The 57671-nt window shown below is 40.4% G+C and carries 48 protein-coding genes and 1 other RNA gene (1 of these 49 only partly in view); 35 read left to right on the top strand and 14 right to left on the bottom strand.

The window, feature by feature from the left end; all coding sequences use genetic code 11:
- A protein-coding gene (locus VPHSUH08_RS08190; protein WP_105087185.1) for an OPT family oligopeptide transporter crosses the window boundary here: on the top strand, nucleotides 1–957 show its 3' portion. It extends 1122 nt beyond the left edge of the window; the window shows 957 of its 2079 coding nt (coding positions 1123–2079); its start codon lies off the left edge, out of view; it ends in the stop codon at nucleotides 955–957.
- A gap of 11 nt (nucleotides 958–968) precedes the next feature.
- Nucleotides 969–1814, top strand: coding sequence for a hypothetical protein (locus VPHSUH08_RS08185; protein WP_004698216.1), 846 nt, complete (start codon nucleotides 969–971; stop codon nucleotides 1812–1814).
- A 93-nt stretch (nucleotides 1815–1907) separates the two neighbouring features.
- Here VPHSUH08_RS08185 and VPHSUH08_RS08180 read toward each other — a convergent pair whose 3' ends face one another.
- Both VPHSUH08_RS08180 and VPHSUH08_RS08175 read right to left on the bottom strand, forming a co-directional pair.
- Entirely contained in the window at nucleotides 1908–3278 is a 1371-nt protein-coding gene (locus VPHSUH08_RS08180; protein ID WP_105087184.1) for an S-layer homology domain-containing protein, read from the bottom strand.
- A gap of 183 nt (nucleotides 3279–3461) precedes the next feature.
- Nucleotides 3462–5177 (bottom strand): S-layer homology domain-containing protein, encoded by a 1716-nt coding sequence (locus tag VPHSUH08_RS08175; RefSeq protein ID WP_105087183.1) that lies wholly within the window; start codon nucleotides 5175–5177, stop codon nucleotides 3462–3464.
- Between the two features lie 523 nt (nucleotides 5178–5700).
- On the opposite strand from VPHSUH08_RS08175, the gene VPHSUH08_RS08170 reads away from it, so the two are divergent.
- From VPHSUH08_RS08170 to VPHSUH08_RS08145, 6 genes are all read left to right on the top strand, one after another.
- Nucleotides 5701–6438: a (Fe-S)-binding protein gene (locus tag VPHSUH08_RS08170; protein ID WP_004698263.1), complete on the top strand. Its 738-nt coding sequence runs from the start codon at nucleotides 5701–5703 to the stop codon at nucleotides 6436–6438.
- A gap of 12 nt (nucleotides 6439–6450) precedes the next feature.
- Nucleotides 6451–7896: a LutB/LldF family L-lactate oxidation iron-sulfur protein gene (locus VPHSUH08_RS08165; RefSeq protein ID WP_004694882.1), complete on the top strand. Its 1446-nt coding sequence runs from the start codon at nucleotides 6451–6453 to the stop codon at nucleotides 7894–7896.
- Complete coding sequence (locus VPHSUH08_RS08160; RefSeq protein ID WP_004698205.1) at nucleotides 7896–8624, top strand: lactate utilization protein C; 729 nt, start codon at nucleotides 7896–7898, stop codon at nucleotides 8622–8624. Before VPHSUH08_RS08165 ends, VPHSUH08_RS08160 begins: the two co-directional genes overlap by 1 nt.
- Before the next feature lie 176 nt (nucleotides 8625–8800).
- Nucleotides 8801–10192, top strand: coding sequence for a cation:dicarboxylate symporter family transporter (locus VPHSUH08_RS08155; protein WP_105087182.1), 1392 nt, complete (start codon nucleotides 8801–8803; stop codon nucleotides 10190–10192).
- 251 nt (nucleotides 10193–10443) lie between these two features.
- Complete coding sequence (locus VPHSUH08_RS08150; RefSeq protein WP_105087181.1) at nucleotides 10444–11997, top strand: nitrite/sulfite reductase; 1554 nt, start codon at nucleotides 10444–10446, stop codon at nucleotides 11995–11997.
- An 880-nt stretch (nucleotides 11998–12877) separates the two neighbouring features.
- Entirely contained in the window at nucleotides 12878–13693 is an 816-nt protein-coding gene (locus VPHSUH08_RS08145; protein WP_105087180.1) for a nitroreductase family protein, read from the top strand.
- Nucleotides 13694–13765: 72 nt separating this feature from the next.
- Here VPHSUH08_RS08145 and VPHSUH08_RS08140 read toward each other — a convergent pair whose 3' ends face one another.
- Nucleotides 13766–14584 (bottom strand): MetQ/NlpA family ABC transporter substrate-binding protein, encoded by an 819-nt coding sequence (locus VPHSUH08_RS08140; RefSeq protein ID WP_004694891.1) that lies wholly within the window; start codon nucleotides 14582–14584, stop codon nucleotides 13766–13768.
- Between the two features lie 261 nt (nucleotides 14585–14845).
- On the opposite strand from VPHSUH08_RS08140, the gene VPHSUH08_RS08135 reads away from it, so the two are divergent.
- The 3 genes from VPHSUH08_RS08135 (at nucleotide 14846) to VPHSUH08_RS08125 (ending at nucleotide 17109) form a co-directional block, all read left to right on the top strand.
- On the top strand, nucleotides 14846–16012 hold the full coding sequence (locus VPHSUH08_RS08135) for an iron-containing alcohol dehydrogenase (RefSeq protein ID WP_004694893.1): 1167 nt from the start codon (nucleotides 14846–14848) through the stop codon (nucleotides 16010–16012).
- A 100-nt stretch (nucleotides 16013–16112) separates the two neighbouring features.
- Nucleotides 16113–16778, top strand: coding sequence for an AzlC family ABC transporter permease (locus VPHSUH08_RS08130; protein WP_008714808.1), 666 nt, complete (start codon nucleotides 16113–16115; stop codon nucleotides 16776–16778).
- Entirely contained in the window at nucleotides 16771–17109 is a 339-nt protein-coding gene (locus VPHSUH08_RS08125; protein WP_038125671.1) for a branched-chain amino acid transporter permease, read from the top strand. Before VPHSUH08_RS08130 ends, VPHSUH08_RS08125 begins: the two co-directional genes overlap by 8 nt.
- Before the next feature lie 55 nt (nucleotides 17110–17164).
- Here the strand turns inward: VPHSUH08_RS08125 and VPHSUH08_RS08120 are convergent, their stop codons facing one another.
- Nucleotides 17165–18016: an aldo/keto reductase gene (locus tag VPHSUH08_RS08120; RefSeq protein ID WP_004694899.1), complete on the bottom strand. Its 852-nt coding sequence runs from the start codon at nucleotides 18014–18016 to the stop codon at nucleotides 17165–17167.
- A 111-nt stretch (nucleotides 18017–18127) separates the two neighbouring features.
- On the opposite strand from VPHSUH08_RS08120, the gene VPHSUH08_RS08115 reads away from it, so the two are divergent.
- The 14 genes from VPHSUH08_RS08115 (at nucleotide 18128) to VPHSUH08_RS08050 (ending at nucleotide 37476) form a co-directional block, all read left to right on the top strand.
- Nucleotides 18128–19243: an efflux RND transporter periplasmic adaptor subunit gene (locus VPHSUH08_RS08115; RefSeq protein ID WP_105087179.1), complete on the top strand. Its 1116-nt coding sequence runs from the start codon at nucleotides 18128–18130 to the stop codon at nucleotides 19241–19243.
- Nucleotides 19244–19344: 101 nt separating this feature from the next.
- Complete coding sequence (locus VPHSUH08_RS08110) at nucleotides 19345–20280, top strand: phosphatidylglycerol lysyltransferase domain-containing protein (RefSeq protein ID WP_316062400.1); 936 nt, start codon at nucleotides 19345–19347, stop codon at nucleotides 20278–20280.
- Between the two features lie 181 nt (nucleotides 20281–20461).
- Nucleotides 20462–21655: an enhanced intracellular survival protein Eis gene (eis, locus tag VPHSUH08_RS08105; RefSeq protein WP_105087178.1), complete on the top strand. Its 1194-nt coding sequence runs from the start codon at nucleotides 20462–20464 to the stop codon at nucleotides 21653–21655.
- A gap of 1 nt (nucleotide 21656) precedes the next feature.
- Entirely contained in the window at nucleotides 21657–22526 is an 870-nt protein-coding gene (locus VPHSUH08_RS08100) for an RluA family pseudouridine synthase (RefSeq protein ID WP_004694906.1), read from the top strand.
- Between the two features lie 315 nt (nucleotides 22527–22841).
- On the top strand, nucleotides 22842–27422 hold the full coding sequence (gene gltB, locus VPHSUH08_RS08095) for a glutamate synthase large subunit (protein ID WP_105087177.1): 4581 nt from the start codon (nucleotides 22842–22844) through the stop codon (nucleotides 27420–27422).
- Nucleotides 27423–27539: 117 nt separating this feature from the next.
- Nucleotides 27540–27638: signal recognition particle sRNA small type (ffs, locus tag VPHSUH08_RS08090), an RNA gene on the top strand.
- 110 nt (nucleotides 27639–27748) lie between these two features.
- A complete protein-coding gene (gene dnaX / locus VPHSUH08_RS08085; RefSeq protein ID WP_105087176.1) occupies nucleotides 27749–30427 on the top strand; it encodes a DNA polymerase III subunit gamma/tau in 2679 nt (892 codons plus the stop codon).
- 141 nt (nucleotides 30428–30568) lie between these two features.
- The gene (locus VPHSUH08_RS08080; protein ID WP_004694913.1) at nucleotides 30569–30898 is read left to right on the top strand and encodes a YbaB/EbfC family nucleoid-associated protein; all 330 of its coding nucleotides are present in this window, start codon (nucleotides 30569–30571) and stop codon (nucleotides 30896–30898) included.
- Nucleotides 30899–31495, top strand: coding sequence for a recombination mediator RecR (recR, locus tag VPHSUH08_RS08075; RefSeq protein ID WP_004694915.1), 597 nt, complete (start codon nucleotides 30899–30901; stop codon nucleotides 31493–31495).
- A 4-nt stretch (nucleotides 31496–31499) separates the two neighbouring features.
- The gene (locus tag VPHSUH08_RS08070; RefSeq protein WP_004694917.1) at nucleotides 31500–31751 is read left to right on the top strand and encodes a hypothetical protein; all 252 of its coding nucleotides are present in this window, start codon (nucleotides 31500–31502) and stop codon (nucleotides 31749–31751) included.
- Nucleotides 31752–31763: 12 nt separating this feature from the next.
- On the top strand, nucleotides 31764–34352 hold the full coding sequence (locus tag VPHSUH08_RS08065) for a 3'-5' exonuclease (protein WP_105087175.1): 2589 nt from the start codon (nucleotides 31764–31766) through the stop codon (nucleotides 34350–34352).
- Nucleotides 34352–35470, top strand: a complete 1119-nt coding sequence (locus tag VPHSUH08_RS08060) for an RluA family pseudouridine synthase (RefSeq protein WP_105087174.1) — start codon at nucleotides 34352–34354, stop codon at nucleotides 35468–35470. Before VPHSUH08_RS08065 ends, VPHSUH08_RS08060 begins: the two co-directional genes overlap by 1 nt.
- A gap of 260 nt (nucleotides 35471–35730) precedes the next feature.
- Nucleotides 35731–36855 (top strand): cation diffusion facilitator family transporter, encoded by a 1125-nt coding sequence (locus VPHSUH08_RS08055; protein ID WP_105087173.1) that lies wholly within the window; start codon nucleotides 35731–35733, stop codon nucleotides 36853–36855.
- Nucleotides 36856–36903: 48 nt separating this feature from the next.
- Nucleotides 36904–37476 (top strand): immunity protein YezG family protein, encoded by a 573-nt coding sequence (locus tag VPHSUH08_RS08050; protein WP_105087172.1) that lies wholly within the window; start codon nucleotides 36904–36906, stop codon nucleotides 37474–37476.
- 34 nt (nucleotides 37477–37510) lie between these two features.
- On the opposite strand, the gene VPHSUH08_RS08045 is transcribed toward VPHSUH08_RS08050, so the two are convergent.
- Nucleotides 37511–38953: an amino acid permease gene (locus VPHSUH08_RS08045; RefSeq protein ID WP_105087171.1), complete on the bottom strand. Its 1443-nt coding sequence runs from the start codon at nucleotides 38951–38953 to the stop codon at nucleotides 37511–37513.
- Nucleotides 38954–39246: 293 nt separating this feature from the next.
- Here VPHSUH08_RS08045 and VPHSUH08_RS08040 point away from each other — a divergent pair, with 293 nt between their 5' ends.
- The 5 genes from VPHSUH08_RS08040 (at nucleotide 39247) to VPHSUH08_RS08020 (ending at nucleotide 43105) form a co-directional block, all read left to right on the top strand.
- Nucleotides 39247–39654, top strand: coding sequence for a polyketide cyclase (locus VPHSUH08_RS08040; protein ID WP_105087170.1), 408 nt, complete (start codon nucleotides 39247–39249; stop codon nucleotides 39652–39654).
- Nucleotides 39655–39666: 12 nt separating this feature from the next.
- The gene (locus VPHSUH08_RS08035) at nucleotides 39667–40110 is read left to right on the top strand and encodes a MarR family winged helix-turn-helix transcriptional regulator (protein WP_105087169.1); all 444 of its coding nucleotides are present in this window, start codon (nucleotides 39667–39669) and stop codon (nucleotides 40108–40110) included.
- A 35-nt stretch (nucleotides 40111–40145) separates the two neighbouring features.
- Nucleotides 40146–40658 carry a pyridoxamine 5'-phosphate oxidase family protein gene (locus VPHSUH08_RS08030; protein WP_058948139.1) on the top strand — a complete coding sequence of 171 codons (513 nt, stop codon included), beginning with the start codon at nucleotides 40146–40148 and terminating at the stop codon, nucleotides 40656–40658.
- Nucleotides 40659–40896: 238 nt separating this feature from the next.
- A complete protein-coding gene (locus VPHSUH08_RS08025; RefSeq protein WP_105087168.1) occupies nucleotides 40897–41667 on the top strand; it encodes a hypothetical protein in 771 nt (256 codons plus the stop codon).
- Between the two features lie 130 nt (nucleotides 41668–41797).
- The gene (locus tag VPHSUH08_RS08020; RefSeq protein ID WP_105087167.1) at nucleotides 41798–43105 is read left to right on the top strand and encodes a hypothetical protein; all 1308 of its coding nucleotides are present in this window, start codon (nucleotides 41798–41800) and stop codon (nucleotides 43103–43105) included.
- 248 nt (nucleotides 43106–43353) lie between these two features.
- On the opposite strand, the gene VPHSUH08_RS08015 is transcribed toward VPHSUH08_RS08020, so the two are convergent.
- Entirely contained in the window at nucleotides 43354–44721 is a 1368-nt protein-coding gene (locus VPHSUH08_RS08015; RefSeq protein WP_101928511.1) for an NCS2 family permease, read from the bottom strand.
- Between the two features lie 146 nt (nucleotides 44722–44867).
- Between VPHSUH08_RS08015 and VPHSUH08_RS08010 the strand changes: the two genes are divergently transcribed.
- The 3 genes from VPHSUH08_RS08010 to aroD all read left to right on the top strand — a co-directional run bounded on the left by VPHSUH08_RS08010 (nucleotide 44868) and on the right by aroD (nucleotide 47897).
- Complete coding sequence (locus VPHSUH08_RS08010; protein ID WP_004694942.1) at nucleotides 44868–45287, top strand: Rrf2 family transcriptional regulator; 420 nt, start codon at nucleotides 44868–44870, stop codon at nucleotides 45285–45287.
- 261 nt (nucleotides 45288–45548) lie between these two features.
- Nucleotides 45549–46793 (top strand): MFS transporter, encoded by a 1245-nt coding sequence (locus VPHSUH08_RS08005; RefSeq protein WP_105087166.1) that lies wholly within the window; start codon nucleotides 45549–45551, stop codon nucleotides 46791–46793.
- 309 nt (nucleotides 46794–47102) lie between these two features.
- Complete coding sequence (gene aroD / locus VPHSUH08_RS08000) at nucleotides 47103–47897, top strand: type I 3-dehydroquinate dehydratase (RefSeq protein WP_101928509.1); 795 nt, start codon at nucleotides 47103–47105, stop codon at nucleotides 47895–47897.
- A 24-nt stretch (nucleotides 47898–47921) separates the two neighbouring features.
- Here aroD and VPHSUH08_RS07995 read toward each other — a convergent pair whose 3' ends face one another.
- The 8 genes from VPHSUH08_RS07995 to aroF form a co-directional block, all read right to left on the bottom strand.
- Entirely contained in the window at nucleotides 47922–48224 is a 303-nt protein-coding gene (locus VPHSUH08_RS07995) for a type II toxin-antitoxin system RelE/ParE family toxin (RefSeq protein WP_008602295.1), read from the bottom strand.
- Nucleotides 48225–48239: 15 nt separating this feature from the next.
- Entirely contained in the window at nucleotides 48240–48845 is a 606-nt protein-coding gene (locus VPHSUH08_RS07990) for a type II toxin-antitoxin system RelB/DinJ family antitoxin (protein WP_105087165.1), read from the bottom strand.
- 334 nt (nucleotides 48846–49179) lie between these two features.
- The gene (locus VPHSUH08_RS07985; RefSeq protein WP_105087164.1) at nucleotides 49180–50415 is read right to left on the bottom strand and encodes a shikimate kinase; all 1236 of its coding nucleotides are present in this window, start codon (nucleotides 50413–50415) and stop codon (nucleotides 49180–49182) included.
- 124 nt (nucleotides 50416–50539) lie between these two features.
- Nucleotides 50540–51679, bottom strand: a complete 1140-nt coding sequence (locus VPHSUH08_RS07980; protein ID WP_008602300.1) for a bifunctional chorismate mutase/prephenate dehydratase — start codon at nucleotides 51677–51679, stop codon at nucleotides 50540–50542.
- Nucleotides 51666–52760, bottom strand: coding sequence for a chorismate synthase (gene aroC, locus VPHSUH08_RS07975; RefSeq protein ID WP_105087163.1), 1095 nt, complete (start codon nucleotides 52758–52760; stop codon nucleotides 51666–51668). Before aroC ends, VPHSUH08_RS07980 begins: the two co-directional genes overlap by 14 nt.
- Nucleotides 52750–54018, bottom strand: a complete 1269-nt coding sequence (gene aroA / locus VPHSUH08_RS07970) for a 3-phosphoshikimate 1-carboxyvinyltransferase (protein WP_105087162.1) — start codon at nucleotides 54016–54018, stop codon at nucleotides 52750–52752. Before aroA ends, aroC begins: the two co-directional genes overlap by 11 nt.
- An 18-nt stretch (nucleotides 54019–54036) precedes the next feature.
- Nucleotides 54037–55089 carry a 3-dehydroquinate synthase gene (aroB, locus tag VPHSUH08_RS07965; protein WP_105087161.1) on the bottom strand — a complete coding sequence of 351 codons (1053 nt, stop codon included), beginning with the start codon at nucleotides 55087–55089 and terminating at the stop codon, nucleotides 54037–54039.
- 74 nt (nucleotides 55090–55163) lie between these two features.
- Nucleotides 55164–56177: a 3-deoxy-7-phosphoheptulonate synthase gene (aroF, locus tag VPHSUH08_RS07960; RefSeq protein WP_004694956.1), complete on the bottom strand. Its 1014-nt coding sequence runs from the start codon at nucleotides 56175–56177 to the stop codon at nucleotides 55164–55166.
- A gap of 473 nt (nucleotides 56178–56650) precedes the next feature.
- On the opposite strand from aroF, the gene VPHSUH08_RS07955 reads away from it, so the two are divergent.
- Together VPHSUH08_RS07955 and VPHSUH08_RS07950 are read left to right on the top strand one after the other, a co-directional pair.
- The gene (locus VPHSUH08_RS07955; protein ID WP_105087160.1) at nucleotides 56651–57067 is read left to right on the top strand and encodes a GNAT family N-acetyltransferase; all 417 of its coding nucleotides are present in this window, start codon (nucleotides 56651–56653) and stop codon (nucleotides 57065–57067) included.
- 101 nt (nucleotides 57068–57168) lie between these two features.
- Nucleotides 57169–57627 carry a DIP1984 family protein gene (locus VPHSUH08_RS07950; RefSeq protein WP_004694959.1) on the top strand — a complete coding sequence of 153 codons (459 nt, stop codon included), beginning with the start codon at nucleotides 57169–57171 and terminating at the stop codon, nucleotides 57625–57627.
- Nucleotides 57628–57671 lie beyond the last annotated feature (44 nt).

The following is a 57671-nucleotide window of genomic DNA, read 5'->3' as shown; positions in this document are numbered from 1 at the left end:
ATGGCAGGCCTTATCGGTACATCTGCTTCTCCAATTTCTGGTATCGGTATTTTAGCGACTATTATTTCTTCCTTAGTTGTATACTTTATCGCAGCGGAAAATAATTTATTTGCTACACAAGAAGGTGTTCAGTTCGCTACCGCTATGGCTATCTTTATGACATCCGTAGTTATTGCGATTGCATCTATTTCTAATGATAATTTACAAGATTTGAAAACTGGCCAACTCGTTGGTGCTACACCTTGGCGTCAACAAATTGCCTTGTTACTTGGTTCTGTAGCCGGTGCCATTGCAATTGCTCCAGTTCTTAACTTGCTTTACCAAGCATACGGTTTCACAGGTGCGTTACCACGTGCTGAAATGGATCCAAACGCTGCATTATCTGCTCCTCAAGCGACTTTGATGACTACCATTGCACAAGGTATCTTCAACTCTAGCATGGATTGGGACTATATCTTAATCGGTGTTGGCGTTGGTGTTGTGGCGATTATCGTCAACTTGATTCTCAAGAGCACAACTGCAACCTTAACATTGCCTCCGTTGGCTGTTGGTATGGGTATTTATTTACCACCTACTTTAGAAGTACCGCTTATTATTGGTTCTTTCATCAGCTACTTCGTAGGTCGTTATCTTGTAGCTCGTGCTAAAATGCGTGCCGGTGAGCTTGCTGACTACGATGTAGAGCAATCCAATCGCCGCGGTGTTCTCTTTGCTTCTGGTCTGATCGTTGGTGAAAGCTTGATTGGTGTAATCATAGCTGTTATTATTGTATTGTCTGTTACAACTGGTGGTGGGGAAGCTCCACTTGAATTAGTAGGTCCTGAATTTGAAAGCACAGCACAATGGTTAGGATTGCTTGCATTCATATTCGCTGGTCTCTATCTTGTTCGCCGTGTTGTTACACACAAGTTCAATAAAGAAGAAGCTCTTGCTATGAAAGCTGAGCAAGAACAATAAGAGGTTAAACAATGAAATTAAAACAGTCTGTACTCATCATTATGGCTGCTGCATTGCCAGTAGTCTCCTTCGCAGCAAGCGAAGTAATACCTGTAACGCAAGATACTGTAAATGTACAAGCAAATCAAACAAATGCGAAACGTGTAAATCGTAATGATTTAACATATCGTATTTCTAGTACTGCTACACCTGAGCAGAATCGTGCGTTGCGCTCTAAAGCGTCTAAAGTAGATCGTAATGCAGTTGAAGTGGTAGCTCCAAATGCGGACCGTTATATGGATCGCAAAGAGGTTGCTGTATCACCTGTGGAATCTACTACAGATCATTTGGATTTAGTATTCCCAGAGGTTAAATCTGTTAGCCCTGCGGTAGAAAAAGCAATCAATACGACCATCAAAAAGTATGTTTCTAAAATACAAAATGATGTAGAAAAGTTAAATGCTAAAGAATCTGATAAAACAAATGTAGTTATGTACTATGATGTTAAAACAGATAAAAACGGTATTTTCAGCGTATTGATTCACACATATACTATGCGTGATCATGATGCCAATGGTGTAAACTATGTAAAAGGTTTCACATTTAACACTACAACAGGTCGCCAATTATCCTTGTACGATCTTGGTGGTCTTAATAAAAAAGAGTTGGTAAATGCGATTAATAATAATCAAGATGTGAAAGATAAATTAGGTGGCGATGTAAATATCGATAAAATGCCTACTGAATTCTACACAACAGATGATTATTCCGTTGTAATGATTTTGCAACAAGATGTGGATTCAATCCATAGCGCAGGTACGGTATATGTACCAGTTGGTATCTTGCGTGACCGCGAAAATGATGTAACAAAAAAATAATCGAACTGTGTAAATTCGATTATGTGTGTATAGTAACAGCTGTTTAATTGTGAAAAGAACCGCTCCTAAGGGGGCGGTTCTTTTTTGTCTATGTTATTGTTTGTCGTTATAATAGTTTACGCGCGGTGGTAATGGGAATTGAATGTTTCCGTCTGACTTTGTAAGCGGTTCTGGTGGTAATTGTAAGAATACATTATCATGGAATTTCTTTTTAAATGCTTTCAACGTCGATTTTTGAATAGAATCAACGGTAATGAGAAGGGCACTAGTATCAGTATTTGGGGAAATGGAAAGAATCTTTCCTTGAGGTTCTTTTTGTTGGTAAAGGGCGATGGCATCGGATTGATACTCCTCTAGTTGGGCCTGATTTAATTTACCCTTTGATACGACTACAATCCTATCTAGCTGTGGATCATGAGCCTCTGTAATCGCTTTGGAAACAAGGTCAGTTTTCTTTTGATCCGTTAAAGATGCATGTAATTGGCCTGCCTCCCAGAATAGAGCTCCGTCTTGACGGAATTTGGTGAAATCATTGCCATAGCCTAATGCTTTGTCGATGATATTAGCTGTTTTGTTTTCTACTTGTTGCTTGAACAATGTATTGTGGAAGGCAAGTGCTTGTTCTGTTTGTGTCATGCGGTACGCAATTTCCGCTGCTTCTGCACGAGTTACATATTTTTCAGGGTTAAACAATGTACCTGGAGCGTAGTTTGTGAACCCAAGATAGGCAAGCTCGCGAACGGCATCTTGTGCCCAAGGAGCTACAAATTTTTGGTCCCCATAGGCTATATTATCAAGAACTGTTGGGTCTTCAGTGGTATATCCTAAGTAATGGATATAGTTATCTGCTACTACCGCAAACTCTTGACGGGACATATATTTCTCAGGTTTATAAGTGTCATCACCATAGCCGCTGATGATATTCTTGCGAGCTACAGATTCAATAGCAAGAGCAGACCAACGGTCAGATGTAATATCTTTAAATTTACTTGATAAAAAGGCGGCCGTACCATCATCCGTAATATTGTTGAAGAGCGCTGCTACTTCTTCACGTGTCATAGGTTGGTTAGGTCGGAATGTACCATCAGAATACCCTTTCATTAGGTTTGCTTTTGTTACAGTGCTAATCGAGTTAGCTGCCCAAAAATCACTAGGCACATCTGTAAAGATGTGGGCGCGGATTTTTTGAATATCTTGAGGTGTACCGATAGAGGTGTTTACAATTGCAGGTGATGCGGTATTAGTAGATTTAACGTTAGCCGCTTCTGTTTTAGTAGTCTCCATCTTCGTAGCATCTGTTTTAGCCATTGGTGCTTTAGTTGTTTCCATTTTAGTGGCTTCAACAGTAGTTGCAGGAGCATGAGTTGTAGTGGTTGTGTTTGCAGAAGCAAAACCAAGGCCTGTTGTAGTCAATAATGTGCCGAGTACGAGGGCACGTAATGCGTGAGGGGTATTCTTGTACATAAAAATCCTTCCTAATCATGGTAAAGGCTAGTGCTTGATAGCCGTAGAATATAAACTTTCACCAGCATAAAAAGTTATATCCGTCGCATCATAGTCAATTAGTTGGCATGCATAGTGATATACAACAAAGCAGCGTAGTACTGTCGAGTATACGCTGCCTTGGCTGGTTAAGTGTAACGCCGATTAGCGTTTTACTGTCATTTTTACTTTGGAACCGAATAATTTAGAGATTCCTTGTTGTGTTTCTTTAGATGCTGTAGATACAACTGCGTAAAGTTGGTTATTTTCTACATCAGGGAATGTAGCTAGAATTGTACCTGCTTTTTCATTTTTGTTGTAGTAGTTGCGGAAGTTTGTATCGATTGCATCGTATTCAGCTTGGCTGTATTGGGAGGATTCAACTACAACATAGTTATTTACAGTAGAATCACCACGGTTTGCAAGGTTAGCTTTTACTGTGGAAATATCGCTGTCTGTTTTCAAAGCTACGTGTAATTGATTGTCACGCCAGTACATTACGCCATAATTTTGGAATGCATCTTCTGTTTTATAAGTTTTATTTAATTCAGAAAATACTTTGTCTTCTAATGCAGCTTGTTGTTTTTGATCAAGTGCTTTTAGTGTGCTGCGACGAACAGGGCGAACGGCACGAGTCGGTTCAGCTTTTTCAACTACTGCAGCATCTTTATTGCCTTTTAGGTCTTTTTCAACTTTTTTTGCATCAGATTTTACAGCTTTATCAGCTTTAGCTACATCTTTTTTAGCGTCTTTACTTACTTTAGATGTATCTTTCTCTAATGCTGTATCAGCTTTTTTGGTATCTTCTTTTACAGCCATTTCTGCTTTAGCTTCTGTAGTAGTATGCTTTGGTGTAGCAAGGCCAGCACCATTAAGCATACGATTTAAGATTGTTGCCGCTTGTGCTCTTGTTACAGGTTGTTTAGGGTTAAAGTTTTCTGTTGCCCCAGATGCTACGATGCCTCGTTGTGCCATGTATTGGATATCTGCCAAGTAAGCAGAGGAGATACTAGCTTCGTCCTTGAATGTTACTTTTTCTGCTTTTACAGGTGTAGAAAGATTCAATTTTTTAGCTAGACTAGCAGCAGATGCAACGAATTGTTCGCGGTCCATAGTTTTGCTAGGTGTGAAAGCTGTTTTAGATGTGCCGTCCATTACGCCTGCAGCACTAACTAATTTGATAGCAGGGCTAGACCAACGATCTGCTTCCACGTCAGAGTAGGAGGTAGAGGATTCTTTTGTTGCAATCTCTGCTAATTCTTGTTCGTTTAAGTTGTGTTGTAGCACTTTGCCATAAATAGCAGCTGCTTGTTCACGAGTAATTTGTGCACTAGGTTTGAATGTATTATCAGCATAACCAGAAAGGTAACCAGCTTGTGTCATTGCTTGGATAGCATCGCGAGCCCAGTTATCTTTTGTGTCAGGGTATACACCAGTAGGTAAGTTTTCTTTAGTTTTTACAACTTTTTTACCTTCTACCTTTGCAGCATCTTCTTTTACATCATTTTTTACGGAAGTATCAATGCGTTTAACGTCATTTTTTACAGAAGTATCAACGCGTTTAGCATCGTTTTTTACGGATGTATCAGTGCGTTTAGCAGCGTTTTTAGCGGATGCATCAGCATGTTTTGCATCACGTTTTACAACTGTGCTACCATGTTTAGCATCATTTTTGACGGATGTATCAATACGTTTAGCATCGTTTTTAACAGATGTATCAACACGGTGTTCATCCGCTTTAGCAGATACCTCAGCTCTAGTAGCCACATTAGATACTTCAGATTTTATATGAGTCGCAGTTGTTTCAGCGTGAGCCATGCTGAATGTAGAACCAAGGGCCAATGTAATTGCTAAAGACAAAGATAATTTATTTAGTTTCATGAAAAGGGCTCCTTTCAAACTATACTTATATAAAATAAATTATAACACTTTTTAAATTTATACACTACTATAAGAAAATGTAATCTATAAGGATAAAACTTACATGAATTTGAAAATTTGAGTACCATTATATAAATATAGAATGAAATATAGATAAAAGTTGATTTTCTAGTAGTTAAAAATGCAAAATGATAAACATTCGCAAAATCTAGATTTTATGGGGCTTTTACAAGAAAAAATGATAAATGAAATAATAGATGTGATAAAATTCAATGTTTGTTATTACAAAAAGTCATAACGATATAAGAAATAAAAGGGTACATACGAATATAGCAATTCTTTGGACAATATCTACATGATTAATTTATAATTATAGCGATGAGCTTTTGAATATTTATTTGAAAGCATAAGTAATGTTCAGGGCAGAAATTTAGTCGAAAAATTCACTACTAAAAATTGCCATAACACATACATATCAAAATTTTTTATTAGGTTAAGTACTAGAAAAGACGAGGAAGATAATATGAAAATTCATCTTTTCCAACAGTGTTTGATTGACATGTTCTACCCTCATGTAGGTATGGCTGGTGTAGAAGTACTTGAAAGATTAGGTTGTGAGCTTGTAGTACCTAAGAAACAAGTATGCTGTGGACAAATGTTCACTAACTCCGGTTATAATGACGCGGCTATGGACGCAATTAAGAATACAATCGAATGCTTTGAGAACGCTGAATATGTAGTCAGCATGTCCGGTTCTTGCGCTTTTGCAATCCGCGATGAATATCATCATTTCTTAAAAGATCAACCAGAGTGGTTGGCGCGCGCAGAAAGATTGAGTGGTAAAATTTACGAATTCACTCAATTTATTACTGACGTATTAGGTGTTGAAGATGTAGGGGCTCGTTTTAACGAATCCGTTACATACCATACATCTTGCCACGTAACTCGTTTGATGGGCATTAAAGAGCCTCCTTTCAAACTCCTTAAAAACGTTAAAGATATCAACTTGATTGAATTACCACGTGCAGATCGTTGCTGTGGTTTCGGCGGTACTTTCTCAGTTAAAAACCCTGAAATCAGTGAAGTTATGACACGCGAAAAAGCATTGGAAATTGCTGGCACAGGTGCCAACGTTATCTCCGGTTCTGACCAAGCGTGCTTAATGAACATCGCTGGTATGCTTGATCGTCTTCATAAAGAAGGCGAAATTGATCGCCGTATCAAAGTTATGCATATTGCTGAAATCTTAAACTGCCGTTAAGGAGGAGACGACATGGCACTTATATATGACAATCGCCCCTATAAAACACGTATAAAAGAATGTTTGGCTGACGATTTCAAAGTTGCAGCTATTAAAAAAGCACAAGACGTGTTTTATGATAAACGTAATACAGTAGTTGCGGATGTTCCTGAATGGTTAGATTTCCGCGCTGAAGCGGCTAAAATTCGCGATCACGTACTTAACAACTTGGATTACTATGTAAGTCAATTTGCTGACAACGCTGAAAAAGCTGGTTCTAAAGTTCACTTTGCTTTCGATGACAAAGAAGCTACTCAAATTGCATTAGATATCCTTCGCCAACGCGAAGCAAAAATGATCGTTAAATCCAAAACTATCTTAACTGAAGAAATTGGTTTGAACGAAGTTTTGGAAGAGGCTGGTATTGAAGTTAACGAAACTGACTTGGCTGAATTTATTTTGCAAACTGCAGTAAGTCCTCCATCTCACATCGTAGTACCAGGTCTTCATTTTGAACGTAACAAAATCCGCGAAATTTTCGCTGAAAAATTAGGTTATACAGGAACTGAAAACCCTACGGAAATGACTCACTTTGTACGTGGTTATGTACGTGAGCGTTTCTTAAAAGCTGATGTAGGTGTTAATGGTTGTAACTTTGCAGTTGCTGAATCTGGTACATGTACAATCGTTTCCAACGAAGGTAACGGTCGTATGGCTAGTTCTATTCCTAAGACTCAATTAATTTTCTTAGGTACAGAACGTATTGTTCCTGATTTCAAAGCTCTTGATGTTATGATGGAAATGTTGAACCGTTCTGCAGTAGGTTCTAAGATTTCTAACTACTTCTCCATGATGACTGGTCCTGCGCGTCCTGGTGAAGCTGATGGTCCTGAAGAAACTCATATCATCATTATTGATAACGGTCGTTCTGGCATCTTGGGTGGTACATTCCAAGAAATGCTACGTTGTATCCGTTGTGGTGCATGTATGAATATCTGTCCTGTATACCGTCACGTTTCCGGTCATGGATATGGTTCTGTATATCCAGGTCCAATGGGTGCTGTATTGACTCCATTATTCAAAGGTTACGATGTAGCCGGCGATCTTCCATATGCTTCTACATTATGCGGTGCATGTACAGAAAACTGTCCAGTAGCTATTCCATTGCATGAATTGTTGATGGAGCACCGTCATATCATGGCTGATATTGAAAAGACTCGTCCAAAAGCAGAAGAAGCTATCTTCACAGCAGCTGCTAAGATGTTCGGTAATGCAACATTATTTGATCTTGGCACAAAAGCTGGTGCTATCGGTATGAACTTAATTAGTAATAAAGAAGGTAACATGCCTGAATGGACTCAAGCTATTCCAGTTATGAACGGTTGGACTAAGTCTAAAGAGTTGGGTTCCTTGAAATTCAAGAAATTCCGTGATTTATATGCTGAACATGAAAAGAACAAGAAGAAGGAGAAAAAATAATGGATGTAGCTAAACGTAATCAATTTATTGCACGTTTATCTCGTGCATTAGGCCGTGATCAAGAAATGTGCCCTGCTTTTGTAGAAGGCTTTGATTATAGCCATGGTCCTCAAGAAACTATGTTCCAAGATTTGAGTCGCGATCAAATTTTGACAATGTTTAAGGAACAATGTCAACGTGTTGGTACAAAATTTGTTGAAACTACACCTGACAAACTAGGTGAAACAATTTTTGCAGCTATCGAAGACTGGGGAAACGGTAAAATTGTATTCCCAAGCTCTCCTGAAGTAGAAGAATATAAATTAAAAGAATTGTTCGAACAAGATGCAGCTAATAATGGTGGCACTCGTACATACTTCCAATGGGATCCAGCTAAAGGTCGTGAAGAATGTATTTCTAATACTGCTAATGCTGATATTGGTATTACATTCCCATACTGCGGTATTGCGGAGACTGCTACTGTAGTACAAGCTTCTGGTGAGGACTCTGGCCGTGCGATTAGCTTGTTGCCTACAACACATATTGCTGTGTTGTATACTGATACAATCAACCCTCGTATGACACAAACAATGGAACATTTGGCTGAACGGTATCACAACGATCCAGCTAAGTTCCCTACAAATATCTGCTTGATTTCTGGTCCGTCCCGTACGGCGGATATCGAATTGGTAACTGTAGATGGTGCTCATGGTCCTATCCAAGTAACCTATATCTTAGTTAACAGATAATATAATAGCTAGATTTACTAAAGGCGATTTTCTTCTGGAAAATCGCCTTTTTGGTGTATATATTACAGAATACATTAAATGTTACCAAAAATTAAATATTATACTTGTATTTTTTTCGATATATGCTATACTAAGTTCATAACCTATTATTGTGATATGAATTAAAGAGGTGTATTATGAATATTCCATTCTTTACAGATTACCTCATGTTAAGCAATCCACTAAGTATTGGTATTATCGCGGTGTTCGTGCTCGTGTTAATTGGTATTTATGTATTGCAACGCAAGGGCACATCCTTCGGTAATCTTGTTATTATTGGTACTATTGCTGGTGCCGTACTTGGTATAGCGGTCCAAATTATTGCAGGCTTCCCTGATGATCCATCCAAAGTGGTTTACATCAAGGAAAGTACAAAGTGGTTCTCTCTCGTAGGGGGCGGTTTCATCGACTTAATCCGCATGCTTGTTATTCCTATCGTTTTTATCTCTATTGTTCACGTTATTTTGCACATGGAGGTAGGTGCTAACCTCAAAAAGTTAGTAGTTGCTATGATTTCTACAAATCTCGGCATGGTAGCTGTTGCTGCTATAGTCGGCCTAATTTTGGGGAATGCTTTCGGTTTAGGTCAAGGTTTTGATATTGTTGAATCTGGCAAGAAGATTCGTGAAATCAAACCTATGGTTGATACATTCCGAGCACTAATCCCTAGCAATCCAATTCAAGCGGCTGCTGAAACAAATGTTATCGGCATTGTCGTATTTGCAATTATCTTGGGTAGCGTAGCTCGTCTATTAAAACAAACAGGGACAAACTCTATGGAGGTATTCACAAAACTATTTGATGAACTTCACCAATTGATTTCCTGGGTAGCTGATTTCATCATTAGTCTTATGCCATATGGTGTAGTTGCTTTGTTAGCTTCTACATTGGCAACACGCGGTGTACAAGCTATTCTTGATATGGGCTTGTTCGTAGTATTGCTTTACGTTGGTCTTTTGATTATGTTTGTTGTACAAGCGATCTTGATTACTAGCTTTGGTTACAATCCGATTACATACTTCAAGAAAGCAAAAGCACCACTCTTATTGGCGTTTACTTCTCGTTCTTCGATGGGGGTATTGCCATTAACTGTAGAGACCTTGACAAAACGTCTTGGTGTAAATGCTACAACTGCTAATACAGTAGCTTCCTTCGGTACTACTGCGGGCATGCAAGGTTGTGCCGGCGTGTTCCCAGCACTTGTTGTGGTGTACATCTCTAATGTAGCCAATATTCCATTTGATATGACTATGTATATCATGAGTGTTATCGTTATTGCTATTGGTTCTGTTGGTATCGCAGGCGTGCCAGGTACGGCTACAATGGCGGCATCTGTATCCCTTAGTGGTACAGGCCTTGGAGCATACTTCACCTCCATTAGCCCAATTCTAGCTATCGATCCATTGATTGACATGGGACGTACATGTTTGAACGTATCTGGGTCCTTAACAAATGCTCTCGTAGTAGATAAAATTATGGGAACTATCGATAAAGACGCATACAATAATCCTAACGAAGGTCGAGTATAATAACTAGCAACACTTAATCATATAATTATTATAAAAAGGGGCTGTAGCTGAATGTGGTAAAACCACATTTGGTTACAGCCTCTTTTGCCTTTTTTTAAAAGTGATAATTATTACAGATTGTAAACTATATTATTAAGAATCGATATTGAAATTGTGAGCTTAGCTACTAACATACTTATGCATATATGGTATACTAAGCGTTATAAAGTTACGAATTATGCTTAATAAATATAAGCCAAGAGGGTAATAGTATGATTACACAAGAATTGAAAGATCGATTAATTGCAGATTATCCAAAGTTTGAGGATATGACACATAAGTTCTATAAGAAAGAACTATCTATTGCAGATTATAAAGGGCAGTCTGGTGCCTATGGTAGTTACGCTGAGCGCGGTGCAAATACTGGTATGAGCCGTTGGCGTTTCAATGGTGGCCACATGACGCGCGAGCACATGCAGTTTTTAGCGGACTCCATTCGTAAATATAACCTACAACATGTACATTTCACTACCGGTCAATGCTTACAAATGCACGGCCTCGATGGTGATACAATATTAAAGCTCTATAAGGAATGTTATGATCACGGTATTTACAACCGTGGTGCTGGTGGTGATAATCCCAATGTGGTGGCTAGTATTTTACGCGGCATTGATCCTCGTGAAACTCTAGATATTACGCCGTATGCAACAGCAATTAGCGAATTTCTTATGGAGCAAATGTTCTATATCAAGATTCCTCGTAAATTTAAAATGGGCATAGATAATGGTTTTGATAGTACCCCACATTCTACGTTCAAGGACCTAGGTTTTAACTTAACAAAACACAATACCTTTGATGTGTATGCTTGTGGCGGTATTGGTCCTAATCCTCGCATTGGTATTCCGGTGGCACATGATGTAGCGCCTGAGGATGTTTTGTACCATGTGAAAGCTATGCTTATGGTCTTTGCTAACCATGGTAACTTCAAAAACCGCGGTAAGGCTCGTACTCGTTACATGCCTGCTGAAATGGGTGGGGCGGAAGCTTTCATCAAAATCTATGAAGAAACCCTAGCTATGGTAAAAGAAGTAGAACACCTAACTATTAAGCCGGCTGATTATGCTTATGAAATTACAAAAACTGGTAAGCGTGATGATTCTGTGGAAAACTATCGTATTCATCGTCAAAAACAAGATGGTTTATACTATGTAGAATACCATCCGGCAGGTGGCGATGCGAACGTTGAACACTTGCTGGCGGCCCTTGACTATGCGGTGACACTTGATCAAGTTGAAGCACGTATTGCGCCAGACCAAGCATTGTTCTTCATCAATCTCACAGCTGATGAAGCACGCAAAATTGTGGAATTAACTGATGATAGCGCTAAAAATGATTTCCGCCGTTCCGTATCTTGTGTTGGTTCTACTATATGTCAGATTGGTATGCAAGACTCTAACGGTCTTTTGAAAGATATCTTCGCACACCTTGAAGAAAAGGGCATAGATACAAGAAAACTACCTCGTTTACATATATCTGGTTGCCCACACTCCTGTGGTACACACCAAATCGGCGAAATTGGTTTCCATGGTGCTGTAAAATTAGTAGATAAGAAACCTATGGTAGCATTTATCCTTGTAGACGGTGGCTCAGAACACATGGGCTCTGAAAACTTCGGTAAAATGGCCGGTAATATTGTAGCTACAAGAATTCCAGAATTTTTGGAATCTTTAGCAAATATTCTAAACGAATCCTCAGAACCAGACTTTGGGACCTGGAGACTTACGCATAAAGGGGACTACATGAATCTTATAAAAGCATTTGAGTAAATATGTAAAAGCATTTGCGTAAATATGTTTGGGTTGCTTGTGATGGGGCCCACTTAGATTGCGACAACTTAATAAATAATAAAAAGAGTTCCCTCTTTGCTCCGTTCTTCGCAAAGTCGCTGCATAGGGAACTCTTTTTATTATTTGAGCGTCTGCTATTAACCAGTCCCATCACAAGCTACATCTGATATTTACTCAATATGCTTTTATATGATGGGGGAAGCTTTTAGAAAACTAGGTATTTCTTTGCTCCGTCCTTCGTAAAGTCGCTGCAGAGGTACCCAGTTTCATTTTTATAACACCTGATGTAAATTAGTCCCATAGCAAAGCGACTTACCTTACTAATATACAGAGCGGCCCCATGACAAGCTACATTCGATATTTACTCAATATGCTTTTATAATTAGAGGAGCGGAGAGGCGAGAGCGGTTAAGTAGTTTTGACTGAATTTGCATCAAGACAAGCCAGTAGATTAGCCTCTGGCTAGTCCTTCCCATACGGTGGGCATGGCGCTACTACTATAAAGTTTATTATAATGTGTAAAATGATAGTGTTTTCTATGATTTATTTCAAGGTGTAATTGTAATGACTCTATATAAGTATTAGCTAGATTATTTACGCTTTTGGATGGGGCATCTTTATAAATACAGTGATAAAAAAGTAAGAATACGCTTGTGCAACGACTTTGCGAAGAACGGAGCAAGCAAGCGTATTCTTACTTTTTTTACCAAGTTGTATTAATGAAACGGGGCCCCATCCAAAAGGCAAATATAGGAACAGGGATTAGCTCCATTACAATTAGAATAATTGTTTAAAACTAGATATGACTTGATTTTGTATGTTATAATAGGCTTTATAGTAGTATTTGGAGGATATTCAGATGTTATTTACCGTCAATACAGAAGTCTGTACACGATGCGGCCTTTGCGTTGCTGACTGTCCGACCGGATTGCTGGTGATGTCCGATGCTGGACCTGTAACTGGCAGGGGAGGTTGTATCTCCTGTGGGCATTGTATTTCCATATGCCCAACGCTTGCTCTTGATAGCGATATGACACCGCGTAAGGAGCAAATCGATATTACAAAGGAACCTAAGTTAACGCCTGAGCAAGCTGAGCTATTCATGCGTAGTCGTCGCTCTATTCGTAACTATCAAAATAGACCAGTCCCTGTAGAGCTCATTCGCAAAGTGCTAAACGTTGCAAGAATGGCGCCAACAGCGACTAACACACAAGGTATTTCGTATATAGTAATCCGAGATAAACAAACGTTGCGCCGTATTGCTGATCTTGTTCTAGAGTGGATGCATCTGGCTGCAAAAACAGTACCGATTATGCGTCTCTATGCTCGTGCTGCTCAAGCAGAGGTAGATAAAGGCAAGGAGTATATCTTGCGCGATGCGCCGGCTCTCGTAGTGGCAATTGGCTCTAAAAAAGATATTCATCGTACCCATGATAGTGGTCACTCTTGCTTGTCTTATGCTGAGCTATATGCGCCGACTTTAGGCCTTGGTACTTGTTGGGCTGGTTTCTTTGAACATGCTGGAGAAGCTGAATACCAACCATTATTAGATGAATTAGGTGTACCTGATGATAAAATTGTAGCTGGTGGCATTCTTATGGGATATCCTAAAGTACGATATCGCAATATTGTAGAGCGTCAACCATTAGATGTTACATTTGATACAGAAGAGTAAAAAAGAGATGCCCCAATGATTGTAATCATTGGGGCATCTCTTTTTAGTTATATAGTGACGATATAAACTTTATTAGTTGGCAGTTGTAATAGTGCCTTTGAATGTTTCGTCGATGTATTGTTTAATAGCATCAGATTTGTAAATATCTGCAATTTTTTTGTATGTTTCGTTGTCTTTGTCTTCACTACGAACTGCAAGTACGATAACTGTTAGTGGTTCATCTTTAGATTCGAAGAAGAAACCTTGTTTTTCTACACTAAGACCAGCACTTTGCACATAGTTCATTGGAATAACTGCAATTGTTACATCATCTAGACTACGAGGTAATTGAGCTGCTTCTAGTTCTTGAATCTTTATATTCTTCGGGTTAGATGTGATATCTGCAACTGTTGCTTTGAAGCCGACACCATCTTTTAACGTAATTAATCCAGCTTTAGCTAATAATGCTAATGCACGACCACCATTAGTAGGGTCATTTGGGATAGAAACAGTAGCGCCTTCAGGTACATCTTGTACGCTGTGTACGCTATTACTATATAAGCCCATACGCACCAAAATTGTTTTACCGATTGCTACTAAGTTGGAACCATTTTGTTTGTTAAAGTTTTCCATAAATGGTACATGTTGATAAGCATTCAGTTGAATATCGCCATCTGCAAGGGCTTTATCAGGTGTTACATAGTCTGAGAATTCAACTACTTTAAGATCGATTCCTTGTTTTTTAGCTTCTTTTGCTACAGCTTCAGCTACTTGTGCATGAGGACCAGATGTAGCACCTATTTTGATTTCTTTTTGTGTTTGTGTTGATTGATTTGATGTACTACCACAACCAGCGATAGCAAATGCAAGAGCACCGATAAGTAATGGTGCTAACAATGTTTTTAATTTCATATAATCATCCCTTTCAAGTCTTATAATGGTTATATCCTATCATGGATGAAGGGGATTTGTATATGATAAAAGCATATCAGTTAGCTATAGATTAAAACTATGGTGAAATTCTAGCTCATTTATAATACAATTCAATATAATATATTGATTAATGTGTTATATTGAATGTGTGATCGCTAGGTAGTAAATTTATATTTTAAATATTTTTGTATAATTCTAATATGGATTCATATATCTATATGTCGGATTAATGGAGGATGTATGTATAATTTTGATTTTTATAACCCTACACATATCGTATTTGGTAAAGACCGTTTAGATGAATTAGATACATTGGTACCAAAGGATGCAAAGGTGCTCATTACTTATGGTGGTGGCTCCGCTGTGCACAGTGGTCTTATTGATCGCATTGTGAAAGCTCTTGGTAACCGCAAGGTTGAGCAGTTTGGTGGTATTGAGCCAAACCCATCTCTTGAAACTTGTGAACGTGCGGTAGCTTTCATTAAAGAACATGGCGTAGATTTCGTTCTCGCTGTAGGCGGCGGTTCTGTAGTAGATGCTACAAAACTTATCGTTATGGGTGCTACCTATGATGGTCCCGTTATTGAGGTAATGAAAGTTGGTGTGCCAGAGGTTCCGGTAGACATGGTACCAAATCCATTACCATTTGGCACAGTTATGACACTACCTGCAACTGGTTCCGAAATGAACAATGGTGCAGTTATTACTTATGGTGACGGTAAATACCCTGTATTCAGTAGCTTAGTATTCCCTAAGTTCTCCATGCTTGATCCAACATTGACTTTCACCTTGCCTGAAAGACAAGTTAAGAATGGCGTTATCGATACCTTTGTGCATACCACAGAGCAGTATTTAACATACCCTGTAGAAGGTCGTATTCAAGATCGTTTCAGCGAAGGTATTTTAAAAACTATGATTGAAATCGGCAAAGAAACAGTAGAAAATCCAGAAAACTACGATATTCGTGCTAACCACGTGTGGGCCTCTACATTGGCATTAAATGGTTTAATTGGTGCCGGCGTGCCACAAGACTGGGCAACTCATCTGATTGGCCATGAGTTAACTGCGGCGTACCATCTTGACCATGGTATTACATTGGCTATCGTATTACCTGCATTGTTAGAAGTGAAAAAAGCAGACAAACTTGAAAAATTGGCACAATATGCTACACGGGTATGGCATATTACAGAAGGTACAAACGAAGAAAAAGCGGACAAGGCCATCGCTAAAACTCGTGAATTCTTCGAGTCCCTTGGCGTATCTACGCATTTGAAAGACTATGGTCTTGGTGAAGAAGCAGTTGATAAAATTGTGAAACAATTAGAGGACCATGGCATGACACAACTTGGTGAAAATGGTGATGTAACACCAGAAGTAGCTCGCGAGATTTTAATGCGTGCCTTATAATTAAGGGGATTAACAGTGTAAACTTGTATGATATGGAAAGGAGGCGCTCCCTATAAATAAAATAAAAAATAGAAGTGCATTTTCTTTTGCACTTCCTATTATGATTCCCATGGGGCTTAGTTTCCTCTTTCTTGGAGTAGGCTTTGGTTTGTATGCTACCAGTCAAGGGTTTCCTTGGTGGACCGCTCCTGTTTTAGCTAGTACCATATTTGCAGGCTCCATGGAGTTCGTAACTATTGGGCTGTTAATGGCAGGCTTTGATCCAGTGAATACTTTTATGTTGACCTTGTTTGTCAATGGGCGTCATTTCTTCTATGGTCTATCTGCACTACAGCGATATGTGCATATGGGATGGAAGTGGTTTCCTACAGTTGCGTGGATGTGTGATGAAAGTTTTGCAATTAATGTATCTACGAAGTTACCCGATGATGTAGATGAAAAATGGTTCTACTTCCATGTATCGTGGCTTAATTATATCTTCTGGGTTGTGAGTACTCTTGTAGGGGGATTGTTCGGCGATTTATTAGCATCTGTAGATTTGCGAGGTATTGGTTTTGTATTACCTGGCTTATTTATTGTTATATTCCTTGAAATGTTATTTAATGCTAAAAGTAATAATATTCGAGGCTTAGGTGCTGTTGGAGCCGTTGTAGCCCTAGCAATGCTTCTATTAACGGGAAAATCCTTATTTATGCTTGCTTCTATGGGGTGTATGCTCGTAGTATGTTATATAGCGTATAAGTGGGGAGGTGTACGCCTTGACTAGTTTAGAAATGGTCATTACTGTTGCTATTGTAGTAGCAGGTACATTGCTCACACGATTTGCGGCTTTTCTCATTTTCCCTCCCGGTAAAAAGGCGCCAGACTTTGTATTGTACTTAGGTAAGGCTCTACCTGCAGCGATTATGGGTCTGCTTGTTGTGTACACTTTTAAAGATATTGTAGTTCTAATATATCCTTACGGACTTCCTGAATTAATTGCATTCTTAGTTACAGTGGGGCTTCATATGTGGAAGCGAAATATGTTCATGTCTATTGGGGCAGGAACTGTAGCGTATATGATTCTTGTACAAGCCATATTTAATGTAACAAGATAAAATAAACCACGTATATCTATTCCTATGAAAGGTTAGATATACGTGGTTTTATGTTTTATTTTAGTTGTAAAAGTCTTTCAAGACCTGGCGCAGTATGATGGTCTTCCAAGAAGTCTTGTTGGTCTAATAATTCCATAACGTCCATGTCGATGTTAGTTAATTTGAAATCGAATACATCAAAGTTAGCTTCCATATGGCTCACGTTATTTGCCTTTGGCAATGGAATGATGCCCCGTTGGATGTGCCAACGCAAGATGATTTGATGTTTTGAAACACCGTATTTTTCCGACAAGCTTTTGATGATTGGATGGTCAAAAATTGGTTGGCGGTCACGGGTAAATGGAGACCATGCCATACCTACAACTTGATGCTTTCTCATCAATTGTAAGAGGGAGTGACGTTGGTTGAACGGGTGGCATTCGATTTGGTTGACCACCGGTTTTACATTGCAGTGGTACAACAAGTCAATGAGGCGATCCTCGTAGAAGTTAGATAGGCCTAACCCACGAAGTACATTTTGATCGTATAATTCTTCCATGGCGCGCCAAGAACCGTAGTAATCACCCAGTGGTTGATGCACCAGCATGATGTCAATATAGTTGGTATTTAATTTCTTTAAGGAACTTTCAATAGCACGCATCGTATTATCGTAGCCTGCATCAGTGTGCCAAATTTTAGTAGTGATGATTATATCTGTTCGTTTGATACCAGATGCTCTGATTCCTTTAGCCACGGCTTCTTCATTGCCATAATAGGCGGCCGTATCGAGTAAACGATAGCCTACGCCAAGTGCATTGGCAACAGCTTGTTCAGTCTCTCCTTCGGTACCTGTTTTATAGGTACCATAACCGATGGAGGGAATGAAGCTACCATTATTTAAAATCCTAAAGTCCATCCGTTCTTCCATGAGAACCTCCGTTATATCCATAAATTAAAGGAATTAGCTTTCATACAATTCTAACTGATTTTATGATATACTAAGGTATTGATAAAAATCAATATGATAGGAAGTGACAGAATGCAAATAAATCGTTTTTGCTCTGTAATTGCTATCCTTGGTGTTATGATTATGACACTCGCTATTGCGGGATGTGGTACGAAAACCGTATCCGTCGCAGAGGTAACGTACAAGGATATGCCGTTGCAGATTCATAATGATGCCAATGTAACGGCCCTTAATAAGGCGACGATAACGCCGACCTTGACGGGGCAGGTCGTGTATGCCGTGAAAGTAGGCGATCAAGTACAGCAAGGTCAAACTGTGGCAACTGTAGATACATCGGCTTTACAACAACAGCTAGCATCCTTGCAAGGACAATTAGCGCAAGCCCAATCACAATCATATGCCTCAGCTGTGACGACTACGACTGCAGCATCTATAGACAGTACTCAACTGGAACAGGCTCAACGCATGCGTGAAGCGGGCATAATCACACAAAAAGAATATGATCGTATTTTGGAACGATCTCAACCACAAACTACAACAGTTACAACCGGTGGTGGGGGAGGTGTCAATACGGCGGCCATTGAGGCACAAATCGCACAAGTATCGGCTCAGATGGCGGCATCTACAATCGTGGCTCCTATAGCAGGTACTGTAACATCTATCTATAACGAAGACCGTCAAATGGCGATTGCAGACCGTCCATTTATGATGATTCAGCAATCTACGCCGATGGTTGCATCCCTCAGCATTCCTCGTGATGCGGCTATGAAATTAGGTACACCTGAAGCGAAGAATGGCATGAAGGTACTTCTCAAGGTAGGTGACCAAGAATTACCAGGTGAATTGACTTACGTAGATATTACTCAACCTGAAAATGTGCCAAGTGTTCTTGTGAAAGCCACTTTCAATAATGAGAAAGGCCTAATCAAGGCTGGTGAATTCTATACACTCGTTATTGAATCTAATGTGAAAGCCAAGATGCTGACCGTTCCAACTAAGGCGGTTCGGGAAAATCAAGATGGGAAATATGTATATGTATTGACTGAGAATAATACAGTTGATGTACGTGTTGTTGAGGTAGGCATCACAGAGGGCGATGATGTAGCTATTATTTCTGGCTTAAACGAAGGTGATAAGGTTATTACGACGGATGGCACCTTTGTGTTAGGTGAATTTGTAAAATTGTAATTATGAGACCTAAGATTTTAGTACTAGATTGTTAGCATTATGTTTAAATGTGATGGAATCAAAACTTTTACAGATTGTGAAAGTAACCTCAAAAGAGGAATCTGATAGGAGGGATTATTATTTTAGAATTTAAACGTTTTGAATTGAGAGATAAACCATTAATCGACAAATATTTTGAACAACATCATTATGAAGCATCCGATAATTGCTTTACTACATTGTTTATGTGGCAAGACCCGTACGGTATTCGCTGGGCTGAAGAGAATGGCGTATTGTACATCCAAGGTGGTGGCAAGCGTGAGCCATTCCTATTGCCTCCATTTGCTGGTAAAGATGCAAAGTTCCTTGATGGTTTGTTGCGTGCTAAAGAATGGTTCGTAGAAAATAAATTGCCGTTCCGTTTTAAAGGCGTTAGCAAAGATGTAAAAGAACGCATGGAAGACCTATGTCCTGGTCGCTATGCATTTACACCTGACCGCGACAACTACGAATACATTTACAAGTCCGAAGATCTTATCAACTTGTCTGGTAAGAAATTCCGTCAAAAGAAAAACCATTTAAATCAATTCCGCATGCAATATTCTAACTATGAATATGTGCCAATTACAGATGATATCATCCCATTATGTCGTGAAACGGCAGCATCTTGGGTAGAAACGCATCATGAAGAAGGTATCGAAGATGAATTGGTAGCCATCAATTTGTTGTTTGATAACTGGGATGTGTTGGGACTTAAGGGCGGTGCTATTAAACTATTCGGCCGTGTCGAAGCCTTTAGTATCGGTGAGCTTCTCAATGACAGAATTGCTTTGATTCACATTGAAAAAGCAAATCCAGATATTCGTGGTTTGTATCAAGCTATCAATAATGAATTCATTCGTCATGAATTTAGCGAAGTAGAATTTATCAACCGCGAAGAAGATATGGGTTTGCCTGGCCTTCGTCAAGCAAAAGAATCTTATAACCCAGATCATTTTGCTGAAAAATATGACGCAGTATATGCTAACGAAGCTGATAATGCGACAGGCGGTAAATAAAAATTTGAGCTATGAAGCCGATGTGCTCCATAGCTCATTTTGTTATAATAGAATTGTTAGCCTATCTATTTGAATGTAACTATCGTATCATCATAGCGATATAGCGATATAGCGACAGGTTAGATATTATACGCTGTGACGCGATAGATAGTGGCTCTTATGATATAACGAGGACATAATTATGGAATTTAGAATTGCGACGGCTCAAGATACGCCTCATGTGGAAAATCTATGGGCGTACTGCTTTGAACCAAAGGAAGATCCATTCTTCCAATATTATTTTACAAATTGTTATGAACCAGAGAATACAATGGTCGGACTAGAACAGAATCAATTGTTGAGTACCGTTCATTTGCGTCAATACAATCTTAATGTACGTGGTGCCGTATTGCCTACGAGCTATATGGTAGGCGTTGCAACGCATCCAGCAGCCCGCCGTGGTGGTGTAGGCGGTGCACTGTTAACTGCTGCACTAGAGGAGCTTCGTAAACGCGGTCAAGCTATGACGATTTTGATGCCATCCAAGGCAGCGTTCTATCAACAATATGGTTGGGAGCTTTATGCTCATCAATGGGTGAATACCATATCGCTAGAAGACTTGCGCCCTATGACAGATAAAACGTTGAGCTTTGGCTTACTAAATAGCGTAGATCAATGGACTTTGTTAGATCCAGTATATAAAACATATACGGCTCGTCTTTCTGGCTACGCAGAACGTGGTGAAAAGGAATGGAAACGTTTGTTAGGCAGCTTTTTTGCAGAAGGCGTAAATGTTGCTGTAGTGCGCAACGATGACCATGTCATTGAAGGCTACGCAGTGTATCGTTTAGGTCAGCCTGAAATTCCTGTTACTGAGTTGGTTTACACGACACGCCGTGCACAACGTGCATTATTAAATTATTTCTATAATCACCGTTCTCAAGGTACGTCTATCCGTTGGAATGAAGGCCTTCACGATACATATTATCGCTTCTATCCTGATGGTAGAACTGGCCACGCTACCATGCCATATATGATGAGTCGTATTGTAGATGTAAAAGCTGCTTTTGAAGCAATTCCTGTCAATCAAGAGGCATTGATGATGCCTATAACAATGACCTTTGCTGTAAAAGATGGGCTTTGCAGTTGGAACAAAGGTCGCTATGAAGTACAATATGGCAGTGCATTAACTCCATCCGTTAAAAAGATTTCTGATACGATAGAGGGTGAAACAGATATTACCATTGAGGTCGGTGCGTTGAGCCAGTTATTAATGGGCACACTTACGGCTCGAGACCTTGCGTTTGAAGGGAAACTTTCAGTAAGCGAAGAATGGTTAGACTATTTCGATATTCTCTATCCTGAACAAAAAACGTATATTAACGAATGGTGGTAATATGAGCTGGAAAACATATACGGTGAAAGAACCAACTGAGTTGACGGTTTCTAAATATGTAAAGGAACGATTTTCCCTATCCTCTCGGGATATACAAATGATGTTTCGCAAGAAACGGGTGAAAGTTAATAGCCGTGTGGCTCATTCGCAGCGAGTACTTAAAAAGGGTGATGTATTAACTTTGGAGTTACCACAAGATAAGGATTATGGGGTAGACGTAGAACAGGGGCCGATTACCGTTCTCTACGAAGATGCTCATACTCTAGTTGTGAATAAAGCTCCTTTTATGCTCGTTCATCCTGCAGGGCAAACGAAGTCTTGTACATTGAGTAACTATGTGGCAGGGTATTATGCGAAGAAAAACGTAGTCCATAAGGTTCGACCTGTGCACCGCCTCGACCGAGATACATCGGGTTGTATTCTATTTGGTAAAACAAAGGAAGCACAACAATACTATACTGATGAGCTACAAGCAGGTCGTATCGACCGCATTTATACAGGTCTTGTAGAAGGTCGCATTGATGCGGATGGCATGGTAGATGCGCCTATCGGGGTAGATCCAGTATTCGATAATCGCCGTGTTATCGATGAGTTTGGTCAGCCTGCTCAAACGGAATATACCGTTCTCGGTTATGAAGGAGACAATACGCTGTTACGTTTTAAATTGTTGACTGGCAGAACTCATCAAATTCGGGTTCACATGGAACATATTGGTCATCCTATCGTAGGTGATGCTATGTATGGTACGCGCAAGAAGTCCTATACACGCCAATGTTTGCACGCATCAGAGCTAACTTTCGTGCCGTATGGTAAAGACGAAGCTATTACGATTACCTGTGAAGTAGGGTATAATTTTGGTCGAGAAAAATAACTGTTGATTTTTCCACTCTAAATAATAAGACTATCGTATTTATTGGATGAGAAGCTTATTATCCCTGTGTCCTTGTATACAAAAAACAATAGTGATAAAAACTCATAGTCTATGCATGAAAAGCATAGACTATGTTTTTTTTATATTTTCAATTCACAGTGGACAGGAGTATACTGTGTATAGACATAAAATTCTATAGAATGTTAAATTGATAATTTTATAGAGAAATAGTTTGTTAGTTATACTTTTACCAAGACCGAACGGAACGATGCCGCAGTGCTTGGAATGATCAAGTGATATGAAGGAGTGCACGTTATGGATATGAAGCAAAGCACAATAGAGCAACAACGTCTAGATCAAGCTAGACTTGAAGCCAATGGTATGTACAGCAGCCAATTTGAAAAGGATGCGTGTGGCATGGGCTTCGTTGTTAATATTAAGGGAAAAAAATCTCATGATATTATCGACGATGGTTTACGCATTTTGGAGCGCTTGGAACATCGTGGTGGTGCCGGTGCCGACAAGGATACTGGGGATGGTGCCGGTATTTTAGTACAAATCCCGCATGAATTCTTCAAGCGCGAGTGCGAAGTGCTTGGTATTAACCTACCTGCAGTTGGCGAATATGGCGTAGGTATGGTCTTTGCACATAAATATGAAAGTCTCCGTAACGAGCAGAAGCGAATTCTTGAAGAGGTCGTACGCGAAGAGGGTCAAGTTGTTCTCGGCTGGCGTGAAGTACCGGTTGATGGTACAAAGGTTGGTAAAGAGGCTGCGGCGATTCGTCCTTGGATGATTCAAATCCTCATCGGTAAAGGCCCCGATGTAACGAACAATAAGGAATTTGAACGCAAATTATATATCATTCGTAAATTGGCGGAAAAACGCATTATTCCATTAAGCAAGGAATTGTCTAGCGATTTTTATATTGCCTCCTTATCCTCTAAAACAATCGTATATAAAGGTATGTTAACACCTGGTCAATTGCGCGACTTTTACCTTGATTTGAGCGACCTTGACTTTACCTCTGCGTTGGCAATGGTTCACTCCCGCTTCAGTACGAATACATTCCCAAGTTGGGCTCGAGCACATCCTAACCGTTTCTTAGTTCATAATGGTGAAATCAACACCATCCGCGGCAATGTAAACTGGATCAACGCTCGTGAAGGTAAAGCGGAATCCCCATTGTTCCCAGATATCAAAAAGGTATTCCCTGTAGTAGATGATAGCGGATCTGACTCTGCTATGTTTGATAACACATTAGAATTCTTGCATATGACAGGCCGCTCCTTGCCTCATGCGATTATGATGATGATTCCTGAGCCTTGGGAACGCAATAATCTCATGAGCCAAGAAAAACATGATTTTTATGAGTTCAATAGCTTTATGATGGAACCTTGGGATGGTCCTGCGGCTATGGGCTTTACGGATGGTACAGTTATCGGCGGTGTCCTTGACCGCAACGGTTTGCGTCCTGCTCGTTACTATGTGACAACAGATGATCGCGTTATTATGGCTTCCGAAGTTGGCGTTGTAAACGAAAATGCTGAAAACATCCGTGCTAAAGGCCGTTTGGAACCAGGTAAAATGCTACTCATTGATACAGAGGAGCAACGTATCATCTCCGATGAAGAAATCAAACATCGCGTTGCTACTGAATTGCCATACAATGAATGGGTAAAGGAACACGTTATTCATTTGTCTGAAATCACGCAAGCCGATGAAAGTACAATTCCAACAGTAGATGATTTATTCAAAGAACAACAAGCTTTTGGTTATACCCAAGAAGACCTTGTTCGCATGATTGTGCCTATGGCAAAAGATGGTAAAGACCCTGTTGGTGCCATGGGGGCGGACGCGCCTTTGGCTATCTTGTCAGATAAACCACAATTGTTATACAGCTACTTTAAGCAAATGTTCGCACAAGTAACGAATCCTCCAATCGATTCTATTCGTGAGGAAATGGTTACATCTACACGTGTTATGCTTGGTAACTCTGGTAATTTAACAGAACCTAACAAAGCTGGTACCTATGCATTGTCCATGCGTACCCCAATTCTTACAAACCAAGAATTGGCGTCCATCAAAGCTCTTGATTGCCGTCGCATGAAATCTGTAACCTTGCCAATCTTATTTGATCCAACTAAGGGTGCCGAAGGCTTGCGTGATGCATTAGATGAATTGTGTGCTAAGGCAGAAGAAGCAGCTCGTACAGATCAAAATGTATTGATTTTATCCGACCGTGGTGTCGATGAACATCATGCGCCAATCCCAGCGTTGTTGGCTGTAGCTGCTGTTCACAATCACTTGATTAGCAAAGTGTTGCGTACAGAAATTGGTCTCATCCTTGAATCTGGTGAGCCTCGTGAAGTACATCACTTCTGTACATTAATTGGCTATGGTGTAACGGCTATCAACCCATATTTGGCGCTTGAAACAGTACGCGATTTACAAGCTCGTAAACGTCTTGGAGATATTACACCAGAACAAGCAGAAAAGAACTACATCAAGGCCGCTGTAGGTGGTATTATGAAGGTCATGTCCAAAATGGGTATTTCCACAGTTCGTTCCTACCACGGTGCACAAATCTTTGAAGCGTTGGGTTTGAATACTAACTTCATTAATAAGTTCTTCGTAAATACATCAACACGTATTGGTGGTATTGGTCTTGGTGGGGTAGCACATGAAGCATTAGCTCGTTTTGAACGTGCTTTCAAATCCGATGAAACAGTACTCGAACCAGGCGGTTGGTATGGTCCTGTAAAAGATGGGGAAGAGCATCTATTCAATCCTAAGACAATCGAGCTTTTACAAGAATCTCTTATCAACGGTGACTACGCAAAATATAAAGAATATTCCAAAGCGATTCGCAACGATTATCACGTAACATTGCGTTCCTTGATGGAATTGAACTACCCTGTAGGCGGCGGTATTCCTATCGAAGAGGTTGAACCTGAAGAATCTATTGTAAAACGCTTTAAAGCGGGAGCTATGAGTTACGGTGCCATCAGTAAAGAGGCGCATGAAGCTATCGCCATCGCAATGAACCGTTTAGGCTCCACATCTAACTCTGGTGAAGGCGGCGAAGATGTAGAGCGTTTTAAACCATTGCCAAACGGCGATAGTATGAATTCCGAAGTAAAACAAATTGCATCTGGGCGGTTTGGCGTAACTGCGAACTACCTCATTCATGCAAAAGAATTGCAAATTAAATGTGCTCAAGGTGCTAAGCCAGGTGAAGGTGGTCAATTACCAGGCAAAAAAGTATATCCTGAAATTGCCAAGGCTCGTCACTCCACTCCAGGTGTTGAGCTCGTATCTCCACCACCGCATCATGATATTTACTCCATCGAAGACTTGGCAGAGTTGATTTACGACTTGAAATGTGTTAACAAAGATGCGCGTATTTCCGTTAAATTGACTTCTGAAGCGGGTGTTGGCACAATCGCTGCTGGTGTTGCGAAAGCAAAAGCAGATAACATCTTGATTTCCGGATACGATGGTGGTACAGGTGCAGCAGGTCGCACGTCTGTAAAACATGCAGGTGTACCTTGGGAACTTGGTCTCTCTGAAACTCATCAAACCTTGATGCTCAACAGATTACGTGACCGTGTTCAATTAGAAGTAGACTCCAAGTTGATGACTGGTTTCGATGTGGCTGTAGCAGCTATGCTCGGTGCTGAGTTATTCGGCTTTGGCACATTGCCACTCGTTGCGGTGGGCTGTAAAATGGCTCGTGTATGTAATCTTAATACATGCCCTTATGGTGTAGCTACACAAGATGAAAAATTGCGTGCTCGTTTCACAGGTAAGCCTGAATATGTTGAAAATTTGATGATTTTCATTGCACGTGAATTGCGTGAAATCATGGCTCGTTTAGGTATTCGCTCCGTAGCTGAGCTCGTTGGTCGTATCGATCTTGTGCGTCAAAAATCTCAAGATGATAACTTCAAATTGTCTCGCGTTGACCTTAAACGTATATTGTTCCGTCCATACATCGATGCTTCTGTAGGCCATATGCACATGGTTGACCAAGATCACGAGTTGGAACGCACCTTGGATATGTCGAAACTTTTGCGTATGTGTCGTCCTGCTATTGAGGATCAAAAACCGATTCGCGCTAAATTGGCTATCACCAATATCAACCGCGTTGTAGGTACCTTGGTTGGTTCTGAGGTTACACGTCGTTATGGTGAAAGCGGCTTGCCAGACAATACAATCAAGTTGAATTTCGAAGGCTCTGCGGGTCAATCCTTCGGTGCTTTCATTCCTAAAGGCATGACACTAGAACTTGAAGGTGATGCAAACGATTACCTCGGTAAAGGCTTGTCCGGCGGTACCATTACTGTATATCCACCTAAGAAATCCATTTTTGAAGCTGATGAAAATATCCTTATCGGTAACGTTGCATTTTATGGTGCAACCTCTGGTACATCCTACATCAACGGTGTGGCCGGTGAACGTTTCGCCGTTCGTAATAGCGGTATCACTGCCGTTGTGGAAGGCGTCGGCGATCATGGCTGTGAATACATGACTGGTGGCGAAGTGCTCGTACTCGGTAAAATTGGCCGTAACTTTGGAGCAGGTATGTCCGGTGGCTATGCGTACATTCTCGATTGCGATGAACGCTATGTAAATACAGGTCTCGTAGAATTACGTACTGCGAATAATGATGACCTTAAACGCATTAAAGAACTAGTAGAACAACATGTGTTGCATACTAATTCTGCTAAAGGCCGTCACATCTTAGAAAACTGGAATAACTTTGTAAACAGATTTACAAAAGTTGTGCCCGTAGCCTATGAAGAGATGCAAGCTGCTATTGAACGCTTCAAAGAACAAGGCTTGTCCTTAGAAGAAGCACAACTGGCTGCATTTAAAGAAAAATATGCATAATATATTTCTCCTTAGTTAATTTTTGTTATATAAGAATACAGTGAAAAGCCTCTATAGCTTTGACTATAGAGGCTTTTTCATGTATAATATTTATATTGCAATATTGGATCATGGCAGTTCTCGGGCCTGTGCAATGGGGGCCTGTGAATCGTGTCAGGACTGAGAGGTAGCAGCACTAAGCGGTAACCTTCATGTGCCACGGGGACCCCGGGGGCTGTCGTGATCGAATATTGCAAGGCGGCCTGTGGGGCCGCTTTTTTTATGCCTAATTTTCTTGAATATGGTATAATAAAGTATTGTAAGTTTCGGAAAAAGGGGGTGTTCCAATGGCATATATTGCGCTATATCGTAAGTATCGACCGCAGACATTTACCGATGTGGTCGGTCAGCATCAGGTGTCTGATACATTGATGCGCGCTATCCGTGAGGATAAGGTAGCTCACGCCTATTTATTTGCCGGTCCGCGGGGGACTGGTAAGACGAGCATGGCGAAGATTTTTGCGCGCGCTATCAACTGCGAGCATGGTCCAACGGATCACCCTTGTAACGAATGTAGTGCTTGTAAATCGATTTTGAGTGGACAGTCCATGGACGTTCTTGAAATCGACGCCGCATCCAATCGCGGTATCGATGAGGTTCGTGCTCTTCGTGAAAGCGTCAAATTTATGCCTGTTGAGGGGCGTAAAAAGGTGTTCATTATAGACGAAGCCCACATGCTCACTACAGAGGCGTGGAACGCGCTTTTAAAAACAATCGAAGAACCTCCTGCTCATGTGATGTTTATCTTTGCCACTACAGAAATTGAAAAATTGCCTGTTACTATCGTGTCTCGTTGTCAGCGGTACACTTTTAGACGCATTACATCTGATGATATCGCACAACGCTTATCTTACGTAGCAGAAAAAGAAGGCTTTAGCCTTGATTCTGCGGCAGCGCAGCTCATTGCTGTTCATGCAGATGGTGGCTTGCGTGATGCCTTGAGTATTTTAGACCAATGTGCAGGTATGGCAACGGGCTCTATTACACCGCAAGTGGTGGAAGAATTAATCGGTCTCGTAAGTAAGGAATGGATTATTCACTTCCTAGATGCTTTGCGTAACGGCGATGGTCCTAAAGTATTATCCTACGTTCACGATGCCTTGGCAGAAGGTCGCGATGCGACGCAAATTATGGAAGCCCTCATTCAACATGTGCGTGCCTTGCTCGTTGGTAAGGTGGCTCCTGATGCGGATGAGCTCAAGGTATACGATGCCTTTAAGGATGAGTTCCTAGCTCAGGCCAATAGCGTTGATTTCAATGAACTTAACCAATATGTGCGCAGTGCTCAATCCATCATGAATGATTCGAAACAAGTGGACAATCCAAGAACTATCATCGAAATGGGTCTACTCGTGCTTTGTGCTAAATTAGGCTCTGTTGATGAAAGCTTAGAAGACCGTATATATGCTCTAGAAAGTGCTGAGCGATCTGAACGAAATGATTTATTGAACCGCATGGCTCAATTGGAACAACGAGGCCCAGCGGCTCCTACACCAGCTTATGGTGCTAATGCATTTGGTCCACCTAGCGGCTATGCGAACAGCTTTGTTCCTGTAGATAATGCTGCTGTACAGAATACTTCCATGAGTAGTATTCAAGATACTGCTGTTGGCACTGTGCCACCTCCAAGCAGCGTAGGCATGACACCACCGCCTGCGAATGTGGGGATGACTCCACCACCGATGGGAGCACCAGGTAGTACACCTCCTCCGATGAATGGAGTGGGCATGGCTCCGCCACCATTGGGCGGCGTTGGCATGGCGCCACCACCGAATAATGGGGACCCAGTTTCCCGAAAAACCACAAGAAACCAAGCTAAGGGTCGTGCTAAAAAAGGAATTAGTACACAGGCCATCATTAGTGAACAAATCTTATCTGCTCAAGAGTATCGTAATGTACAATCCAATGTCATTAAATACTTGAAGGATAGTAATCGCAATATGACCTCTACCGTTATCGGTCAAGGTCAGCTAGTGTATGTAGACCAAAGCAAGGCGGTCATGGCCTTTAAAAATACATTACATCTCAATGTAATGACCAATGAAGTGAACTTGGCGGAAGCGGTTGATGCTTTCACCTATACACTGGGCTATGCAGTACACGTAGAAATCGTGGATGCCCTCACGCAAGTTTATAAAGACTATAAAAAGGCTGCTGGTAGCACCACACAACGCCAAGTAAAAGCACCCCAACGACCACAAGAACCGATGGTTGACGTAAAGACGACCTCTGGTGGGCAACCGACACAAATGGATTTAACCAATGATCCTCAAGAGAGTAAGCCTGATTCTGCAGCCGTGGACGCGGCTAAGGCTGCGGCGATGGCATTCTTAGCTAAGAAAACCGGCGGTGCCGTTGCAAATACGGTAGTTAGTGATAGTGCGAATACAACTACAATAGCTGCATCAGAAACTGCATTAGGAGCTGGCGTAGAAACAGAGCCAGCATCCGGTGGTGATGTGCCAATTACATCCTTTGATGGTAGTCCTGCGACACAGATGCCAGATGGTGAAATTCCTATTGAGTCTCTAGCAGGTTCTATAGAAGGGGATGATATTCCAGTTCATTCCTTTGATGATGTGCCTGTAGATGATATGGAGGATTCTTATGTATCATCCTTAGATGATATGCCGCCACATCCATTAGATAGTGTGACTGTTATCAGCGAGGATGGCGAAGTGTTAGAGCGCCCTATGGATAGCGGTGCGCATATTGAGGTTGAAGCTGTCCCAAAGTCTGATGGGGGTGAATCTCGTGAGGTAACCCCGCATCAAGGTGATGACAATGATATGCTTTCAGCAGCACCTATTGAAGTAGAGGCTATCGATAGTGTTACGGTGGCTCGAGAATACGCTTGGGATCCAGAGCATATGACAGAAGAGGAACGAAACAATCCTCTCTTGGCGGAAACGTTAGAAAAATTATCTGAAGACCATGACATCATAGTCGAGGTTATCGAAGAATAGATAAAAAAGTAATTGTTATATAATAACCTTTGGCTTTAGGGCTATTAGGTGACACATATGTTATAAATCTATGTCATATATTGTTAATGATGTGGACTTAGAATGTTAGTATAGGACGATGTCTTAAAAGGAGGAAATACAATGTTTGGTAAAGGTATGGGCAACATGGCTGGCATGATGAAAAAAGTTCAAAAGATGCAAGAAGACATGAAGAAAATGCAAGAAGAGTTAAAAACTCGTACTGTAGAAGCTTCCGTAGGTGGCGGTGCAGTAACCGTTGTGATGAACGGTGAAAAAATCATCGAATCTTTAAAATTGAATCCTACAGCTGTTGATCCTGAAGATGTAGAAATGTTAGAGGATCTAGTAATGGCTGCGGTAAACGAAGCTAGCAAAAAAGTAGACGACCTCTTGGCTCAAGAAATGGGCAAAGTGACTGGTGGTCTAAACTTGCCAACAGGTTTATTCTAAATGACAAACGCTTTAGAACGGCTCGTAGAACAGCTGCGCCGCTTGCCTGGCATCGGCTCCAAGTCGGCTAGACGCTTGGCTTATCATTTGGTAGAAATGCCGAAGGAAGAGGTAGACCGCCTTGTGGAAACTATCGTAGAAGCGAAGGGGGCTACAAGGCACTGTTCTATTTGCTTTAACTTATCAGCTCAAGATCCTTGCGAATTCTGTAGCAATCCAAATCGCGATCAAACGACGATTATGGTTGTTGAAACATCTCGCGATGTGATTGCTATCGAGCGCAGTGGTGATTATAAGGGCTTGTATCATGTATTGGAAGGCGCTTTATCCCCTATGGAGGGCATTGGTGCTGACGATATTCGCGTAAAAGAGTTGATTGCACGCCTTCGTGATGGTGTTGTACAAGAGGTTATCCTCGCGACAGACCCAGATGTCGAAGGGGAAGCAACAGCTCTGTATTTGGCGCGCTTATTAAGTCCAAGTGGCATCAAGGTAACGCGCATTGCCCGCGGTGTTCCTGTGGGCGGCGATATCGAATATGCCGATGAATTAACGCTAGGCGGTGCCGTAGTGAACCGTCAAGAAATGAAAGGATAATAGTATGGGAGCTTTATTAGCATCACCGATTATATCGGCGGTTATTTCCATTGCTGTAGCCTACATTGCTTTCAAAGTAGCATTTTTCACCATTAAACGGGTGGCTATGAATGTTGTGATTGGTGGGTTAACCTACTGGGTATGCGTTCATATACTTAATATTCCAATGGATATTGGGGTGGGTATTTGGGCATTAACAGCAATTTTAGGCCCTATTCCTATGGTCTTAGCTGCTATATATTACGGCATTAAATAACAGGAGGTTTTTATGCTTATCAATCGTGAACAACAACGCGTTATTGATGAAGTGGAACAGAATATCCTCTTGTTAGCGTCCGCTGGGACGGGAAAAACGAATACACTTGCTTATCGGGTGGCGCATCTCATCGAGGGTGGCTATGCGAAGGCGGAGAATATCTTGTGTATGACCTTTACGAACAAGGCCGCAAACGAGATGAAAGGCCGCATTCAATCGCTCGTGGGCAGTCCTGCAAAGGCTGTGGAGGTTAGTACATTCCACAGCTTTTGCTTTTTCATTCTCCAACAAGAGGGCAAGCGCAACGAAACCTTGTACACGGATGTGACCATCTTTGACGAAGAAGACTGCAAGGAACTCTCTGAACCGTACCGTCCTGGTAAATTGCGAGAAATGTCCTTTGCTAATGTTATCTCTATGGTGAAAGAATATCGTTCCTTATATGGCTTTTATTCTGATGATCTCGTAGGTGACTACAAGCGGACAATCGAACGCTTACAGAAGGAACAGCGCGAAGCTATTGAGCAGCTCTTCTCTAGCTTTGGTAATGTCCTCTACAGTGAACTCCATGATTTCTTGAACCATGGTCACGAATGGATTGCTGCGTATGATGAAAGCTTAGCTTCCGTGCACGGCCTAGATTTTACAGATCTCATCTGCGGTGTTCATCGCCTATTTCAAGACCCTGTAGTTCGTGAGCGCTGGCGCAGTCGTTACAGCTATATCTCTGTAGATGAAATGCAAGATACGGGCGTACTGGAGTACAAGGTTCTAGAAATGCTGTGGGAAGGTAATCATGTGCTACTATGTGGCGACTATTTCCAAACAATTTACGAATGGCGTGGCTCCGATCCGATCCGCTTGCTCAAGCAATTTGATGCGGATTTCAAGCCTTTGAAAATCATCTTTTATGAAAACTATCGTTCCAACTGGACGCTCTTTACGATGGCTTTCAAGACCTTACAAAATATGTTCCCTGACCTCGTAGGTTCAATCTACACTGAATTGCCTCGTGCCAATAGTGAAAGCAAGGGCAAGCCTGTTCTCATTAAAGGTTGTAAAAATAGCTACCTTGAGGGCCGATATATCTACGACGCTATCTGTGCATTACCGAAGGATGCTAATATCGGCGTTCTCGTGAGGGATAATAAAAAGGCACAGCAGCTAAGCGATTCTTTTGAACGTCTTAATGGCGAACGACCTGAAGAGGAACGCCGACACTTCATGATTATCGACGAGTTTAAATTCTTTAGACGTCAAGAAATTAAAGATGTTATGGCTTACTTCAAGTTGTTGATGAATCCTAATGATTCTGTCAGTGCGAAACGCATTATCAAGCGATATGTTACTGGTATTGGTGACGCTCGTATTGCTGCTATTGAAAGCCCAGAGACGAGCCAAGTAGGTTTAAAATTGACGGACTTCATGGATATGCCTATCTTTGAGGCGGAGCCTTATGCAAAGCTTGTCAGTGGCTTAGAGCAGCACGAAGTAGTTGTTTATGACGTGGAGAGCACCGGCACAGATACGTCTCAAGACCGCATCATTCAAATTGCAGCTATTCGCATCGATGAAAATGGACAGGTCTTAGAGGCCTTTGAACGCTTTATCAATCCTGGTGTACCTGTTGGTCAATCCGAAGAGGTACATGGCTTCTCCGATGCGTATTTACAAGAACACGGCGAAGAGCCAGCTATAGTGCTACAAGCCTTTAAGGAATTTTCTAAGAATGCTATTATTGTAGGTCATAATGTAAACTATGATGTGACCATCTTTACGAATGAATTGGCGCGTCATAACTTAGGCAATCCTGAGTTCAAGGCTATTTACGATACCCTCGATATCTACCGTCGTTTCTATCCTAATTTGCCAAATCATAAATTGGGCTTCCTAGCATCTAAGTTCCCTATACACCATGAGCCAACACATAATGCAATGGATGATATCTTGGCCACTGCACAGCTTTTAATTTATGCGGTGAAAGAAAAAATCGTACCGACCACAACGGGTCGCATGGTAGCTATTAATAAATATAAGGCAGCTTTCACGGATATCGCCTCTCAAATGGCGACCTTGCGTAGAAAAGCCTATACGGAGATGCCAACGAAATTATTGGCGTATATCATGAACCAAATGGGGGTTCTAGAATACTATAAATCTCATGGAGAAGCGGCAAAGGTAGAGCATATACGCGATTTGTATCGCATCATGGAAAAACTAGATGCGGCTTATGAAGGGCCTGCAGGTTTGGCTCGATTAAACCAAATCTTACAGATGGCGGCCCTTACGGCGGGTGAACCAGCACAACAGGTGAGAAACGAAGATCGCATTCCTATCATTACCATTCACCAAGCGAAGGGTAGCGAGTTTGACCATGTATTCTTGGCTGGGTTAAATGAAGGAACTTTCCCGAGTCCCTTTGCCATTGCAGAAGGTCGTGAAGACGAGGAAAAGCGTTTGTTCTATGTGGCCATCACGCGACCTAAACAAGAATTGACTATTACCTTTGAACAGACGAATATACGAGGTAGGGCGGTTCAACCAAGTTCGCTACTTAACTATATGCCACGAGATCCTGAACTCGTAGAAAGGAGATACTAATGGCGCGAAAAACACATCGCCCCGATGATATTCTGTGGACCGTGACAGCTGTAGATATAGAAGCTGTACTTAGTAAGAAAAATGCAAGACAAAAGCTAGTAGGTAATGGTCAAGATATATCAAGTAAAAATCGAGATATATCGAGTAGCAATCAAGACATATCAAGTCGTGATTCTGAGCATATTGGAGAAATACGCGATATTTCACTTGGTGAAGTGTTAGATACTAGATATCCTCGAAAGTCCTTAGTTAAGCTCTTTGAAGAGAAATTAATTCATATTAATGGTCATAAGGCTACGCCAAAGAATGCAATCTCTGAAGGCGACGAGATTTGGATTGCTATGGCCAAGGAAAAAATAGATCATGACCCTATTGAAATGGACTTACACATTCTATATGAAGATGATGATCTCCTTATTGTGGATAAGCCATGCGGTGTGACGGTAAACTCCAAAGATCAAGTATCTCTTGCCAATGGGGTGGCGCATTATTTTAAAGAACATGGTATCAAGCGAAAGGTACGTTTCTTGAACCGTCTCGACAGAGATACGACGGGCTGCATTGTCATTGCAAAAAGTGGTTTAGCACAAAGTATTTATCAACAGCAAATGGATGATAATATCTTTGAAAAGTGGTATATGGCGACTGTGGAAGGCATTGTAGAAGCCGATGAGGATTCTTTAGTATTCCCTATGGAACGCAGTGCTGATGGGATTCATTACGAAGTGAATTCTAAGGGAAAAGAGACACGTACAGATTTTTCCGTCCTATGTAGACATTCCTCGCAGGCTGTGGATAACTCTGTGAATAAGTCTAAAAGTTCTGTGGATATAGCAGCAAAAAATGTGGATATAAACCTGGGAGATGTTGATAAAAGTAGTCAAAATGTGGACAAAACTGTGTATAAGTCCAATAAATGTGGATATACAGAGGTTTTAGTTCGTTTGTACACAGGGAAAACACATCAAATTCGAGTAGCTTTCAGCCACATAGGTCACCCTCTTGTAGGAGATACCTTATACGGTGCACAACCTACGGAACAGCCATTCCAATTACGGGCTCAAAAGGTAGTATTCACACACATGCGCACAGGAGAGCGTATTACGGTTACGGCATAATCTGATCTGATTAACTTGTTACGTAATACAAAATACTAGTTTGTTAATAATAAGTTTGTACTATACATTGTGAAGTCACAATACATCAAATTTTCTAATTGAGAAATGAGAATTATTGATAACTCAGCAAAATCAATAACTTTAAAAATATTTTTCAAGAAAAATAATGACAAATGATAATCGATAAGCTATAATAGGAATATAAGTAAATCGATATAGTTCAATTTAAAAACTATAAATCAGAATGTAAGAGGTGTAGTATGATTTTACAGGATAATAGTGCAGCACGTAATCGGGGGATTACGCTTGCCAGTATAAAAGGTATTATAGGTAATGTCGTTCTCGTTATTTTTAAAATGATTGTGGGCCTTGCGTCTAATTCCATCGCCATCATCCTTGATGCGGTAAATAACTTAACAGACGTATTGTCTTCTGTATTAACTATTGTAGGCACGAAATTAGCTGCCAAAGGGGCTGATAAGGAGCATCCATTTGGCCACGGTCGTATAGAATATATGACTACCATGGCTATAGCTTTCATCATTCTCGGTGCAGGTATTGGATCCCTTAAGGAATCTGTGGAAAAAATTATCCATCCTGAGGTATCTACATTTGATATTCCAGGTCTTGTTATCATCGCTGTTGCCATCGTGGTGAAAGTAGTGATGGGTCGTTATATCAAGGCACAAGGTGAGAAATATAAATCCGATGCACTCGTAGCATCTGGTATAGATGCCCTTTTTGATGCAGTGATTACCTTTGCCACATTGGTATCTGCAGGCTTAGTTTTTTTCTTTAACTTTGATATTCAAGGTTATGTGGGCGCTGTTATTTCTGTTTTGATTTTAAAAGCAGCGTATGATATCTTACGTGAAATGTACAATCATTTGCTTGGTATTCGAGCAGATGATAATTTAATCCGTAATATTAAAGAAACAATCGCACAGCATCCGAATGTGGGTGGTGTATATGACTTGGTATTAAATAGCTATGGTCCGGGAGAAACAATTGGTTCCGTTCATATTTCTGTACCAGATTCTATGACAATGGCAGAAGTTCATCCTCTAACAAAGGGCATTGCGGTTCATCTTTATAAAAAGTTTGGCATCAATATGACCGTTGGTGTATATGCTGAAAATAAACCAAGTGTAGAAGTACTTGAAATTAGAAAAGCTCTTGATCAAGTTATTAGTTTATATACACATGTAGTACAAGTACATGCCTTCTACGTACAAGAAGAAAAGAAGGTTATCTACTACGATATTATCTTTGACTTTGACGAAGAAGATCCACATAGTACATTAGAAAAAATCAAGGCAGAAATGCAAAAACGTTACCCTGACTATACACAATTCGCTATTGTAGATACGGATTTTAGTAACTAATTTTATAAAATGTAATTTGTGTTGATAAATTCTCTAAGGAGAGATGGAATGAAAAAAATTGCTCTTACCTCATTAGCTGTAATGGCGGTTGTTGGCGTGTTTGCGATTCAGCCTGTAGATGCAAAAAAGGTAGAACAAGATCCAGTAATGACACCTATTGAAATGCCTATGAATGATGAAATTCAACAGGTTAATGGTGTATCTAAATCTACTAATCAAGAAACACGACGTTTGTCTAATAATTTAGCACAAGCTACAAAAGTGATGATTAAGAAGAATTGGAAGATTATTTATATTAAAGCAGTTCCTGCGGGGGATAAGGATGCTGTGCGCTTCTATTACAAAGATAATAGAGGGCAAGTATATAATGGTCAAGTCATTAGAAATACAGGCCTATCCAAGGGTAAATATATGGCAGGTTCTTTACGTCAAATAGAGGCATTGCAAGAATTAGTTCACCATTTGCAACAGAATGGTCAAGAAGTACCATCCTCTATTGATATCATCATTACTCAAGAAGGCTATCGCATTAAGACTATCTTTAATTACAATGAAAATATAGGTAATCTACCAGCGTATCAACAACAATATGAACAAGAAAACTTCCCGACTATGAAGTAATAGAAAAGCCCGTGCATGCACGGGCTTTTTGTTATTAGATTACGTAATCATCGGAATCATCTTTTTTAGGTTTTTTGTAAATTTCTTTTACACCAGCCATTTCGATGAGTTCTTCCCCAAGAGCATCCTCATCATCCGTATTGAGCATAGAGTAGAAGGCCCAAAGAATGATGAACCAAATTGGTGTAAACAAGAGAGCAATTCGCGTATCTTCGTTTAAGGCGAGAATTGCAAGAACGAAAACAAAGAAAGCTAGGATAATGTAATTCATTACAGGGTATAGAGGCATTTTGAATTTAGATTGTGCTGCTAGTTCAGGATTTTTCTTACGATATTTAAGGTGACAGATAATCATCATGGCCCAAATAAAGATGAAGCAGAATGTGGAGATTGATGTAATCATAACGAATACGGCTTCAGGCATTACATAATTGAGTACGACAGTAATCAATAATACGGCAGCTGAAAAAATCGTTGCTTGATATGGTACACTGCTGTGCGTCAAGCGCCGCATTGAGCTTGGTGCATGACCGCGTTTTGCCAAGGCATAAATCATACGGCCTGTACTGAAGATACCAGAGTTTGTAGCAGAGGCTGCAGAAGTAAGAACAACGAAGTTTACGATACCTGCGGCGGCTGTAATTCCAACGGCGGTAAATACAGCTACAAATGGACTTGCAGCAGGGTTAACGGCAGTCCAAGGGTAAATACTCATGATGATGGCTAAAGAGCCTACATAGAATAAAATAATACGCAATGGGATATTGTTTATGGCCATTGGAATAACCTTTTCAGGATCTTCTGTTTCGCCAGCCGTTAAACCTACGAGTTCTATGCCTGTGAAAGCAAATACAACCATTTGGAATGATAGGATAAAGCCCATCGTTCCGTTCGGGAACCATCCTCCGTAATTCCACATATTGCTAAAGGCGGCGACGCCAGCATCTGTGGTGAAACCAGTAACAATCATGATGATACCGATAATGATAAGAGAGATGATAGCGATTACCTTAATCAAGGCAAACCAGAATTCCATTTCGCCAAAATATTTTACCGCTGTTAAGTTCATTAACAGCAAGGCGACTAGAACAAGTAAGGCTGGTATCCATTGAGGAAGCCACGGTATCCAGTATTGCATGTAGAGGCCTACGGCTGTTAAATCTGCCATGGCTAGTGAAAGCCAGCAGAACCAGTATGTCCATCCTGTGATAAAGGCTGCTCGATCCCCTAAGTAATCTTCTACAAAGTCGATAAAAGAGTGGTGATTTAGGTTAGATAACAATAACTCGCCTAGTGCTCTCATAATAAAGAAGCACATAACGCCTGTTATTAGATAGGCGAATATGATGGATGGACCCGCCAAGTGAATGGCGCGACCAGAGCCTAAGAATAGGCCTGTACCAATAGCACCGCCGATGGCGAGCAGCTGTACATGCCGGTTCTTAAGACCCCGTTTTAACTGATGCGTATCAGACATAATAAAGACCTCTTTTCTACAAACTATCTATAAATATAAAGGCTATGGATTACCATAGCTTTAACAATCTATAGAATCTTTAAAACTATTTTTTTATAATACAGTATCTATCCTAAAAAGTCAAATGTATTTTTGCAGTAGACAAAAGGTCTGATGATTTTCTGATGAGAGTATACCCTTATATTGATAAACTCATAGAATATCTTTTTTATGAAGTTAATTGACGAATAATATAAAATAATTTATAATAAGTACACTTATAATAAAGCACTCATAAAAAAGGAGGATATAAAATGGAATTTAGTTTTAGTTTGAACATAAAAGCGCCAAAAGAAGCTGTGTGGGCGTACTATGCGAATATCGAAAAATGGTATGACTGGGAAGAGGATCTAAAAAATATTACATTAAACGGTAAATTTGAGACTGGTTCATGTGGTACAATGGAGCTTGAAGGCATGCCACTTATGGAATATCAGCTTACTCTTGTAAAATCTTTTGAAGAGTTTTGGGATAAGACTGAAACTCCATTTGGAGCTATACTTTTCGGACATCAAATAATTGATAATCATGACGGAAGTGTAAATGTAAAACACACTGTAAGCTTAGAAAGTGAAGATAAGCAACATTTAGAATTTTTAAGTCAAGTTTTTTCAGATGTTCCCCAATCTATATTTATTCTAAAAAACTGTTTAGAAAGATAAGGTGATTGCTGTTTGTTTACATCAAAATATAAAGACAATTCAGAAAAATCAACAGGATTATTGTTCATGAGGGTGTACAATAAATGGCATTTTACTATAAAACAAGCGTTAAAAGAGTTGAACTTAACACATCCTCAATTTGTTGTTTTAGCATCTCTTGCGTATCTATCACAAAATGATAACGAAGTTACTCAAGTTATGATTTCAAAACTTTCAGGGATAGATGTTATGACGGTATCTCAAATATTGAGTTTATTGGAAAAACGTGGTTTTGTAGAGCGAAAAGAACACTCTAGAGATACACGTGCGAAAGCGGTTCTTTTAAATGAAAAGGGCAGTGAAATATTACAAAAAGCAGTTCCATTAGTTGAACAAATTGATGAAGTTTTTTTCGGAAAGCTGAATAGTGATGAGGCTCAATTTAAACATCTTCTTGGCAGATTACATGAAGCGTAAGGTATATCAATTTTCCGATTCTTGTGGAGGCTATTATGAGACGTCAAGATCGTATGGTTACAAATATAGATGAAATTAAAGGTATTTTAAATAGCACTCGCATCATTCACTTAGGGATGATGGATGGTGATTACCCTTACGTGGTACCTTTGCATTTCGGCTATGAATTTATAGATGATGTACTTCATATTTTTGTGCATGGACATCATGAGGGGAAGAAGTTTAGTTTGATGCAAGCGAATCCCCATGTATTTATCGAAATTGACGGTGATGATGAGGCTCTCGTTTCAGGTGGAGATATTCCTTGTAAATATAGTTCAGTCTATTCCAGTGTAATGGGACGAGGAGAGGCTGCTTATTTAGAGAATATTGATGAAAAAGTTCATGGTTTACAAGTGTTGATGAAGCATCAGACTGGTCGAGAATTTACCTTTACCGATGCTATGGTAAACTCTGTGGGCGTAGTTCAAATTAAAGTTGTAGACTATACTGCAAAGAGACGACGACAACTTGAACAAGATATTATTATGCCTCCATTAACTAAATAATGACAAAACATCCTATTGAACTCTATTGTAATATAGCGTTTAGTAGGATGTTTTATTATGTATAACTAGTTAGCATTAAAGCAGCTAATGGCTCATAACTATACTTTCACAATAGGAAAGATAAAAGTTTTATGAAGTAGCTAGGGCAACAGAATCGGTGGCATGTTTTTGATATAAATAAGAAAATATATCATTATATGTGTAAAGTATATATCAAGTTTTTATAAAAGGAGAGATCATGAAGAAGCTTCTAGTTAAGTCCGTTTTATCTGCTATGGCTGTAGGATTATTGTGTGCAGGATATGTTTCAGCTGATGTTGTTAATGATTCAATATCTACCGATAATGTTGGCGTTTCCGCTACCATTACAAATGATATGCCTAGAGTTCATCCTGATTCAGCAATCAAAGCATTACCAAGAAAGACTTTATTAGAGTGGCCTATGAAAACTCAAGAAGGAGCTCGTAATTGGAAAGGAATAGTAGGAGCTGCACAGCAACTGCCGTATGAGGTCAAGGCGCCTAGCTATATACCTTATGGTTATCAGCTCTATACAGCGCGTCAAGATCAAAATGATGTATTAGAGGTTGTATATTATAAAAAAGGTGTGACTATCTATCGGGATGGGAAAAAATATATAGATAGTATTATGGCATATAGAATGGGATATTCCTTGGATACCGTAAGAGATACACCATATGTTCCATCTGAGTACGGCGATCTCGAATGGTCTAAATCAGGTGATTCTGGTGATGTTTATTTTACAGGTAATCCTGAAACACATATGGTTCGCAGCATTTCGTGGACGAAGGATGGTATGGCTTATTCTCTATTCTTCTTAGAACGGATGAAAGAGGCTGATGCGGAATTCTATAAAGAGCATGTAGTACCGTTGAAGAGTATTGATAGCTCTCGTTATGAACTAGTTGGTAACTATCCGACAACACCGATTAAACCTAAAACTATTGAAGAAATGAAACAGGAACATGTAGTGCCTATGAAAGCATAGACTGGTGTGATTTATTAATGGTACGTAATACTCTTGAAAGTCAGTGATCTGAGTTAAAAAATGTAATAGATAAATGATTACTTCGGTAATATATACTTATAAATATCTAAATTTAGAGAGAGCAGAAATTATGAGATTGAAAACAACAAAATCATTATTAGCAATGGGAATACTAGCTGCTGTGTTAAGTAGCTTTGGAGTACAATCAGCTAGTGCGTTATCCCCTTTAGTGGATGAAAATGGAAATACTGTTACCACTGACACAGTGGAAAAGAATAAAGAGCTAGTGAATCGCTATCGGTGGTATGATCAAATTGATAATGGTGATATAGTACTGCTTAATGTTGACGCCAGTACAAATTATTTTGGATATGATTTACAGATTCCATCTTATATGCCTGAAGACTATGCAGTACGCGATGTAAAGTCAAGAGATCATGACGTATTAGAAATCGTGTATACGGAAACGGGCCATAATGGAGAATATGGTCAGAAATTAACCTTCTCTAATACAGATATTGTGTATCGTATGGGGTGGGCTATCGATACCGTAGTAAAGCCTATATTGGAAAAGACAAAATACAATGCTGATGATGTCGTTAGCTTTACTACCCCTAATGGAATCTCTGTACATACGTTAGGCTCTAGCAACGATTCTGTTCAAATTGCTTATTGGGAAAAAGATAACAAAGTTTATATGCTCTACTTTGCTTCCTCAAGAAACCAAAACTATGTAAGCAAAATTGTAGATTCAGTAGGGTCGTTAAGTAATGTGGCTTCTGATGATACTAGATTACGTGGTGACCGAAATGATAAGCAAAATGTTAAAGGCAATAATGCGCAAAGTTTTAAACAAAATGGAGAACAAGATAGACCTTATTTTGAATCTATTGGGCTGCCATTGCGTACACATACGAATTCTGAGTGGCCTATACTTACGAGTAAATCCATCGGCTTACCTAGCGGTGTAATTGATGCATCTCGTAAGCTGTCCTATAACGTATCTGTACCAAGTTACTTGCCTCTTGGCTATACATACTATGCTACACATTTTTATGATAATGATGTATTAGAAACTGTATATTGGAAGGAAGGTCAAGAATATCAAGAACGCAGCGGCCGTTGGGTAAATCATGTTATGGCCTTCCGCATGAGTTACTCTAAGGATACTGTATGGCCTAAAGAATATGTTCCAACGGAATACCATGACGTACAGTGGATTGACTCTACGCCAACCGGTGATGTGCAGTATACAGGTAATGTAGATAAGAGCTTAGTTCGCAGTATTACGTGGAGCAAAGATAACATGTCATATTTCTTGTTCTTCCAAGTGCCTGTGAAAGCATCTGAAGCAGAGTTTTATAAAGATCATGTAGTACCATTAAATGATATTGATCCAAGTCGTACAGACTTAATCGGTGTAAAAACAATTCGTTAATAAGAAACAGTAATAAGAAACTATAACTATAGCATCATAATTTGGTGAGGCTATACGATATTAGTATTTACTATAAAATAACACATAATAAAAAGAACCTATCTCCTAGATATTAGAGTAATATCTTTGGAGATAGGTTCTTTTAGTGTATGTAATTTACATATATTTTGCTTTTAGGTATTAGTGATTTTATAGCTATCGAATATAAAGTAGCTTTCACTAATAGCATCATTATGGGTATATGTTAATTAGAAGAATACGTAACGGATGATAACGAGAACCGCCAATACGTACATAATCCAGTTAACTTCTTTTGCACGGCCTGCAATGATTTTGAGTAGAGGGTATGCAATAAGACCTGCAGAGATACCGTTAGCGATGCTGTATGTGAACGGCATTAATACGATAACGAGGAATGCAGGGAAGCCTTCTGTCCAATCATCGAAGTCGATGTTGCGAATGGCACCTAACATGAGGGCACCTACGATGATAAGAACAGGAGATGTGGCTGCATTTGGAACCAAGGATACCAATGGAGCCAAGAATAAGCAAATTAGGAAAAGTACGCCTGTTGTGACAGCTGTTAAACCTGTACGGCCGCCAGCCCCTACACCTGCCGCACTTTCAACGAAAGCCGTAATTGTAGAAGTACCGAGTAATGCACCGGCACTAACACCGATAGCATCTACGGTCATGGCTTTACCAAGACCCGGGAATTTACCAGATTTAGGATCTGCGATTTTCGCCTCTGTAGCGGTACCAATCAAAGTGCCCATAGAGTCGAATAATTCTACAAATGTGAAGGAGAAAATAATCGTAATTAAGCCCATGTGAAGAGCACCAGGAATATCTAATTGCAAGAATGCTGCTTTGGAGAAATCAGGAACGGCCAATACGGTGAAGTTCTCAGGCATTGTGGAAAGGCCTGTCGCATAGGAGATGATTGTTGTTACTAAAACGCCGATCAAGAGGGAACCTTGAATTTTGCGAGCCATCAATAAAGCTGTAAAGATGAGGCTGAATAGTGCTAACAATGTTTCACCACTGTGCAAATTACCAAGCGTTAAGAGTGCCTCAGATGCTGGAGGGACTAAATTACCATGTGTTTGTACAACCTGACCTAAGGAGTTTGGAGACAAACTAATGGAGATGGCCATCAAGCCGGATAACTTCAAACCGATGATAGAAATGAAGAGACCGATACCAACGGTAATGGCAATTTTCATGGAGGTAGGAATGCCTTCAACAATCATTTGTCGCACCGACGTAAGTGTTAATACGAGGAATACGAGACCTGAAATGAATACCGCACCTAATGCTGTTTGCCAAGATACGCCCATACCGAGAACTACAGTAAAGGAGTAAAATGCCAAGAGGCCAACTCCTGGAGCGAGAGCAATTGGGTAGTTTACGAATAAACCCATAGCAATCGTCACAAGACCTCCACCTAAGGCTGTGGCAATGAGGACCGCATCCTTATCCATACCTGCAAGACTAAGAATGTTTGGCGCCAAGAATAGGATGTACGCCATCGTGATAAACGTAGTGATACCTGCTAAAATTTCTGTTTTAACGGTTGTGCCACGCTCACTGAGTTGAAATAATTTATCTAACATTAGATAAAATCCTCCCTATATGAAATTAAAATCATACCTAAATAAAGATATTTCGATATATGTATAGTGTATCATATTTCCCACCATTTTTTGTATGAATTTGTGATATACTATTAATATATTATGAATGATATAGAGGTTAACTTATGAAAATATCTACAAAAGGGCGTTATGCCTTACGGATATTGGCGGATATTGCAGAACATGGAGTAGAAAAAAATGTACCAATTCGTGAGATTGCAGAACGCCAAGGATTTTCCGATAAATATTTAGAGGGGATTGTATCTCGATTATCCTCCGCGGGCCTTGTTAAAAGTGGACGTGGTAAATATGGAGGATATCGTTTGGTGAAATCTCCGGCTGAATACAATGTATATGAAATTTTATATGCCGCAGAGGACTCCATTGCTCTCGTGTCTTGTTTAGAAGATGATGTAGAACCGTGTCCTATGTTTAATGACTGCTTGACAGCTCCATTGTGGCAGTATTTACAAGATGAGTTCCGACATGTTATGGAACATGTTTCCTTGCAAGATGTAATGGATCACAAATTTCCTACGGAATAATTGATAGTCCGAAAACTTTAGTTTGAATAATCTTTGAGGATTACTACATTGTATACCTATATTTTAGGTATTTTTTATGGAAAGAGTCGCGTTTCGTATGCGGCTCTTCTTTATATATGAAATTAAAATGTAATAACATTTTATGAATAGTAACATAGATTGAAATCTAAGTAGGACTGTAATTTAAATGGAACTGTAATTAAAAGTGATTTATGTGTATATTAGTTTATCTAAACAATTTTATGTGGAAGGGAGGGTACTATGAGTACAAGTGTATATGATGCTCGCGGTGGCATGCGCAATGTATGGATTATTACGGCTAGTATGACCGTGCTAGCCATATGTTACACAATGATAATTCCTTTTCTGCCTATATATCTGTTGGAACTCGGTGTTCCTAAGGCTGATGTGGCACTTTGGTCAGGTCTTGTCTTTGGTATTACCTTCCTTATTGCTGGTATTATGGCGCCTATATGGGGCAAAATTGCAGATAATAAAGGGAAAAAGCGGATGGCTTTGCGCGCTGGTTTTGCCATTGCTGTCAGTTATGTCCTCATCGGTATGGTAACGGATCAGTACCAATTGTTGATGGGGCGTGCCTTGGTAGGTTTTGCCAACGGTTTCTATCCTGCGGCGATGACCATGGTTTCCCTGAGCGTTGATGAGAAACATGTGGGCCGTGCCCTCGGCATATTCCAAACAGGTCTGATTTTAGGCAATGTCATCGGCCCATTTTTAGGTGGTGCCGTTGAAAGTGTCGTAGGTATGCGCCCTGTATTTTATATTTCTGGTATAGCTGTATTCATTGCTACTTTGGCGGTATTGTTTCTTGTAAAAGAACCAAAACTAGAAGTTGAAAATACAACTTCTAAGGAGCAGTCCAAACAGCCGGTAAAAGCTACATCCTTGCGAGAGGATTTTAAGTCGGTTCAAGAACAACCTGTATTAGTAAGACTTTTATGGATTTACTTCTTTATGCAATGTGTCATCATGATGCTACAGCCTATTTTGGCGCTTTATGTAGGTGATATGCAAGGCACCATGGAAGGGGCAGCCATCATTTCAGGTACAATCCTCAGTATCGGTGGTTTAGCCGGTTCCTTAACGACCAATATATGGGTGCGCCTCGGTGAGCGTCGTGGGTACTTTAGAACCATTTCCTACTGTATGCTTGGTAGTGGTGTTGTTCTCTTACTTCAAAGCTTACCAGTAGGTATCTGGTGGTTTGGTGTACTACAAGTGTTAATTGGCTCTTGTATTGTAGGGATCAACCCATCTTTGAGTGCAGCTGTAACACTTAATACAGAACCAGGCTTTAGAGGTCGCATGTTTGGTATGACGACGACGGCTCAACAATTTGGTTCCATGGTGGGTCCAGTGTTTGCAAGTATTGTATCTACCTATATTGGGATATCCTATGTATTTAGCATTACAGGTTTGCTATTACTCTATATGGGATTCCAATCACGGAAACTATCCGTACAACATGATAAATATAGTGTGTGAATTAGAGTCTAACAAGCTCCTTACTAATATATTGGTAAGGAGCTTTTACTTTTTTAGGCTATTTTTATAATACGAAACTTTCAAGTACAGATTGTTTATTGGTAAGAGGTCTTAATCTAGGGTATAAGAAAAAGTAATGTTAATCGTTAATCTAAGAATACTGTTTTAGTGCATAATAGCAGGCTTTCATACGTTTTTAGTGAATAGCAATCCAATATGGGCTGATTGATTGCTTTTACAAAAATATTGGTATATAGTTAGTTTAAGGTAAGTCACTAGTCTCACCGCGTGGGACAGAAAGGAGTTATTATGGTCCGTATCGGACATACTGTACTCGGAGAAAAGGGTACAAAAATATGCGTGCCTATTGTGGGCACAACAATGAAAGAGATTCTAGATGCCACCGCGGTAGCATGTAATACACCGTGTCATGTAGTGGAGCTACGCATTGACTATTTCGAGCGGGCCCACTCCATTGACGCTATTATTGAATTATTAATGCTCATCAAGCCACAACTGAAAGGTCGTGGGTTGCTCTTTACATGGCGCACAAAAGGTGAAGGTGGGGAAAGAACGATTTCTACACAAGATTATTTTACAATGCTGGAGCGCTTGATTCCTACAGGATTGGTGGATGCTATCGATATTGAGCTGTTTTTTGATCAAGATAGAATGCTTAAAACGATAGAGTTTGCTAAGGTTCATGGAATCACTATTATCATGAGCAACCATGATTTCCATTGTACGCCGAGCCGTGAAGTCATTGTAAATCGACTTATTCAAATGAAAGAGTTCTTGGCCGATGTGCCAAAGATTGCCGTTATGCCTCACACAACTGGTGATGTATTGACGCTACTTGAAGCAACTGCTGAAGTGAAAGCTTTGTATCCTTCGGATCCAATTATTACGATGGCAATGGGAGAACTAGGTGCTGTTACACGCACTGTAGGTGCTCTATTTGGAAATGCCATGACCTTTGCCTCTGCTGGTAAAGCATCGGCACCAGGGCAAATCGATGTACATGCTTTAAAACGAATTCTAGATACCATCGATGTAGATGGTGTATTTGACGAACAACAACATAAACGCGTAAAAGTGCATTAAAAAAGTCGGCGAGAGCCGACTTTTTTATATGTTTTGTATTTCTTGTAGTATATTCATTTTTGAAGGGCGGATATAAAAAATATATATGTTATTATTAATGACTTTATATAGAATAAGATATTTTTTGTATGATAATTTTCTGTAATTGGTATTACTATTTACAATAGGATAACGTTCAGGAAAGATAGCTAATGAAGAAATTTTTTGATAAATCAACTTTAATTCTTTTCTAATAAAGGAAGAATCTATAATCTGTTGTTCTAGTGAACTTTTGAGATTTACTATATCAGACTTAGCTGTAGGCGTCATAATTACTGTATACTTCATTTCAGCTCTCCAAATTTATAAATCTTCAAGGAGTTCATTAAAAATTTTTTCCGCAGGTTCACCAATTTCTTTTTCTGCTTGATTTAGCCCTAATTGTATTCTTGTAGTTAAATCTTCTTCAGTCCAGAAATCATTATTAATAGCATCAATCCATTCTGGACGGAGGATAGTAGGTGGAATATCCTTATTAAATTGTATTTGTTTAGATACAAGTGTAACTGTTTGTGACATGGTTAATCCCATTTCTTTTAGAATAGCTGTTGTTAGTGTCTTAACTTTAGGATTGATACGGATGTTAAGAACTCCTGTCTTATCGATTGTATCGAAGGATATTTCTTGATTTTCTTCTCTTGGTGTACCATATGCACCTATATAATCTGAGGCTTTTAATGTAGTTTGTGGTTTTTCATAGGTGCCGTTGTTGAGTGTGCTTGGTGTAGGTGTTTCATCGATAGGTGCCGTTGGTAACGCAATGGCAAACGGAATGCGACGCTCTTTGATGATTTGGCGGAATAGTGCATCTAGCATAGAGGTGTATGATAGACCTTGTGCTTTTAATATGCTAGATACTTCTTGTTTTAGATCTTCGTTGATACGGACTTGTAGGTTTACGGTTTTCATAGTATCTCTCCTAGTATTCTTTTGGCTTATGACTGAAACATCTTGGTTATATTGTTGATTTTATGTTAAAAAGTATTTAAGTTACTCAATCCTATTTGTAATTACATTGTAATTGCAAATGTAGTTTTCTACCAATATATATAATACATAGGAGACCTAAAAAAGCAGTAGTTACCCTGAGGATAGCTACTGCTTTTCAGTTTATATCATGTATGTCATGATATGAGTTTTAGTTTTATCTAAAAATACAGATGTAAATGCTCTCACTTCTAAAAATGTAGAAGTCCTTACTTATATAGAGGAAACAATCTTATAAATACCGTTATATAAACTCTTACAATAAGTTTGCTTCGAAGTCTTCTAGTATAGCCGCTACTGTTTCCGGTGCATTACGATTATGTTCTACGATGCATTGTGCAAAGCTTTCATACATTGGAGTGCGAGTTTCTTCGAGTTCACGTAAGCGCTCTATACCGCCACTAGAGAGAACACGACCTGACGTAGATAGTTTTTCTACAGGTTGTGTTAATTGGTAAATACGTCCATTTTGGCGCAGATGTGCATAGTTTTTAGGTACTGTTACACAGCCGCCACCAGTGGAGATGACAAGTCCTGTTTGGGTGCCTAGTTTTGCAATCATTTCTGCCTCTTTTTCACGGAACGCAGCCTCCCCTTGTTCTGTAATATAGGTAGAAACATTGCCAATTTCTTTTTCCAGCTCGTGATCCACATCAAACCAAGTACGGCCCATCTCTTTACCGATTGCTCTGCCTACTGTTGTTTTTCCAACACCAGGCATACCGATGAGGATAATATTTTCCTTTTCACGGCGCACATCTCGCAAGATTTGTTCTATCTCTTTCGTACCAAAGCTTTCACCTTGAAAATGATTAGCCGCCTCAACACCTTGTGCTACGAGGAAAGGTAGACCATCACAGTACGGAATATTCATCATTTCTGCTTGTAAAAGCAAAACTGTACGGCGCGGATTGTAGATGAGATCCACAACACCTTCTAATTTAGAAAATTGCATAATATCTATGAGGTTAGCTGGATTATGCGGATACATACCAATAGGTGTGCAGTTAATAATAATTTGTGCTGTTTCGTAGTAATTAGGTGCATCAGTATAGAGCGGAGCTGTTTTACGAGATAGATGCGTGATGCTCTTAGCACCTAGATCTTCAAGAGCCACGTGAACCGTAGCAGAGGAGGCACCATCGCCAAGGATAATACATTCTTTACCGGATACATTTATACCAGCGTGTTCTAGAGTAAATACGAAACCATCGTAATCTGTATTGTAACCATGCCATTTGCCGTCTTTACGGACCATCGTGTTTACACAACCAATGCGTTCCGCGCGAGGGTCAACTACATCGCAGGTTTCAAGGGCATTAACCTTGTAAGGGAAGGTAATATTAATACCTTGTAATTCTGGGTTTGCGAAGAACTCTTGCAGTTGGCTCGGTTCTCGTTCAAATAATTCATAATTAGTATTTCCCAAAGCATTGTGGATACGTGGGGAAAAGCTATGGACCAACGTACGGCCAAGTAAACCAAATTTCATAGGACCTCCTAGGTCAATATACACAAAATGGCTAATAGGCTGTCACCTATTAGCCATTGGAGTTTTAAAACTATATCCATTGTACTATATATGCCATTAATAAGCACTACCACAGAGGAAAATATTAATTTTCAGGATAATTGCCGAGCAAACGGAATTTATCTTGCGATGCGTGGAGCTCTGCCAATACGGAAAGTACTTTTGGATCTGCCAAGGATGCTTCTAAATCGAGGTAGAACAAGAACTCAAAGTTATGTCCTACAATCGGACGGGACTCGAGTTTTGTAAGGTTCACACCGATATTAGCAAACTTGGTGAGCAATGTACCAAGCCCGCCTGGAGCATGACTTGCAGTCGTTACTACTGAGATTTTATTGGCTCCTGGGTATACGTGGAAATCCTTACTAATGCAGATAAAGCGTGTATAGTTGTTATCGCTGTTTTGGATATTTCTCAATAATGGAGACAAATTATATAGGTCTGCACATTGAGGTGCTGCGATAGCCGCTACTCCAGGGTCATCACTAGCTGCTACGAGCTGTGCAGCTCGAGCCGTGTTGTCATAGGAGCGTAATTCTACGCCTTCTAACTTATCTAGGAAGTGGCTACATTGGCCCAACGCTTGAGGGTGGGAAATTATGGTATGAATATCTTCTAGTTTTGTACCTTTTTTCACGAGCAAGTCGTGAGAGATCCAAAGGCGCGTACCGCGAACGATATAGCATTTGCGCTCTTCTAAAAGGTCATATACTTCTTTTACAGAACCATTGGAGCTGTTTTCGATAGGCAATACACCGAATTGACATTCGCCTGACTCGACGGCATCGAATACGGCACGGAAACCAGTTACATAATGGATTTGACTGAGAGGTAATAATTTATCACATGCCATTTGAGCGTTGCTGCCGAATACACCGGCGCAAGCTACACTGCCCCGTTGAGGTGGCAAAGTAGGGGATTGCTCAATGGCTTTTTTCATTTTCAAAGTAAATTCATTGTCTTGGAATAGTTGCTCAGATTGGTATGTACGACTCAAGCTAAATAATGCTTCAAAAAAGCGTCGTGCATATAGATCTAGGTCTGGACCTGCATCTTTTGTTACCTTGTCGAGGATGTCGCGCTCTCGTTTGGCATCGTAAATAGCCTTATTCATTTCTTTTTTTGCAGCCGCTACGTCCTTAGAGAGTTCCATGCGCTCTTTGAAGAGGGCAAGCATTTGGTCGTTTATATCGTTAATCTTAACGCGTACTTCATCTAAGTTCATGGTCAATATCTCCTAAGAAATCAAGAATGACAAGGGCCGTAACGGCTTCGATAACAGGTACAGCACGAAGCGCTACACATGGGTCGTGACGACCTTTGATGGTGAGTAATGTGTCTTCTTTTTGTGAAAGCGACACAGAATGTTGTTCCTTATAAATGGATGGAGTAGGCTTGATACCTACTTGTATAACGAGGGGCAAGCCGTTGGTGATACCGCCTTGAATGCCACCGCTATTATTGGTAGTTGTTGTGATTGTATCGCCATCCATTGTAAAAGCATCGTTCACCTCGGAGCCAAGGCGAGAACACATGTCGAAGCCACCGCCAAAGGACACGCCTTTGATGGCAGGTACGCCAAAGATAACGCGAGCTAATCGGTTCTCAATGCCATCAAAGTTTGGATTGCCAAGTCCAATTGGTAGCCCTGTAGCAACGACTTCAACGATACCACCTGTGGAGTCACCGTCCTTTTTGAGTTTCATGACCAAGTTTTCTACTTCATTACGCTTGTCTGCATCGACCATAGCAATAGGTTCTGTAGCGATTTCAGAAAGGGCTTTCATATTTGGATGAACCATATCGATAGGAGTATCTTGGATTGTGCCAACTTGTTTTAAATGGCCGTGAATTTCGATACCCTTTTCACGTAGTAGTTGAAGGGCGATGCCACCAGCCACGCAAAGAGGTGCTGTAAGACGCGCTGAGAAGTGGCCACCACCTCGCATATCTACCTTGTCACCGTAGCGCATGCGAGCCGTAAAGTCTGCGTGCGATGGACGAGGTATGTCGCGCAAATTATTGTAATCGCTAGAGTGCTGAGAGGTATTGCGAATCATAAATGCCAATGGAGATCCACTGAGCATGCCATCTACCATACCTGCTAAGAATTCAGGTATATCGGCTTCTTTACGTTGCGTCTGTAATTGGTTTTGACCTGGCGCACGGCGCTTTAAGAAGGTTTGTAGCTCATCGATGTCGATGGTATGTCCACAAGGGAGGCCTTCCACGATACCACCGATGGCATACCCATGAGACGCGCCAAAGGTAGATACTTGTATGGTTTTACCGAAATTAGATGCCATTAGCATTACCTCCTAGTAAGTTCCAGTCCTCAAAGAAGTCTGGATAGGATTTTGTGATAGCTTCGCTATCTTTTAATGTTACAGGATTTTCACTGATGAGTGCCATCAATGTACCTGCCATAACAAGGCGATGGTCGTTAACACAATCACCTTGTCCTCCTTTTAGTATACCACTACCGATGATATATAGGTCATCACCATCTTCACGAACCGTACCGCCTAAATTTCTGACCAGATTAGCAACGGCTTCGAGGCGATCGGATTCTTTCAAGCGTAGGCGTGCACCCTTAACAAAGGAGCTTTCACCATGGATAGAGCAAGCGAGGGCTGCCATAACTGGCAACATATCGGGCATTTGTTCGAGGTCGGCATGGATTGGTTTTACTGCACGACCCATAACGGTTACGTTCATGCCATCCCATACTACATCACAACCGGTATCAATCATAATCTGCATGATGCGACGATCCGCTTGCACAGAATTTTTGTTCATACCCGTAATGGTAATTGGTTTACCTGTCATGCCCGCTGCTACCATCCAAATAGCCGTATTGGACCAATCGCCTTCGATTTGGTAATTACTTTGACCTTTAAAAGTAGTATTAGCCGCTACTGCAAAGGACTCTTGGACTGTGTCAGAGGCGGGAGTATGGTCGACTGTTACGCCGAAGTTTGCCATTGTTGTAGTCGTCAATGTTACATAGTCGCTAGATTGAAGTGGTGTAGTAGATGTGATTGTAGCACCTCCACATTGTGGCGCTGCTAATAATAATCCAGAGAAGAACTGGCTACTCACATCTCCAACCATACCGAACTCACCGCCTTGTAGACGACCTGTCATAGTGAATGGTGGTTTATCTTGGGAGAATGTTACGCCGTGAGCTTTCATTTCACCGAGCATGGGCTCTAAAGGACGATCTGGTAAACGCCCTTTCGCATCCACGTCTACCTCATTACAAATGGACGCTGCCACTGGTAATAAGAGGCGCAATGTGGTACCGGATTCATGGGGAACTACATTGCCCTTTGTTGGCACAGGACCTGGTGTAACAGTGACAACTTTGTTTTCATACACAACGTGTGCGCCTAAGCCTCGCAAGGAGTCCATAGTTGCATCGATGTCTTTAGAGGTGCGGCTCAGTAGTATGGTAGATGGCGAGTTTGCGAGAGCTGCGCAAATCAGTGCACGGTGCGCATGAGCTTTTGCAGGAATGGACGCGATAGTCCCTGTAGGGATGGCGTTCGTTACGGAATGCATATAAATCTCCTTTATATCTCAGTCTAAATAGGTTGCAAGTTCATCGTGCGTTACTACTTTGAGCTCGCTGTGACCATAGCTAGTAGGTACTATGATTTTAATGGTTGCTCCTTCGCTTTTTTTGTCGTGCTTAGCGGCAGCTAGAATTTCTTCTTTGCTTATCGTTGTTGTGGTTGGCAAATCGTGTGCTTTGATGAGGGCCTTTAATTTGTCTAACGACTCTACATCTAATTCTCCATGTTTGACAGCACCTTGTGCCATGAGCACCATACCAATAGCAACGGCATAACCGTGATGTACCTCGAAATGACTTGCTTTTTCGATGCCGTGACCAAAGGTATGACCGAGGTTTAAGAGGGCACGAACGCCAGACTCGCGTTCGTCTTGTTCCACGATATCCGCTTTTGCTTGAACGCAACGAGCGATGACAGTACTAACACTATCGTGATGTTTAATTAATGGTTTATGTTCTAGTTGGGTTAATAAACCAGGTACGTCGAGGAAGCCGTATTTGATAATTTCGCCGCACCCATTAATCCATTCCATATCAGGCAATGTATTGAGTGTAGCTGGATCGCAGAGGACGAGGATAGGTTGTTTGAAAGCACCCCAGAGGTTTTTCCCAGCTTCGAGATTGACCGCTGTTTTACCACCTACAGAGGAGTCTACTGCGGCTAATAGAGATGTAGGAACCTGAACATAGTCGATACCACGTAAATAGGTTGCTGCTGCAAAGCCCGCCATATCGCCTACAACACCGCCCCCAAGGGCGATGAGCAAGTCTTTGCGAGTCAATGATTGGCCCGCCATGTATTCTACTAAATCGATGAGTTGATGAGCATTTTTGGAGCTTTCACCAGCAGGAAACACATAATCACAAACAACATAACCTGCATGTTCCATATTAGCTTTCACAGAGTCCAAATAGTGGGGCGCTACATTGCTATCGCTGACGATGATAACACGACAATTTGGTTTTAATGGTTTAATATAATCGGTGATGCGTTGTAAAGCGCCTTCCTCGATGACAACGTCATACGGTGTGGATGCGTTAATATGGATGCGAGTCATGATGGTTCCTTTCATAAAAGAATAAGCTAGTATCTATTATAACGGATACTAGCTTATTTGTGTGATATTTGAGATTATTTAGTGCATTCCACCAATGCTTGGCGCAATGCGATAATTTCTTTCATAAGGCTAGTGAATTGGTCTGGACGCAATGCTTGAGGGCCATCGCACAATGCTTTGGAAGGATCATTGTGAACTTCGATCATAAGTCCGTCTGCACCGCCGCCTACGGATGCAAGTGAAAGTGGGCGAACCATGCGGCTCATACCTGCTGCGTGGCTAGGATCCATGATAATTGGCAAGTGAGATAATTCATGCATCATAGGAATTGCTGTTACATCTAAGGTATTGCGAGTCTTAGTTTCGAATGTGCGGATACCGCGTTCGCATAATACAACTTGTTCATTGCCTTCGGACATGATGTACTCAGCAGCCATCAACCATTCTTCGTATGTGGCAGATAAACCCCGTTTTAATAGAACTGGTTTATTCAATTTGCCGACTTCTTTTAAAAGCGTGAAGTTTTGCATGTTACGAGCGCCGATTTGAAGCATATCTACATTATCGAAGTATTGTAATTGGGAGATATCCATAACTTCGGAAACGATAGGAAGACCTGTTTCTTTTTTAGCAAGCTCTAACAATTCCAAGCCTTCTGGCCCCATGCCTTGGAAGGAGTATGGGGATGTACGAGGTTTGAAAGCGCCGCCCCGAAGGATTGTGGCACCAGCTTCTTTACATGCTTTTGCAGTGGCTAATACTTGTTCAGGTGTTTCCACAGAGCAAGGACCGGCCATTACTGCGAAGTGACCACCACCGATAAGTGCACCACCTACGTTGATTACAGAATCATCGGGATGGAACTTGCGGTTTGCTTTTTTGTATGGCTCTTGAATGCGAGTTACTTTATCTACGAAATCTAGGGACTCGATTTGACGCGCATCAAGAGATGCAGTATCACCAATCAGACCTAGAATATTGTATCGCGTTCCTTCTACTGGGTGGATAACAAATCCTTGAGCCTCTAATTCACTGCGTAAACGAGATACTTCTTCTGCTGCTGCATTTTGTTTCAATGTAATAATCATGATAATTCCTCCTTGTAACTACAGTGAATAGTTGGGCTGACCATACGGATAGCAAACAAAAAGGGCTACCCGTAATCTAATACGGGTAGCCCTTTTACTATTCTAAGCAACTAATGTTGAATAATCCTTTATTAGCGCATCACAAATAGTTCCTTACCCGTACGTTGGATAAAGAACCAATAAAAGTATTGCTTTGCTGTGAGGCTAATTTGGTTAGTCATCTTTGGTTGCTCCTTTCTAAAATGTTGGGTATAGTATAAACCCAAATGATAAAATTATGCAATACCTAAAAATGAATTTCATGGAAGTTTTAAAATATTTTTGATATGGGAATTAACAGGAACTGAGACGTTTTGTGGCATTAAGCGTATTTTTGATATAATAAAAATAAGAAGCTTTTATTGCTTATAGGATATTTCGTAATACGCCTAAATCGATTCTTATAAATATGCTTATAATCAGAAAGGGCACCTATGATTATTCAAATCTTAGATCATATAACAGAGAAAATAAAACAAATTCGTGTCGATGTATTTATGAAAGAACAGGGGTTTGAAGACGAGTTTGATGAAATCGATGAGACTGCAAAGTTTGTGCTCTTATCCATTGATGGTAAAGCGGCTGGTACGTGTCGATATTTTCCAAGTGACATAGCTGGAGATGCACATATTGGGCGCATGGCGGTACGCAAGTTGTATCGTGGACAACATTTAGGTACTAAGATCATGATGGACGCCGAAAATGCTATTCGTCGTGACGGCTTTAAAACGTGCTCTTTGTCAGCGCAAGTACAGGCCAAACCATTCTATGAATCCCTTGGATATCGTGCTGAAGGGGACGAATACCTTGATGAAGGCTGTCCGCATGTGATGATGCGGAAAGTATTATAAGCCGTTCAATAGTGTTGTATAATAAGAATTGATGGATATATTATTATTGTACATAGTATTTTATAAGTAAATTGATATATCTTTTTGAGAGGTGAGAGTTTATGAAACTAGCAGAAGCATTACAAGAACGATCTGATTTAAATTATAAAATAAGCGATTTAGAGCTTCGCTTAACTCAAAACAGTTTAGTGCAAGAAGGGGAAGTACCGAATGAGAACCCTGAAGAACTTTTGAAAACATTAGAACAATGTGTAAATAGACTTCAAAAATTAATTGCAGATATTAATTTAACAAATTGCAAAACTATTATAGAAGGTCGATCTATTACTGAAATCATTGCCGAAAAAGATTGCGCTGCTTTGCGTCTAACTGCTTATCGAACATTGGCATCTAGCGCAGGTAGTATTAATTTCCGTGCGAGAGGGTCTGAGATTAAGCTAATGCCGACCGTGAATGTGGCAGACGTCCAAAAAGAAGCTGATCATATCGCAAAACAAGTCCGCTTATTAGACAATCTATTGCAGTCTGCTAACTGGACAACTGAATTGATTGAAAGCTAATCATAGTTGGTAGTTTGAAACAGGGTGGACACAAAAACTTTTGC

This window comes from Veillonella sp. S13054-11 (genome assembly GCF_002959795.1).
GTDB classification, from domain to species: Bacteria; Bacillota; Negativicutes; order Veillonellales; family Veillonellaceae; genus Veillonella; species Veillonella parvula_E.
Note: the sequence above shows the minus strand (reverse complement) of the source record. Positions and strands in the feature narration are given on the sequence as shown.

Bases quoted from the DNA above. Each gene is read 5' to 3' on its own strand.
- aroA (WP_105087162.1), bottom strand. From the start codon at position 54,018: ATGCATTCCGTAACGAACGCCATCCCTACAGGGACTATCGCGTCCATT.
- VPHSUH08_RS08175 (WP_105087183.1), bottom strand. From the start codon at position 5,177: ATGAAACTAAATAAATTATCTTTGTCTTTAGCAATTACATTGGCCCTT.
- VPHSUH08_RS07950 (WP_004694959.1), top strand. From the start codon at position 57,169: ATGAAACTAGCAGAAGCATTACAAGAACGATCTGATTTAAATTATAAA.
- VPHSUH08_RS08100 (WP_004694906.1), top strand. From the start codon at position 21,657: ATGAGCTGGAAAACATATACGGTGAAAGAACCAACTGAGTTGACGGTT.
- aroB (WP_105087161.1), bottom strand. From the start codon at position 55,089: ATGACTCGCATCCATATTAACGCATCCACACCGTATGACGTTGTCATC.
- VPHSUH08_RS08155 (WP_105087182.1), top strand. From the start codon at position 8,801: ATGAATATTCCATTCTTTACAGATTACCTCATGTTAAGCAATCCACTA.
- VPHSUH08_RS08140 (WP_004694891.1), bottom strand. From the start codon at position 14,584: ATGAAATTAAAAACATTGTTAGCACCATTACTTATCGGTGCTCTTGCA.
- VPHSUH08_RS07995 (WP_008602295.1), bottom strand. From the start codon at position 48,224: ATGAAGTATACAGTAATTATGACGCCTACAGCTAAGTCTGATATAGTA.
- VPHSUH08_RS08120 (WP_004694899.1), bottom strand. From the start codon at position 18,016: ATGGAAGAACGGATGGACTTTAGGATTTTAAATAATGGTAGCTTCATT.
- VPHSUH08_RS08185 (WP_004698216.1), top strand. From the start codon at position 969: ATGAAATTAAAACAGTCTGTACTCATCATTATGGCTGCTGCATTGCCA.
- VPHSUH08_RS08170 (WP_004698263.1), top strand. From the start codon at position 5,701: ATGAAAATTCATCTTTTCCAACAGTGTTTGATTGACATGTTCTACCCT.
- VPHSUH08_RS08180 (WP_105087184.1), bottom strand. From the start codon at position 3,278: ATGTACAAGAATACCCCTCACGCATTACGTGCCCTCGTACTCGGCACA.
- VPHSUH08_RS08040 (WP_105087170.1), top strand. From the start codon at position 39,247: ATGGAATTTAGTTTTAGTTTGAACATAAAAGCGCCAAAAGAAGCTGTG.
- VPHSUH08_RS08005 (WP_105087166.1), top strand. From the start codon at position 45,549: ATGAGTACAAGTGTATATGATGCTCGCGGTGGCATGCGCAATGTATGG.
- dnaX (WP_105087176.1), top strand. From the start codon at position 27,749: ATGGCATATATTGCGCTATATCGTAAGTATCGACCGCAGACATTTACC.
- aroD (WP_101928509.1), top strand. From the start codon at position 47,103: ATGGTCCGTATCGGACATACTGTACTCGGAGAAAAGGGTACAAAAATA.
- VPHSUH08_RS07980 (WP_008602300.1), bottom strand. From the start codon at position 51,679: ATGAACTTAGATGAAGTACGCGTTAAGATTAACGATATAAACGACCAA.
- aroC (WP_105087163.1), bottom strand. From the start codon at position 52,760: ATGGCATCTAATTTCGGTAAAACCATACAAGTATCTACCTTTGGCGCG.
- VPHSUH08_RS08150 (WP_105087181.1), top strand. From the start codon at position 10,444: ATGATTACACAAGAATTGAAAGATCGATTAATTGCAGATTATCCAAAG.
- VPHSUH08_RS07985 (WP_105087164.1), bottom strand. From the start codon at position 50,415: ATGAAATTTGGTTTACTTGGCCGTACGTTGGTCCATAGCTTTTCCCCA.
- VPHSUH08_RS08160 (WP_004698205.1), top strand. From the start codon at position 7,896: ATGGATGTAGCTAAACGTAATCAATTTATTGCACGTTTATCTCGTGCA.
- VPHSUH08_RS08015 (WP_101928511.1), bottom strand. From the start codon at position 44,721: ATGTTAGATAAATTATTTCAACTCAGTGAGCGTGGCACAACCGTTAAA.
- VPHSUH08_RS08030 (WP_058948139.1), top strand. From the start codon at position 40,146: ATGAGACGTCAAGATCGTATGGTTACAAATATAGATGAAATTAAAGGT.
- eis (WP_105087178.1), top strand. From the start codon at position 20,462: ATGGAATTTAGAATTGCGACGGCTCAAGATACGCCTCATGTGGAAAAT.
- VPHSUH08_RS08065 (WP_105087175.1), top strand. From the start codon at position 31,764: ATGCTTATCAATCGTGAACAACAACGCGTTATTGATGAAGTGGAACAG.
- VPHSUH08_RS08025 (WP_105087168.1), top strand. From the start codon at position 40,897: ATGAAGAAGCTTCTAGTTAAGTCCGTTTTATCTGCTATGGCTGTAGGA.
- VPHSUH08_RS07955 (WP_105087160.1), top strand. From the start codon at position 56,651: ATGATTATTCAAATCTTAGATCATATAACAGAGAAAATAAAACAAATT.
- VPHSUH08_RS08020 (WP_105087167.1), top strand. From the start codon at position 41,798: ATGAGATTGAAAACAACAAAATCATTATTAGCAATGGGAATACTAGCT.
- VPHSUH08_RS08070 (WP_004694917.1), top strand. From the start codon at position 31,500: ATGGGAGCTTTATTAGCATCACCGATTATATCGGCGGTTATTTCCATT.
- VPHSUH08_RS08135 (WP_004694893.1), top strand. From the start codon at position 14,846: ATGTATAATTTTGATTTTTATAACCCTACACATATCGTATTTGGTAAA.
- VPHSUH08_RS08050 (WP_105087172.1), top strand. From the start codon at position 36,904: ATGAAAAAAATTGCTCTTACCTCATTAGCTGTAATGGCGGTTGTTGGC.
- VPHSUH08_RS08045 (WP_105087171.1), bottom strand. From the start codon at position 38,953: ATGTCTGATACGCATCAGTTAAAACGGGGTCTTAAGAACCGGCATGTA.
- VPHSUH08_RS08145 (WP_105087180.1), top strand. From the start codon at position 12,878: ATGTTATTTACCGTCAATACAGAAGTCTGTACACGATGCGGCCTTTGC.
- recR (WP_004694915.1), top strand. From the start codon at position 30,899: ATGACAAACGCTTTAGAACGGCTCGTAGAACAGCTGCGCCGCTTGCCT.
- VPHSUH08_RS08010 (WP_004694942.1), top strand. From the start codon at position 44,868: ATGAAAATATCTACAAAAGGGCGTTATGCCTTACGGATATTGGCGGAT.
- VPHSUH08_RS08165 (WP_004694882.1), top strand. From the start codon at position 6,451: ATGGCACTTATATATGACAATCGCCCCTATAAAACACGTATAAAAGAA.
- VPHSUH08_RS08060 (WP_105087174.1), top strand. From the start codon at position 34,352: ATGGCGCGAAAAACACATCGCCCCGATGATATTCTGTGGACCGTGACA.
- VPHSUH08_RS08055 (WP_105087173.1), top strand. From the start codon at position 35,731: ATGATTTTACAGGATAATAGTGCAGCACGTAATCGGGGGATTACGCTT.
- VPHSUH08_RS08080 (WP_004694913.1), top strand. From the start codon at position 30,569: ATGTTTGGTAAAGGTATGGGCAACATGGCTGGCATGATGAAAAAAGTT.
- VPHSUH08_RS07990 (WP_105087165.1), bottom strand. From the start codon at position 48,845: ATGAAAACCGTAAACCTACAAGTCCGTATCAACGAAGATCTAAAACAA.
- VPHSUH08_RS08115 (WP_105087179.1), top strand. From the start codon at position 18,128: ATGCAAATAAATCGTTTTTGCTCTGTAATTGCTATCCTTGGTGTTATG.
- VPHSUH08_RS08130 (WP_008714808.1), top strand. From the start codon at position 16,113: ATGATTCCCATGGGGCTTAGTTTCCTCTTTCTTGGAGTAGGCTTTGGT.
- gltB (WP_105087177.1), top strand. From the start codon at position 22,842: ATGGATATGAAGCAAAGCACAATAGAGCAACAACGTCTAGATCAAGCT.
- aroF (WP_004694956.1), bottom strand. From the start codon at position 56,177: ATGATTATTACATTGAAACAAAATGCAGCAGCAGAAGAAGTATCTCGT.